Genomic DNA, 57,671 nt, shown 5'->3' with positions numbered 1-57,671 from the left:
ACCCATCCCTAGCCCCTCCCGGGAGGGGAACAGATTTTGACTTGAATTATTCATTTTAGATAAAGCAGGTTAAGTGATACTTGTAGAAACATTGCTCCCAGCACTCAACAATCTTAATAAGAAAAATGTAATCTTCCCCTTCCAGGAGGGGAATAGCTTCTGACTTATATTAAAAATTTTAGATAAAACAGACTTAGTAATTATTTGGAAATAAAACTACCACCCTCCAGAAGCACCGCCGCCGCCAAAGCCGCCGCCGCCGAAACCTCCTCCAAATCCGCCACCACCAAAGCTTCCGCCTCCGCCGCTACCGAATCCGCCACTAGAACCGCTTGAGCGACCCATGTTGCTGAGAATAATCATGTCCCACGGACTCAAGCCTCCACGTCTTCTGCCGCCATGACTATCGTTATCGTCACTTTTGCGACTCCACAGAATGAAGAGGATTACTACAAATATGATAAATGGTAGAAGAGATGAAAACGGAGTACCTCCGTTATCACCAAAAGTTCTGTCTTCTTGAAATTCGCCGTTTAATACTTGAAAAATGACATCAGAACCTTTGTTAAGTCCGCCGTAATAATCTCCTACTCTAAATTCAGGGAGAATTACATTTTCAATGATTCGTTTAGAAAGTGCATCGGTTAAAGAACCTTCAACTCCGTATCCAGTACTAATAGCGACTTTTCTGTCGTTTTCAGCTAGAATTATGAGAATACCATTGTCTTTGCCTTCCTGGCCAATACCCCATTTTTGACCCCAGTTTGCACCAAGGTAATTGATGTTTTCACCGTTAGTACTCGCAATGATGGTAATTACAATCTGTGTTGAGGTGCTATCTGAATAACGAACCAGTTTTTGGCTTAAAGCTACTTTTTGCTGATCGGTAAGAAGATTGGTGTAATCATAGACACTGGTTTGTAATGCCGGTTTTTCGGGTATCTCAAATTGGCTCCATGATGGAGTGCACCAAAGAAAAAGAATTATAAGGCTAACCTTTAGATATCTCATTGCTTAATTCGTTGGTGTCATCTGATTGCCAAGGAAAATGACTTCTTAATTCTTCGCCAGCTTTTAAAACCCCGGCAACGAGTCCGTCTTTAAAAGCTCCCTTTTCAAAATGTGTTTGAATACTATTTCTAGTGGTTTGCCAAAAATCTTTGGGTACGACCTTATCTATACCTTTGTCACCACATATAACAAACTTCTTGTCGGTTACGGCAACATAGATCAATACTCCGTTTTCTTGCTTAGTGTTATCCATTTTTAATAAATGAAAAACTTCTTTAGCGCGCTCGTAGTGGTCTTTTCGGGTGTGACCCTCAATATGTACCCTAATTTCCCCAGAAGTATTTTTTTCAGCCTTAAGAATAGCCTCTACTACCTCTTGCTCTTCTGTTGCCGATAAAAAATCTTCTACTCTAGACATAGGCTGTTATTCAAAATCAAAATCTACATCAGGCGCGTCTTCTGAACCGGCATCTGCTTTGTAATAAGCTAGTTCATCAAAGTTTAGAAAGCCTGCCAATATAGAATTAGGGAATTTTTTAATGTGTAGGTTGTATGGTTCTACAGTTGCGTTGAATCTATCTCTTGCTACGTTAATTCTATTTTCTGTACCTTCTAATTGCGATTGTAGCTCTAGAAAGTTTTGGTTTGCTTTAAGATCAGGGTAGCGTTCTACGGTCACCAATAATTTGCTTAATGCACCACTTAATCCACTTTGTGCTTGGTTGAATTGTGCCAGTTGCTCAGGTGTAATATTAGTAGGGTCAATATTGACCGATGTTGCTTTTGCTCTAGCTTCGATAACATCCGTCAAAGTACCTCTTTCAAAGTCTGCAGCACCTTGTACTGTCTTTACAAGATTGCCTATGAGGTCATTTCTACGTTGGTAGGCACTTTCCACATTTGCCCAAGTTTTGGTAGATGTCTCTTTTAATGCAACGGCAGTGTTGTTGAAGCCAACGCCCCACTGGTATAGTCCAAATGCTAAAACAGCGATAACGATCAGTGCAATTAATCCTTTTTTCATAATGGTTGTGTTATAATTGGTCTTTGATTTTATTTAATTCAGCTTTAACGCGTTCTAGTTTTTGAATAATATCAAAATTAGAAAGTGTTTTCTGCTTTTCTTCTTTTAAATGAGTTTTGGCACCATCAAGGGTAAAACCTCTTTCTTTTACCAAATGATATATCAATTGAAGGTTTTTAATGTCTTGGGGAGTGAATTTTCTGTTTCCCTTTGCATTTTTTTTAGGTTGGAGCACATCAAATTCTTTCTCCCAAAAACGAATTAGTGAAGCGTTTACACCAAAGGCACGGGCAACCTCGCCAATACCATAATATCTTTTTTCAGGGAGTTCTATCTGCATTAATCCAATGATTGGTTTTCTTGATTAGCGAATTTCAACATATTTTCGAATTCTTCTGGCGATAAACTTCCATAATAGAAATTCATAGGGTTTATTCTCTCGTTATCTTTCCATACTTCGTAATGTAAGTGTGGTGCCTCTGATCTACCTGTGCTTCCTACAAAACCTATTAGGTCGCCTCTTTTTACTTTTTGACCTTTCTTAACATTGTATTGGCTTAAGTGAGCGTAAAGACTTAAATATCCGTATCCATGTTCAATGCGAATATGTTTTCCGTATCCAGATGAGTTGTTGTCTGCTCTAGTAATTTTGCCATCTCCAGCAGCATATATAGGTGTACCTTTTGGAGCGGTAAAATCCATGCCGTAATGCATTTTTCTTGCCTTAGTAAAAGGATCGGACCTCCATCCGTATCCAGATGCCATACGTTTTAAATCTTCATTGTTGATAGGCTGAATAGCAGGTATCGACATTAATAATTTTTCTTTTTCCTCTGCTAGCTTGGTAATTTCATCCAATGATTTAGATTGAATGGCCATTTGTTTTTTAATGATATCCAGTCTCTTTGTAGTGGAAACGATCATTTCAGAATTATTAAACCCTTCTAAAGATTTGTATCGGTTAATACCGCCAAAACCAGCTTTTCGCTGTTCATCTGGTATAGGGTTGGCTTCAAAATATAAACGGTAAATATTGTTGTCTCTATCTTCTATGTTCCCTAGAACCTCTTCAATTTGTTCCATTTTCTTATTCAAGAGCTCGTACTGCAGTTCGTAATTTTTGACTTCACGAGATAAAGAAAGTTCTCTAGGTGTATTGACTAAGTTGGTGTTAAGCAGAAGAATTAATGCTAAAAAACCAAAAAGGCATGAGCCCAAAATAAAGAAGGCTATATTTCTATAACGTTTAGATTTTTCGGGTTCTATTTTACGGTACGACAGCGTGTCTGGGTCGTAATAGTATTTTACCTTAGACATGAATGTTATTTATCCTATTTTTGTTTTTTCAATTATTAGGGAACAAACAAATATAAAGATAGTTTTATATAAACCGTTAAAATTTGTAAAAGCTTAGCATTTTAGATGAATTCCAAAGATACAAGAACACAATTTCTGAATTTTTTCAAAGGTAAAGAACACAAAATAGTGCCTTCTGCACCTATGGTCATAAAAGATGACCCAACCTTGCTTTTTACAAATGCGGGTATGAATCAGTTTAAAGAATACTTTTTAGGTATAAGTCAGCCAAAAAGTTCTAGAGTGGTAGATACCCAAAAATGTTTACGTGTAAGTGGTAAACATAATGATTTAGAGGAGGTAGGTAAAGATACTTACCACCATACGATGTTTGAGATGTTGGGTAATTGGAGTTTTGGTGATTATTTTAAGGAAGAAGCCATTACCTGGGCTTGGGAGTTATTGACGGAAGTTCTTAAAATTGATAAGGACAGTTTATATGTGTCGGTTTTTGAAGGAAGTGATGATGCTGACCAATTAAAATTGGATACTGAAGCTTTTGATCTTTGGAAAAGTATTGTGCCTGAAGATAGAATTATCATGGGTAACAAGAAGGATAACTTTTGGGAAATGGGTGATCAAGGTCCGTGCGGACCATGTTCAGAGATTCATGTAGATATTCGTTCAAAAGAAGAAAAAGCAAAAGTTTCTGGAGCAAGTTTGGTCAATCAAGACCATCCGCAGGTAGTGGAGATTTGGAATCTGGTATTTATGCAATACAACCGTAAGGCAGATGGCTCTTTAGAAAATTTACCGGCGAAACATGTAGATACGGGTATGGGATTTGAGCGTCTTTGTATGGTGTTACAGGGAGTTCAAAGTAATTACGACACCGATATTTTTACCCCGTTAATTAGAGAAATAGAAACGATTACAGATTCTGATTACGGTAAAAATGAAGAAATTGATATAGCCATTCGCGTAATTAGTGATCATATAAGGGCTGTGGCGTTTTCAATTGCAGATGGTCAGTTACCAAGCAATACAGGTGCAGGTTATGTAATAAGAAGAATATTAAGAAGGGCAGTTAGGTACGGATTCACATTTTTAGATATCAAAGAGCCTTTTATGTTTCGTTTGGTAAGTGTACTTATCAAATCTTTGGGTGATGCATACCCTGAATTGAAAGATCAAAAGCAACTGATTGAAAACGTAATTAAGGAAGAAGAGCACTCTTTCTTGAAAACTCTTGATCAAGGATTATTGCTATTAGATACTATCATAAAAAATACCGAAGGCAAAACAGTTGATGGCGGTAAAGCTTTTGAATTGTATGATACTTTCGGGTTTCCTATAGATTTAACTGCTCTAATTCTAAGTGAAAAAGGATATCAATTAGATGAAGCGGGGTTTGATGCGGCTATGCAACAGCAGAAGAATAGATCAAAATCCGCATCAACAATATCTAAAGAAGATTGGGAAGTTTTACAGGACGATAACGAACAGGAGTTCGTTGGTTATGATATGCTAGATGTTGAAGTGAAAATTACAAAATACCGTAAAGTAGTTTCAAAAAAAGACGGTACTCAGTTTCAGTTGGTATTTAATCTAACTCCATTTTACGCAGAAGGTGGTGGTCAAGTTGGTGATAAAGGATATTTAGAGGATACTCATGGAGATGTAGTGTATATTACGGATACCAAAAAAGAGAATAATGAAATCATACATTTTGCCAAAAACCTGCCAAAGCATTTAGACGAGAGTTTTAAAGCAGTGGTTGATAAAAAACAGCGTAATAGAACAGAAGCAAACCATACGGCAACGCATTTGTTGCATCAGGCTTTACGCGAAATTTTAGGAAAACACGTAGAACAAAAAGGATCTTCTGTACATTCTAAATATTTACGATTCGATTTTTCTCATTTTTCTAAAATGACGCCAGAAGAATTACAGGAAGTGGAGAATTTTGTGAATGCTCGTATAGACGGACATTTACAACTTCAAGAAGAAAGAAATGTACCAATGAAAGCTGCAATTGCAGATGGTGCAATGGCATTGTTTGGAGAAAAATACGGAGACGCTGTTAGAACAATTCGTTTTGGTCAGTCCTTAGAATTATGTGGTGGTACGCATGTGAAAAATACAGCGGATATCTGGCAGTTTAAAATTAAATCTGAAGGTGCTGTAGCTGCAGGAATAAGAAGAATTGAAGCAATTACAGGTGATGCGGTTAAGGATTTACATGTAGATAATGATAAATTGTTAGCTAAGATAAAAGTGGTTTTGGGTAATACTCAAGATCCTGTGAAATCGGTTTCTAGTCTTCAAGAAGAGAACAGTAGTCTTAAAAAGCAGGTAGCCGAGTTGTTGAAAGATAAGGCGAAAAACTTAAAAGGTGATCTGCTTACTGAACTTGAAGAAGTAAACGGAATTCAATTTCTAGCAAAGAAAATTGACTTGGATGCTGCCGGTATAAAGGACTTAAGCTTTGAAATGGGAAGTAATAAGGATAATTTGTTTTTACTTTTTGGTATGGAGCAAAATGGTAAAGCTTTATTGTCTTGTTATATATCTAAAGAATTGGTGGCTTCTAAGAATTTAAATGCTGGAACCATTGTTCGTGAGCTTGGTAAGTACATTCAAGGTGGTGGCGGTGGTCAACCTTTCTTTGCAACTGCAGGTGGTAAAAACCCTGCAGGTATAGAAGAGGCATTGGCGCAGGCTAAAAGCTATTTACAATAAGTGCTAAAGCTGTATGAAATGCAATAATCATGGTTAAATGTGGTTTTATATCAACCAATTAAACATATAACCATGAAGAATTATTTTTTATTATTACTAGCATTCGTAAGTTTTTCAGGATTTTCACAAGTCTCATTTGGCGCTCGGCATGTCGGTAAACCATCAGATTTAAAACCTAAAGCATTAGAGGAATTTAAAGCATCAACAACCATTTTTGTCTTGTCAGATGTTATTGACGCCGACCAATACGCTAAAATTTTAGAGGAAACTTGGACAGTGACCCCATATAAAATAGTTCCTCAAAGTGAATATGATTTACAAGAGTATTATAACAAGAATTACTCTATAGCAGAAGTTGTAGGATTCAAGCGTTCTAAAACTACCAAAATGGGTAGTGTTGTGCATTCATTGCATACCTATATTAATATCGGATTGTATGATGCTGAAACCATAGATGAAAAGTTGTCTAAGGTTAAAGCGAAAAAAGAGAAGAAAAGAGAAGAGAAGATTAATGAGATTTTCAGAAATAATAAAAAGCCGATAGCTAAAATTTATCTTTTTCCAACATCAGATTTTGTAAATACTGCTCTTTCTGAAGAGAAGGAAGTTATTGTAGAAAAAATGTATACTGAAAACGTTTTCTTTAACTATTCAACAGGATTTCTGAAAAATTACTTTCAACAAACAAACAATCTCATAGAGAAAGGTGAAACATATTGGATGTATGAGAAAGATCATGATACTAAAAAAATTGCAGGTTTGACTACTTCTAAATTATATGTGCCAAATTATATCACGCAAAGAACAAATGCTTTTACCGCAGAAATTTCTGATGGAGAAAAAAAAGATGTAGAGAAGTTATTTAGCAAATACGATTTTGATTATGAGTTTATTTCAACTGAAGATTTAGACAAAGCTATTGAAGAGAATAAAGAATTTTATTATTTACGATACGCTAGAGCAAATGCGGAACGGTTTTTACAGGTAGTGAATTCAAAAACAGGAGAAGTGGTTTATAGAGAATACATCACTGGATTAAGTTATAATTTAAAAGCTAAAAATTTAGGAGAACTAAGTGATGTAATAGCTAAATCTGCAAAGAAATTGGCGAAGTAGTGTCATTTAAAATGATATTCTTTTTAGAAATTTAAGATGCTAAAATCTAAAATCGGATTTAGCATCTTAAATTATTAAAACTATCTTCAGAAAATATTATCCTAACTTTGCTAGGCTAAATTGGAGTTCCCATATGATTAGATAGGTTTATGAAAAAATATATCATCTTATTATTACTGTTTGTCTGGAGTTGTAATCTTTCAAATAAAAAAGAAGAAGAACCAAAAGGTGATAAAAAGGTAGAGAAAAAAGTGTTGTCAGCTACTGATTCTGTTCAGGTTAGGGGTTATGTAGAGAAATCTTTTCAGAGCCCTGTGCATTCTTTGGAGTATCAACAATATCTAGATTCTGCACTGACAATTGTGCCAGAGAGCGCTTGGCTTTGGCAACAAAAAGCAATGCCGTTTTATAAAGCTAGAAAATACCAGTTAGGCAAGCCGTTTTTAGATAAAGCCGTTGAGTATGCCCCAGAAAAGTATTTAGATTATAGCGGATTCATGAGATGTATTTTCTCAAAGGATTATATAAAATCGATTTCTGAATTTATGAGAGCCAAAAAAGAGTTTGGCGATGGTTATGTCATGGATCATACCTATAATTTTTATATTGGTCTAGATTATCTTCAGTTGAATAAATTCTCAAAAGCCAAAGAGTTCTTGTTGTTAAGTAAAGAACAGCAGTTTAAAGATTTTCCAAATGATTTTCCGCAAGAAGCTTGTCATTATTTAGATTGGTATTATTTGGGTATTGCAGATTTTGAATTGGGTAATTATGAAGAGGCGATTGCTTCTTTTGATATGTCTTTGAAAGTATATGAAAATTTTGCAGATGCACTTTATTTTAGAGGTAGAAGTATGACCAAGTTGGGAAATGAAGAAGGTGCTGAATGGGAGAAAAAAGCCTTTGAAAATGGAGGAAATACTATAAATGAGGATAATGTTATTTATGAAATTTATCCATATCAAGTGTTTCATAAGTTAAACGAGAGTGCGCGACCTAAATGAATCTCTTAACCAAAATATTATTGTCGAAATCTGAAAACCCAATTGATTATTCAAGTCGGTTGTTACTTCTGGGTTCATGTTTTTCAGAGAATATTGGGGCTAAACTAGAATACTTTAAATTTCAGGGATTACAGAATCCGTTTGGTATTTTATTTCATCCTTTGGCAATTGAAAAACTTATTCAAAAGTCAGTTCATCAAGAGGTGGTTACGGAAAAAGATGTGTTTCATGCCAATGAGCAATGGCATAGTTTCGATGCACATTCTTGTTTAAGTAATCCATCCAAAGAAAAAATTATTGACAATTTAAATGATGCAATACAAAACACTACTTCTCAACTAAAAAAAGCAAGTCACATCATTATAACTTTAGGTACTGCTTGGGTATATCGTAATAATGCGAGTGAAAAAGTTGTTGCAAATTGCCATAAAGTACCTCAGGTAAGCTTTAATAAAGAGTTATTGAGTGTCGATGATGTTAAACAAAGTTTAGAACGTACTATTGAAATGGTGCGTTCAATAAACCCAGCTGCACAATGTATATTTACGGTATCGCCTGTTAGACATTTAAAAGACGGCTTTGTAGAAAATCAACTAAGTAAATCGCATTTAATTTCTGCAGTACATAAGGTGCTGAATGAGGGTATTTCTTATTTTCCTAGTTATGAACTTATGATGGATGAGCTTCGAGATTATCGTTTTTATGCAAAAGATATGATTCACCCTAACGAAGTGGCAATAGATTATATATGGGAGAGATTTTGCGAAGTATGGATTGCTTCAAATGTTTATCCTACTATGAAAAAGATTGAAAAAATACAAAAAGGGATTCTTCATAAACCCTTCAATGAAAAATCAGAACAACATCAGAAATTTCTTTTAAAACTAAATGTGTTGAAATCTGAAATTCATAAAGAATATCCGGACCTTGTTTTCTAAGCTAATTAAGAACCTTGTCGAATTTATTATACTTTGATATTTATACTATAGTTTTTTCATTACTTTCCAGTTTTACGTCCAATATGATTAAAAAGTTAAGCTGTCTTGTTTTATTAATGTTTAGTGTAATTACTGCTAGCGCTCAGCTTCCGTTAATTGAATTAGAAGCTTTACAGGCGTTATATAATGAAACCGGAGGTCCTAACTGGGACAATGAGACCGATGCCGATATTACCGATGACTGGGTGTTTGCAACGCCGTTGATTGATACCGATGTTACTAATTGGTACGGGGTCACCGTAATCGGTAACCGTGTTACACAGCTAATATTAGATAATGGAGGAAATACTGGGAACAATTTAATAGGAACGATACCAACTGAAATCGGTAATTTACAGAACTTGGTTGAATTAGACCTTTCTGATCAAACGAATCTTACTGGTCCCATTCCGGACAATATAGGTAATCTTTTAAACCTTGAAACCTTACTCTTAAATGGCAATGAGTTATCAGGGGTCATACCTTCGGTATTAGGGGATTTAAGTAATTTAGCTTCGTTATGGTTGAACTCAAATAATTTAGTTGGAACTATACCGCCCGAACTTGGTAAGTTAAGTAATTTAGAATCTTTGCTGCTTTCAGGAAATCAACTCACAGGAACTATACCTATTGAGTTGGGAAGCCTAAATAACTTAGTTACCCTTTGGCTCTCTTCAAATGAACTTACTGGCGAAATTCCCGCTGAATTAGGGTTGCTTTCAAATTTGACGCAATTAGTTTTAAGCAATAATAATCTTACAGGTGAAATTCCTGAAAGTATTTATGGTTTAATGAACTTATTTATATTGCAATTAGAAGCTAATCAGCTAGAAGGGGCTATTTCTCCGTTAGTTGAAAATTTAGTGTCATTAGAGATTTTAATACTTCGAAATAACCAATTAGAGGGTGATCTGCCAGAGGAAATTGGAAATATTACTACGTTACTTACATTGTGGCTAGGTCAAAATAATTTTATGGGAACGATACCCGATTCTTTCTCAGGTCTAATAAATTTAGGATCCTTTGAAATTAATGATAATAACATAGAAGGTGTTTTACCTGCGGGTTTGGTAAACTGGACCAATCTGAGTGGTTTTAATATTTCGAATAATAGAATTGAGGGCGCGGTACCTAGTTTTATTTTTTTAAATACAACAATATTAAGAATTAATGATAATCGTTTTCAATTCGGAGATTTTGAAGATGAATTTGATTATTATGAAGGGTTTTTATTTTTTGTTGATACTCCCCAGGCATTAGTGAATGATATAGATGATATAACAGGATGTGTTGATGGCTCTATTACATTAAGTACTGTAGTTAGCGGCAGTGCAAATGTATATGAGTGGTTTAAAGATGGTCTTGCTGTACCTAGTTCTAATACGCCAGATTTAGTTTTGACCAACCTTCAAGTAACAGATTCGGGTGTTTATACATGCGAAATTAGTAGTACTATAGTAACAGATTTGGTATTAGAGCGAAACCCAATTACGTTAACAGTCAATAACGACGGACCTACGGCAAACGATATTGATGATATCGTGCTATGTGATACGGATACCGATGGTTTTGCAACATTTAATTTAGATTTGGCAGCTATTGAATCGCAAGTAATAGGTAATCAAACAGGGTTAACGGTTTCTTATTTTAACGCCACAGGAAATCAAATAACATTAACAAACTCATTTGATAATACTACTGCAAACCAACAAGATATTACAGTTAGGGTAGAGGCATCTGCAACCTGTTTTGACGAGACTGTTTTTAGTCTTATTGTAAATCCTTTGACCGTGGCAGATGTGTTCTCTGATGTCGAAGTTTGCAACGCTTATATTCTACCGGCATTGAGTGCAGGGAATAATTATTATACAGCTACAGGGGGTACAGGAACGATATTGAATGCAGGTGAAGAGATTACCGAATCGCAAACAATATACGTGTATGCAGGGAGTGCTACGGGAGCGGAAGATTGTTTTGATGAAAGTAGTTTTTTCGTTGATATCACTGAGGTCTCAGTTGCAGAGTTCGATGATGTAACGGCTTGTCTTACGTATACACTACCAACATTACCAGATGGACAGGATTACTATAGTGAAGCAGATGGTAATGGAGTTATTTTATTGGCTGGAGATGAAATTTCAGCGTCCATGACTATTTATGTATTTGCAGAAGAGAATGGTTGTTTTAGTCAATCTAGATTTACGATAAATATAGATGCTTTTGCTTGCCAAGGTGTAGAGTCTTTGGCGTTGCCTAAGTTTTTTACTCCTAATAATGATTCATATCATGATGTTTGGGATACTTCAAAACTATCTGGTACAGGTGATATAGGTATATTTATTTATGATCGATATGGTAAGTTCTTAAAGCAGCTTGATCCTAACGCTTCTAATAGTGCTTGGGATGGTATGTATAATGGCAAGCAAATGCCTTCAACTGATTATTGGTTCAAATATTTGAATTACGATACCGGAATAGACCTTTCGGGTCATTTTTCGTTAAAACGATAGGCTTATATATTCGTTTGTTCCTTAATTTCGAATACATTGTTTTTTTATGAAGAAAATACTTTTAGGCTTAGTAATAGGAGCGACATTATTGTTTGCTTTTCAAACTTGCCAAGATGACAAAGAAGATAAATCTATTCTAGAGGAAAATTCTATGCTTATTCAGCAAGAAATAACCAATGTTTCTAAATTAGTGGTAACAGAGGGTCATTTTGCAGAGGTTTATAATTACAAAGACTCAAAAGAACTTTTTGGTCCGTTGTTGAGAGCAGAGAAAAAAGCATTAGTAGTGGTAAATGCAGGTGTAACGGTTGCTTATGATTTAAGTAAGATTGATTTTGAAATTGACGAGGCAACCAAAACGGTAAAAATCAAAAGCATACCAGATGCAGAAATTAATCTGAATCCTGATTTTGAATATTATGACGTCACCGCAGATTATCTGAACCAGTTTGATGCCGCAGATTATAACAAAATAAAGAAAACAGTGAAGGCTTCTTTAATGAAAAAGGTAGAAGCTTCTGCACTGCGTACCAATGCAGAAAATAGGCTAATCAGCGAATTGCAGAAATTCTATATACTCACCAACTCTATGGGGTGGCGATTAACGTATCAAGAGCAGACCATAGAATCTTTAGATGGCTTGCAAGTCATTAAACCTTAGATTTTATAGCCGCCAATTCTAATCCGTCATCAATTAATTGTCCTAGGTTAGGTTGGTCTCGCTTAATATTTTCAAGATGTGCCTTTATTTTTTCCGGTAGTATTTTTTCGTTACTTAAAATTGCCAATTCATAAATTTCAATAGGCAGTAGCCAGTCTTTCGGATATTTTTCTTGTATTACTTCAAAAACCTTTGTTCTGGAGATGATGGTATTATTTCCCTCCCTAAAATCACGAATTAATTTATAGTAAGATTCCAGTTCGTTTAAACCTACGTCATCGTTATTTTGGCTTCCGGTACTTAGCGAATGATCTAAAAGGTCAAAACTTTTTAAATCTGCAGGACCATGGTAGGCAGAAACAATTTCTTCACCAATAGCCATGTTGTACAATTCTTCGTTAGATTCGAAAAGTGTGAAGCCTTGATGCGTTACTTTACAATTCTCAAAAGTGATTAATATAATGCGACCCTGAATATTTCGTGTGCCGGTTATAATTTTACCGGTAACATTTATACCACCAACAAAATCTAATGAAACAATTTCCCCTTCATAGATTTTATAGGCTTTTAGATCACGCGGACTCATATCTTCAATAGGAATATTGATTCCTTTAAGTCTACCAATAGGGGAGCCAAAACCGGTTTCATGCTGATTGATATCTTGCCCCACCAACTCTTTTTCGCGGTAAGATAACGCAGATTTACCTTTTGTTTGAAAGTAAATAGGTTTGCCATCATAAGAAATCAAAGATTCAAAATTACCAGATACCTGTAACCCTGTACTTAGTTCAATTGTACCTAATTCTTTAGAGTCTATAAGTTTCTGTAAACCTGTAAGTCCGCCTTTTCGTAATGCCATGGTATTGGCAAAATCTTCCAACACCTGACTTAAAAATGCAAAATCGGGAGTGACGAATAGTTGCGGTTGCTTTTTGGTGATATCAAAAGATGTTTTAGCCGCTTCTATAGAGTAAGGCAGTTTTTTGACGTTGTCGGTCATACACCACTGACTTTCGCCAATAGATGATAACAATCCGGCACCATAAATCTTTGGGTCTTCTAAAGTACCTATAAGTCCGTATTCAACGGTCCACCAGTGTAAATTTCTAATAAGCGCCATTTCGCTGGGTTCGCCCATATTCTCTTGAAGAAATTCAATATGTTTTTCTGCCTTTTCAATATCCTCTTCGGGAGTGCCCTTAGCCTCTTTAATAATTGATAGGTGACGAACAGCTTCATAAAGTTCAAAATCTTTAGCGCTCGATATAGCCTTGCATCCTATTTCGCCAAAACGTCTTAAATAAGCAGCATATTCTGGGTTGGCAATTATTGGGGCGTGACCGGCACCTTCATGAATAATATCTGGGGCAGGGGTGTAAGCAATGTTTTCTAACTGTCGAATGTCTGACGCGATTACCAGTACGTTGTATGCTTGAAATTCCATAAATGCAGCAGGTGGTATAAATCCGTCTACGGCAACGGCAGCCCAACCTAAATCCTTTAAAATACGGTTCATGCCGTACATGTTGGGGATATTGTCAATTGAAATACCTGTTTTTCGTAATCCTTCAGAATAAGATTTATGTGCAACCTTACTTAGATAATCTACATTCTTTCGCATAACATAGCGCCACACAGCTTGATTGATAGGCGTATAGTCCTCATAATTTTGAGGTTTTATGTATTGCCTTAAATGCTTAGGAAGCTTATCTAAAATAGGATTGCTTTCATATTCAGAAGTATTCATACGCTTAACTTTTATGGGGTGGGCTCACATTATTTCTATTAAATATATCATTTACAGTCCAATTAGTTGTTAATATTATTTAAATTAGGAAATATTACTTATTAATAATATTATTAAAGGAATAAGCACTTTTTACAGGGGTCTTATAATCATAAAACAGGAAAAAGTTATGGTGGAAAAATTAGATGATATAGATCGTGAAATCTTAAAAATTTTGCAGAAGGATGCCAAGACGGTGGCAAAATCTATTGCAGAGCAATTGGGGTTAACTAAAACTCCGGTTTATGAGCGCATTAAAAGATTAGAGCAAGATGGCTTCATCAAAAACTATGTAGCTATCTTAAATAAAGATAAAATTGAAGAAAGTATTACGGTCTTTAGCTTTGTTTCATTAGAAGCCCAAAAGGGTGCCATGATGGATGATTTTTTTGAACAGGTGATGAAATATCCAGAGGTGGTAGAGTGCTTTGTGGTAGGTGGGGAGTTTGATTTTTTGTTGAAAGTTATCGTCAAGAATCTAGATGCCTATTATAATTTCGCGAAATTTAAGATCGCCTCGTTACCAAGTATAGGAGGTGTTAAGAGTGCTTTTGTTTTAAATGAGGTAAAGAACGATACCCATTTTCCTTTGCTATAAATAACAAGGGCTTGCAGATGATTTCATCTACAAGCCCTTTTTTTAGGTTGTACTTTTATTATTTCATTGCAACAGCATTAGGTGGGTATTGCTCTAAAATCTGAGAAACAAATTCTCTAATACGTTCTTCTTTCTTAGCTATGTTCTTGGTGTTAGAAAGTGTACCCACACCTTTACCTTGCCATACCAGTTCACTGGTTTTATTATCAATAAGGTCAATGTATAGAGAGCCTTGTGTGCTTGCGCTTACACTAGTACCGCCACCCCAGCCAAAACCAGGTCCCCATGCCCATGGGTTATAACCCCATCCCCATGCGCCGCCCCAGCCATAGTTATTATTGTAAACATCGACTCTTTCTTGTTCTTTAGTAAAAATACTAACTAAAATATCTGGTGTTTCAGACTTTACAAAGCCTCTAGAACTCATTTCGGTTTCAATAGCTCGTAAAATACGCTTCTTGTCCAAATCTGATATCTGAGCTTTATCTATGCCGGTTTTGTAAAAGGCGTAAGATTTATAACCGTTAAAATCTACTTTTTGATCATAATCGGAAAGTACGCTGACCGATGAGCAGGAAGTAATAAAAACTAAAAGGAGTAGTGGTAAACCAAGGAATTTGATGCTTTTCATAACGTTATATGTTTTAAGTACTTATTTTTTCTAATAAAAACATTTGCAAATATCATGCCGAGCTATGTTAAAATTTATTGCGTATTCGTTTTAGGATCATAGCCATACGGGCAATGTCGGCAACCACTTTCGCAGCAATACCCTCGTTTAAGGTGATATTGTTTGGTGAATACCCTAAAGCCGTTTTCAGACCAGTAAAAATCACCTTCTTCAATAGGTATTATTTCTTTCATATGATCAACGCTTTTTTGAGGTATAAAGTTACTTCTTTCTGTTGATAACCCAGAAGTAAGAAGTTATGAAGGTAGTTGTTAAAGCGCTTAAACCGTATTTTCACCATTAAACGGTTTTGTTGGCAACAAAAACCGGTAATTTTCTTACGGTGTAATTTTGGCTTTATCTTTGTTATAACATTATCAAATTAAATCTATGATATTGGTTTTTAGACATTTCTTCTATAAAAATTATGTGGGGCTCTCACTATGGCCCTTTATATTTTTAAAAAATGGAAGTTTAAAAAATGATGATGTACTTATAAATCATGAGAAAATTCATTTGCGCCAGCAGCAAGAATTATTGATTCTACCTTTTTATGTTTTGTATTTGACTGAATGGGTAATTCGTGCAATTTGCTATTTGGATACGTATAAGGCATACCAAAATTTAAGTTTTGAGCGTGAAGCTTACATTCATGAAAATGACATGGATTATCTTACAAATCGCAGAGCGTTCAGCTTTATTAAATATCTTTGGCGTTAAATTCGCCCTTCTTGCAAAGCATAAATCAACTTGTTGAACATCCGTTATTAGCAGAAAAGCAAGTTACCCTTGTTATTAAACGAGAAGATCTTCTGCATCCTTTCATTTCTGGTAATAAGTATAGAAAGCTCAAATACAATTTATTGGCTGCAAAGGCAGAAAATCAGCATACCATATTAACCTTTGGCGGGGCATATTCTAATCATATAGCCGCCACTGCTTATGCGGCAAAGGAAAAGGGGTTCAAGGCAATAGGGATTATACGTGGAGAAGAGCTAGAAAATTCTTGGAAAACGAATGCCACGTTAAAGAGGGCATATGATGATGGTATGCGTTTTAAATTTATAAGTAGAAGCGACTATAGAGAAAAGGAATCCCAAGTATTTATTGATACATTACATAATGACTTCGGTCCGTTTTATCTGGTGCCTGAGGGTGGTACAAATGATTTGGCGATAAAAGGATGTGAAGAGATTATCACAAATGATGATGAGGAATTTGATGTTGTATGCAGTAGCGTAGGTACAGGAGGTACAGTATCCGGATTAATAAAATCATCTTTTCCAAATCAGAAAGTTTTGGGGTTTTCAGCGTTGAAAGGCGATTTTTTAAAAGATGAAATTAATAAAATGGTTAACAATAAACGTTGGCAACTATTGACCGATTATCATTTTGGGGGTTACGCAAAAACATCCGAAGAGCTAATTCTATTTATAAATGAGTTTAAAGAAAAAACAGGTATTCCTTTAGATCCAATTTATACCGGAAAAATGATTTTTGGGTTGTTCGATATGGTTAAGCATGATACTTTTGCCGTAGGAACCAAAATTATGGCAGTACATACAGGTGGTTTACAAGGTATTGCTGGCATGAATAGTGTACTGAAAAAGAAAAATTTACCTTTGTTACATATATGAAAAAGATAATTTTATTGGTATTGTTGATGGGTATCGGGTTGTCATCTTGTAAATCCAAGAAAAAATACTCAGACCAATTACGAACCAAAAATGTACAGGCAGAACGTAGAAAATCAACTTTAGATATTTCACGGAAAGAAGAAAAAGCAATTCTACCTGCGGAGCCATCTAAATTTATTCGTTTCCGTATAGATTCACCTTCAGATTACATTAGCACATTCGCAGAGACGGCACAATTAGAAATGATGGGCTATGGTATACCAGCAAGTATTACCTTGGCACAAGGACTTTTGGAGAGTGGAAACGGAAAAGGGGAATTGGCGATGAAAACCAATAATCACTTTGGTATAAAATGTCATAAAGGTTGGGAAGGTGATTATGATTTTCATGATGATGACGAAAAAGGAGAGTGTTTTAGAAAATATAACCATCCCATGTATTCTTTTAGAGACCATAGTATTTTCTTGACTACAAGGTCTAGATATGCCTTTCTTTTCAATTTAAGACATACGGACTATAAAGGATGGGCAAGAGGCTTAAGAAAGGCAGGTTATGCAACCGACCCAAAATACCCGCAAAAACTCATCTATTTAATAGAAAAGTATGATTTGCATAAATATGACAAACAATCTAGAAAAAACAATTATAAAAATACAACAGTAGTTACAAACGATGCGAGTAACATACACACCGTACAAAAAGGTGATACTTTGTATTCATTATCTAGAAAGTATTATATGAGCGTAGATGAATTAATGAAGTTGAATAATTTACGTAGTGCAGACTTATCTATTGGTCAGCCAATTAAAGTCAAATAATAGTAAAATTTAGTAAGAGCATGATTTATCAAAGAAGTAGCGCCCTGTTTGCAGAGGCGAAAAAATATATACCTGGTGGAGTAAATTCACCTGTAAGAGCATTTAAAGCAGTTGGTGGAGATCCAATATTTGTAAAGAAAGCCAAAGGTGCATATCTGTATGATGAAGATGGTAATAAGTTAATTGACTATATCGCATCTTGGGGTCCGTTAATATTGGGTCATGCCCATGAGCCTGTAATTAATGCAGTTGTAGAAAAGGCACAGAACGGTACTTCATTTGGTATGCCAACTGAAATAGAAACTGAGCTTGCGAAACTGGCTATTTCTATGGTGCCTAATATGGATAAAATTAGGTTTGTGAACAGCGGAACAGAAGCTTGTATGAGTGCAGTTCGTTTGGCAAGAGGATATACAGGTAAGGATAAGATTATAAAATTTGCCGGTTGTTATCACGGTCATTCAGATTCGTTTTTAATTCAAGCGGGTAGTGGTGCCGTTACTTTTGGTAGCCCTAACAGTCCAGGTGTTACTCAGGGTACCGCAAAAGATACTTTGTTAGCAGATTACAATGATTTAGCCGGTGTGAAAGAATTGGTGCAAGCCAATAAAGGTGAATTGGCTGCCATAATCATTGAGCCAATTGCCGGTAATATGGGGTGTATTGTACCTACGGATGCTTTTATGAAAGGGCTACGTGACATTTGTACCCAAGAGGGAATTCTATTGATTTTCGATGAGGTAATGACCGGATTTCGTTTAGCGAAAGGCGGAGCACAGGAAGTTCTGAATATTAAAGCTGATATTGTTACTTACGGTAAAGTTATAGGTGGCGGATTACCAGTAGGCGCTTTCGCAGCTAGAACAGAAATCATGGACTTTTTAGCTCCTGATGGTCCTGTTTATCAAGCAGGTACATTAAGTGGTAATCCGTTGGCTATGAGCGCAGGTTTGGCTATGTTAACAGAATTGAACAATAACCCTGAAGTATTTAAAAGTCTGGCTAAAAAAGCAGAATACTTACATAAAGGCATTGCAGAAGTGTTGACCGAGAAAAAGGTAGCTCATCAAATTAACCGTTATGGTAGTATGATATCTGTACATTTTACTGATGAGCCTGTTGTTGATTTTGCTTCTTCTGCAAAAGGTAATAATGAAACTTTCAAGAAATACTTTCACGGTATGTTAGAACGCGGGGTTTACTTGCCACCAAGTGCTTTTGAAAGTTATTTTCTAAATGATGCTTTGAGTTATGAAGATTTAGATGCTACTATAAATGCCTTGAAAGAAATAGATTTATAGTGTAAGTATATTAATATAAAAAAGAGCCCTCATTTGAGGGCTCTTTTTATTTGAGTTAGTTATAATACTATTTAATATTATACTGAATACCTAATTGAACAGCATTTGAGAAAAACTTGTCAATTGTAAAGTAAGAGTAGTTTAGGTTGATAGTGGTGAAGTTTTTAATTCTATATGATAATTCACCTTCATAGCGTTGAAAGCTATCTTCATCTTGCTCAGCAAAAAGAGAGAAATCGCTCTTCAGGTTAAAGTCAGAATCATCATTTCCAATTTGAAATTGCAATCCGCCGCCGGCAAAAAGTCTGTCTTCGGTCAACCAATATGGAAATCCGTTTCGTCTATCTTCAGAACCAACACCGTAAGCACCTTCAACTAACGGTCCTAGTTTAAACTTATCTAATTTCAATAAGTTATATTCTACGCGTGTACCACCAATAGCGTAATATTGACTATCGGTATAGTAATCGGCTTTTATATAAAACTCATGGTTTAAATTAGATGAGTATTCAAACTCTTGTGCCGCTTTCACTTGTATGTCATAAATATTTAAATCATACCCAGGTCCTGTTGTAACAGGATGAGCTTTTACACTTAAAGAAGATGTACTGGTATCACCAATAAAATCTATTCCAGATTTAAAATGGAAGAATACTTTATTGAAGTTATCCATCTCAACTCTTGCGCCAACATAAAATGGTCTTTTTTGATCAGATTCTTTTTTATAGACATATTCTAAGCCTAATAAATCTCTGCCAATATCATTAGGTACAATCGTATCTTTTAAAATGGTGTATGCAGTACCTTGAACAATAGAAAATTGGTGGAAATCTAAATTCTTATTATAAAAGCCAAAGTGAAATGCATTATTAAAAAGTGTAGGGTTAAACTCATCTGCTATAGCCGTTGAGGTAAGCCCTATGGAATGACCTTTCTTTTTTCGAGATTCAATTTCTGATTTTTTTACAATGGCATCATCCATTAACATTTTGAACTTGCTTATGTACAAAGATTGCTTTTCTTCAGATGTTGCTTTTACTTCATTGTTAAATGCAATTTTAAAATCTGGGTCAATTTTAGCAGGTGGTATGTTTACTGCAATTTCACCGGCACTATTTACATCACCTTTTAATAATAAGATTTTTGCCATGTGGTTCATGGTGTTATAATCTCTAGGATTTTTCTCTATATGCGTAGCATATACTTTTTTTAAGTATCTGCCGTTGGCAAATTCTAAGTTCCAGTCTAGCAATTTAGCTACAGGTACAGTATTTGTACAAGTGCTCCAATCCAAAGCTTTTTGATATTGAGTATAATCTGCAAATAGAAATGCTATGTTTTTAGATATTCTTATGAGGTCAGGTCTACATGTTTCAATTTCCCTTAACTCTGTAACCGCTTTGTCTGGGTCATTTACCAATAAGTATCTTACATAATATTCGAAATCCGAAAACTTTTTACTTTCTATTGTTCTTGTTTTTTCTTTCCATTCTTTAACGGTTTCTGGAGAAATATTACCGCATTTTTGCCATTGCTCTGCTCTGTCAAAATTAAGTTTGTCTGCATAGACTTGACTAATTGATGTAGCTAAATCTCTATTTGAAATACTACAAGGTTCAATGTCATCTAGTTTTGATAGAAGATCTTCATTATTAGAGTTTACTAGAAATTCGAAATACGTCAACTTGTTTTGTTCCGTTGGCTCTATTGTGTAAAGAACTTCTAAAACCTGTTCAATAATTTCAGTGTTATCGTCAGTATTGAAATTGTTATAGTATTCTTTTAAAATAGTTACATCATTTTGTCCCCATTCCATTTGTCTCTCCATCCACATTTTTTTAACGGCAGGCGAGGGGTAATTACTTACTATGCTTATATCTCTAGAAAAATCAGCATATGAGCTAGAAGGATTTTTTAAATACAATTCATTTAACTGAGACCAAAGATGTTCGGTTTTACCTTGTGACTCCATCCCTTCGGCATAGGTGACAATCTGTTGAGCGTTTATAAATTTGTTATCCTTAAATAACTTCTCCATTAAATTTGTAGCCTCTTCTGTTTTTTCCTCAACAATCAACCTATCGATTTTTTGTTTCAGCGGAACCATAGTTTGCTTACTCCTATTATAAGATTTATAATCGCTTTTTGTGTTAGTAATTAAAGTTGAGGTATTACCTATAAGAGTTCTTATTTCTGGGCGAATATCTGGTACGCTTATATTTGGCGATTTTGTTTTTATACTATAAAGAAAGCCGTTCAATAAAGGAATTGAAGAAAATTCTGCTTGATCAAGAGATAGTGATTCATGTACTTTAACATTGTTGTTTTCTTCAACATACATTAGCCAATAAGAATCCTTTTTTTCATCGGTATTTAAAGAGCTGGAAACTTCATACTGCCCTTCGTAACTTAAATGGCGAATACTTTGGTAACGCCAGTCCATTGCTGCCTCTGTAGACTGTTTGGCAGTTAGAAACTTCATGTAAGGGTGTCTTTTTTTGTAATCAACAATGTGCTTTTTTAATTCACCAATAGCATTTGTTGTACTACCTATCTTTAAAATATCATTAGTATGTAATACATGTGACCAAATACCGGTATATAAGTATGTAGATTCTATTGCCCATTGTTCTTTTTGTGATATGGTATAGCCGCTACTTAAGCGAGGGTAATCAAAAAATCTGTTATTTAATGGGTCAGGGTCAAATTCTCTATTGCCACCTTCATATACATCTCCTAAGAAAGAAGTGTGTAAAAAGTTTAAACTAGGAAATCCTTTCTTTAGAGCTATAAGGCCTAGACTGTCTATTTGATTATCTGGAGCAACGTATGAACTAGGTAGTGTTTTTGATACATCATCTTCCCACTTTTCTCTTGATGCTTTGGTATTGTCTAAAATGAGGTCCGTGTCTTTCCATAACTTTTTAGATAGGGGAAGGTCGTTATAACCACGAAAACCAAGCTCATGACCTCTATTGATAAATTCATTTGTAAGCCACTTATTGGTGCCGTTATCATTTTTACCATCTAGCAAACCTGTTTGGTCCCAACTTTTAAAAGTGGGGTCGCCGTTATTTTTCTCGTTGGCATTAAAAGTTACGTAAGCAGAGTATTTAATATCTTCTTCTTGTGCAAGTGCTTTCATTTTTGGCCACCAGTCAGCCTTTAACATTTCAGACTTGCTGATACCTTGTTGTACGTTGATTGCTTTTCCATTATCATTATACATGGACGATGGAAAATCATCAAGAAATAATGTTCCAATATTTGCAATAGGGTAAGGAATACCTTCTAGACCTAATAAACTTGCGGAAAATAGTAGACCTCTCATTTCTTTTTTAAGAATTTGAGATGAGTTGTACAGAATCACTTTTCCGTTACCAATTCTATTTTCAATTAACACTGGATAATCTTGGTTATTATGTGCGGCGACTAAAACATTGATGTTACTAGAAAAATTAGAGCTGTCAAAGCCAAGATGAACCGTTTTGTTATCAAAACCACGTCCTTGCATACCAGGAAAAAGAGCTTTATTGAAGAATAGACCAGAAGCCTCTCTGTTTGTACTCCAGTCAGCATCAGGTGTCATTCCAAAAAAGTAAGACATACGTTCATCTTTGGCTGCTTTTGTAATTAGTAACGTACCACCTTTAGAGACGAACTTTAAAAGGCTATCTATGGCAATGGTACTTAAACCGGCAGTTTCATGTACTGTTACAACCCTTGTAGTTGGTGCAATATTAAGTTTCTCGTTAAATTGGTTTACCCACAAAGTTTTATGAGCAATTTTAGAATAGTCAAAAGCCTTTGCTAAATTCTCGGTTTCAAGAATAGCGCTATAATTTGTAGGCTCTATCAAAAACTGAACAAGTGGCTCTTCGGTACTCTTTTCCGGAATATTAAATTTGTTGTTAGATTTGTATAGTTCTTGTTGACAACTGGTCAATAAACTAAAGGCTATAAGAAGTGATAAATAACCTATTTTTTTTGCTATCATGGTTTGGTGTCTTGAAATTCAAAAAAGAGACCAATGGTTAAAACTTAAACTAGTCTCGTATTTGAACAAACTAAGTACTTTAATAATAGCGCTATCATAAAATTTATTGGTTAAGTATTCAAATTCATCCATGAATGAATCATTTATGTGGTTAATGCTGTGTTTTATTAGGGTTGATGTAAAAATGGGTAATCGATTAAATGCAAAAAAGACCTGCTAAAAGCAAGTCTTTTTTTAATCTGTATTATCAAATATCTATTGTTTAGAAGAGCGTTTTTCTTTTTTGTCACCACGATTTTTTCCTTTACCACGCATTTTTTTTCTGGCATCCATCTTTACCCACTTCTCGTATTGATCAGTATTAAGAATAGATTTCATTTGCTCTTTACGTGCAATTTGATGATCTAATCGCTCATTTTGCATAGCGTATTTTTCATCTGCGGTCAAAACTTTTTTACCATCTTCCTTGTTCGCTTTTCGCTCTTCCATTTTTGCTTTTCTAGCAGTAGCATCTTCGGTAAGAATAGTTTTGATTTTTGCTTGTTGCGATTCGTTTAAATCTAATGCCAAGGTCATTTTCTTAGTCTGTAAAGTGGCAATTTGTACAGGAGTCAAATCCTTCATGTCGCCTCTTTTACCTTTCATGTTATGATCTTGTGCCGTTGCTGATATTCCTGCCATTACTAAAATGGCCATTATAATTTTTTTCATGTGTATTATTTTATGTATTTGTTTCTTTGACATGAATTTTTCAGTTTGGTTTAAAGAACAATGGTATTTTAATAAAAGTTTAACTGCTAGGGAAATGGTATAAAATAAAAAAGCGCGGCTGTAGGTAGCCGCGCTTTTAAGTAGGTAAATGTTTTTAAAATTTTAATTTGCTGGTGTTCTGCCCTCCATTGTTTTGTAAGGGTTAATAACGATGTCAGCTTCTTGATCGTAGGTGTTAGTTACAATTTCTTCTTGTACACTATCATTAGTGTTTTGGTGGTATACAACAGATGCACAAATGAAACAAGCTAGGTAAATAAGACTCTTTAATTTATTTGTCATGATTTGGGGGTTTGAAATTCATTGCTAATCTAAAAAAGAATAACGCATGAAAAAGCCCATTGTTGTGTAATGGGCTTTTTTTGATGTCTAGAATATTTAAAATGTGGTTAATGCAATTCATTCATCGATGATATAGGTTGTTCATCGAGAGGTGCATTTTATCGATCATAAAACGTATGCTTACTTAGGGTCTAAAATGACGGTAATACGCTCAGAAACATCGTCGTAATGATATTTTGTCATCAAATCAGAGGTTCTATTTCGTGCATTTCTAATATCTCGCTTTAAAATGTTTAGTTCTGCCCTTGCAATAGTCCTAATGTCAGATTGGCTAGTGTTGACAACTGTTGATTTTCTGTAGCCACCGAAATCAGAAGCTTTGGCTTGATTGTCTGCTGTCAATAAATATGCTAAACGATCTATATGCGCTTTTTGTAAGTTTCTTCTGTAGGTATCTACGGCTTTGCCATTTTTAGCTTCAGACCATATTCCTTTTCTTAATTCGCTCATCATTTGAGCAAGCGTATATGCTTCAGACTTATCTATGGTCTCATTTTCAATTAACCTAGCCATCTTTCCTAAGCTTAATACATTGTTCAATGTACGCACTTGCATAGAACGCATTTGCTCTAAGAAGCCAGAGTACTCTGTGCGTTCCAGAATATCTTGGTCAAGCATCCACATTGGGGTATTGAATAGTTGTTCTTGAAGAAAGGCCATCGCTCTTTGTTGTTTTTCTTTGGCTACAGCTGTATAGACGGCACCTTCTTGATCGTAAGTTTTATGGTTTTCATAAACTCCGCCAATGTTATTAGAGACATGCCCCATGTATCTATTGAATTGGGAGAATACCTGACCGTATAACTTGTCCAGATCTTCATAAGTTTTACCGTCCTCTGCGGTCCACTCAATTAATTTTGGAACAATCCTTTTAAGATTGGCAATACCATACTCACTAGCTTTCATAGCATCATCACCTAAATCTTCGGTTTGTGAGCTAGGATCAACGATATCACCTACCTGTTGGTGTCCAAAACGATATAGAGGGTCTCCTGCGTGTGCAATAATCCATTTGTCTAGAGTAGATTTTTCTTCTTCTGCAGTAGTGTTTAAAATAGGCTTGTATCCCCATTTAATTGCATATTTATCATAAACACCGATATCTGGCATTAAAGCAACGCCTTCATCGCCGGGTTGAGCTATATAGTTGAAACGCGCATAATCCATTATTGATGGAGCGGTGCCGAATTTCTTTGTAAAGGTTTTAGAACGAAGCGAATCTACAGGATAAGCAACACTACTACCCATGTTATGTGGTAAACCTAAGGTGTGCCCAACTTCATGAGAGGATACAAAACGAATTAGGCGACCCATTACATCATCATCAAAAGAAACGCCTCTAGCTGCAGGGTTAATAGCTGCTGTTTGTACAAAGTACCAGTTTCTCAACAACGTCATTACATTATGGTACCAGTTAATGTCGGACTCTAAAATTTCGCCACTACGTGGATCGCTAACATGAGGTCCGTTTGCATTTGGTATTGGTGAAGCTAAATAACGTACTACGGAATAACGAATATCTTCTGGAGACCATTCTGGATCCTCCTCTACCGAAGGTGGCTCTTTAGCAATAATTGCATTTTTAAAACCTGCAGCTTCAAAGGCAACTTGCCAATCTTCTATACCTTGTTTAATGAACGGCACCCATTTTTTTGGTGTAGCTCTATCAACATAATAAACAATTTGTTTTTTAGGTTCTACAAGTTCACCGTTCTTATATTTTTCAAGATCTTCATCTTTTACTTCTAAACGCCATCTATCAAGAAATTTAACGGTCTTACTCTCTTGAGCTTCTAAACCGTAATCAACCTGGCCTCTAGAGAACCATCCTACACGTTCATCAAAATATCTGCGTTTCATTTGTTCTTCAGGTAACAGCACCATTGAGTTGTTGATTTCAACAGAAATAGAACCAAGGGTTTGGTTGCTAGGTGCTGCACTTGCTAAATACGTCTTTACATGGCGTACTTCAACATTTAAAGGGTAACTTTTGATAGATTCAATATAGCCTCTGCCTTCATCTAAACGAGATACTTTATATCTTTTTCTAAATCTTTCAGGCATACCTAGAGCTTTGGTATCCTTGGTGAAAATATCGTTTACTTCTATGACAGTAGTTGGGTTAAGTGAATCTTTCTGAACAGCCTTTATATCGAATGAGTATAAAACTGGTTCAAAATTTGAATTTACAACGGCTTCATGTACAGGTAAAGAATCTGCAGCCACAACATCATGGGATACTACGCGAAGTAATACCTTCTTATCTTTCTTTTCCCATCGTAGAACCTGTGTATTAATTTTTCCGCCACCAAAACCAATACCTGAGGCAGTTTTAGATATACGGCTTACCATCAACATTTCTTTGTTGAATAGTGAATCTGGAATTTCAAAAAAGTGATTCTCGTCAACTACGTGGGTAGTAAAAAGTCCCGCATCACTTACGGCATCTTTAGTGATCACCTTATTGTAAGGTTGAATTTTATCTTTTGAAGGTTTTTTAGATTCTTGCTCCGTATTTTTTTTCTTTTTCTTAAAAATTTGGGCTTCGGCATTTTGGTAACCGAAAACACATACAAACAGCAATAATTTTACTAGTAATTTTCTTTTCATTTGTGAGTTAGTTTGGTAATCTTTCAAAGATTGAAATAATATCTGGAACAAATAGTTAATAATTTCTTAAGCCTATTTGTAACAATGCAGAGAGAAAGGCGTCTATTAAGTAGGAATAAACATTTTTTCATTTCTGAATTAGTCGATTATAAAGCCTTTGCAACTGCAAGGGCTTTATTTTTTGTGGAAGATTCCTAGAACAATAATGGCAGCACAAATTGAAATAATCCAATTAATAAGAGCACTGCAATAAGATTAAGAATTACTCCTGCACGTGCCATTTCGTGGACTTTTATATAACCGCTAGCAAAGACTATTGCGTTTGGTGGTGTTGCCATAGGTAGCATAAAAGCACAGCTACTGGCAATGGTTATTGGTATCAAAAGATAAGTAATAGGTAAGCCTAGACCAATTGCTATACCAGCCACTACTGGGGCAAGAACCGCTACAAGTGCTACGTTACTCATCAGCTCTGTCATAAACAACATTAGTAAAATCAATAATGAAGCTGTTAGTAAGATGTTCAAATCACTCTGTCCAATAATTTCTGCCACCAAATCTACAATACCCGAAACCGACATGCCTTTGGCCAATGAGAGTCCGCCACCAAATAAAATAAGAATTCCCCAGGCTAGCTTCTGGGTATCTTTCCATTGCAGGATAAAATCTCCTCTTTTAAGATTATATGGTAGCGTAAATAGCGCAATGGCGGCAAACATGCTAATAAGTGTATCAGATAAACCTAAGCTTGGTAATATGGAATTGATCAATGTTCTGAAGACCCAAAGAAAAATAGTAACTCCGAAAATGATAAGCACCATTTTTTCTTTCCCTGAAGTACGACCTAATTTATCTAGCTCTTCATGAATTATGGTTTTTGAAGCTTTAAATTTTAAACCCTGAGTAGGAAAAAACACTTTTACCAGAACAAAATAGCAAATGGAAATCATGATAAGGGAGAATGGTAGCCCAATAATCATCCATTTAAGAAATGATATTTCAATATTGTATTCGTTTTCTAATAAACCAATGAGAACTGAATTTGGGGGAGTACCAATAACAGTTGCAATACCACCCGCGTTGGCAGCAAAGGCAATACCTAGCATAACACTTAAGGCAAAGTTTCGGTCTCGCTTTGTAAATCCGTCTTCATCTTGAATCAGTAAGTTGATAACCGACATGGCAATGGGTAACATGACTACGGTACTCGCCGTATTACTGATCCACATACTTAAAACAGCTGTGGCAATCATAAAACCGAGAACTACTTTATTCGCTGTCGTACCCGTAAGTCTAATGATGTTTAAGGCAATACGTTTATGAAGATTGACTTTTTCTAACGCTAATGCCATGACAAAACCCCCAAAGAATAGAAAAACTATAGGACTACCATAATTAGCTCCAACATCACCAATGGGCATCACTTTCAAAATAGGAAATAGAAGCAATGGTAGTAGCGCGGTTACAGAAATAGAAACAGCTTCGGTAACCCACCAAATAATCATCCAAAGTGCAACAGCTATGACGGCATCCGCATTTTCAGAAATTAATACACTGGGTAAAGAAATAAGAATGAAAAATATGATAGGACCTGTAAACAGACCTATTTTACTACTTAGATTCATGCTGGTTGGTTTTGCCAGCTTCTAAGCTACTATTTTTTACCGTTCCTTGAAATGACTATTATAAAATTTCCACTAAAAGAACGTCCTCTTCTTTGTAGATTTTAGCCAACTGTTGCTTCGTAATCCCTTTTATCCCTTTGTCCCAAGCTTTGTTACTTAAATCCGCTTTTGTTTTAAGGGCGTCAAGTTCCATTTTCTTTTCGCCTTTTAGAATGTCAAAAATCACCTTTTCATTGTCAGACAATTGTAAAGGTTTCTTCTCTGGTCTCATTTGAGGGAAGAATAATACTTCTTGTATAGATGCATTATTGGTCATCAACATAACTAAACGATCAATACCAATACCAATACCAGAAGTTGGGGGCATACCATATTCCAAAGCTCTAAGAAAATCTTGATCAATGAACATTGCCTCGTCATCTCCTTTTTCAGACAGCTTTAATTGATCTTCAAAACGCTCTCTTTGGTCTATAGGGTCATTAAGCTCAGAGTAAGCGTTAGCCAGCTCTTTACCATTTACCATCAGCTCAAAACGCTCTGTCAAAGCAGGGTTGTCTCTATGTTCTTTTGTTAGCGGACTCATTTCTTTTGGGTAGTCCGTAATAAATGTTGGTTGCACGTAGAAGTGCTCACATTTTTCACCGAATATTTCATCGATAAGTTTACCGATACCCATTGTTTCGTCAACTTCAAGACCTAGTTTCTTGGCAGTTTCGCGAAGTTCGTCCTCAGGCATACCTGCAACATCATAACCAGTATGTATTTTTATAGCTTCAAGAATTGGCACACGAGCGTACGGAGCTTTAAACTCAATTTCGTTTTCACCAACGGTAACTTTCGTGGTACCGTTAGAATCCATCGCAATTTTCTCCAATAGTTTCTCTGTGGTATCCATCATCCAGTTGTAATCCTTGTATGCTACATACAATTCCATTACGGTAAATTCTGGGTTATGGGTACGATCCATTCCTTCGTTTCTAAAATCCTTAGAGAATTCATAGACACCATCAAAACCACCAACAATTAACCTTTTTAAGTAAAGCTCGTTGGCAATTCTTAAATATAAAGGAATGTTCAATGCATTATGATGCGTTAAAAACGGACGTGCAGTTGCACCACCAGGTATAGGCTGTAAAATAGGAGTCTCTACTTCCAAATAACCGGCTGCGTTATAAAATTCACGAATACTATTGGTGATTTTCGTTCTTTTAATAAAATTCTCTTTCACCTTTGGGTTCACTACTAAATCAACATAACGTTGGCGGTAACGGAGTTCAGGGTCATTGAATTCGTCATATACTTTGCCTTCGGCATCTTTTTTAGGTAATGGTAAAGGTCTTAGCGATTTGCTTAACATGGTAAATTTCTTCACCATAATCGTTTTTTCACCTACCTGAGTGGTAAAAAGTTCACCTTCAATACCAATGATATCACCAATATCCAGCAACTTCTTATAAACATCGTTATACAAGGTTTTGTCTTCACTAGGGCAAATTTCATCTCTATTAAAATATACCTGAATTCTACCAGTACTATCTTGAAGCTCGGCAAAAGAGGCCTTACCTTGAATACGACGAGACATAAGTCTACCGGCAACAATTATCTGCTTACCTTCTTCATAGTCAGATTTTATACTTTCTGATGTGGAATTTACAGGATATAAAGCAGCAGGGTATGGATTAATACCCAGTGCTCTTAATTTGTCTAATTTCTCTCTTCTGATAAGCTCTTGCTCCGATAATTGCATGCCGTCGTTTATTTAGCTGGCAAATATAATCGATATGTCTTAATCTTTCAATCTTGTGGACACTAAAGGATAGAGTCTTTCAACAAATTTTTCATATGCTAGTGCCGATGGGTGCAAACCGTCATTTGCGACCATTTCTTTTTCAACCAAACCTTTTCTTGTGGTATTGGTGGCATCGAGGAAAGTAATTCCTTTTGTTTTAGCATTTAATTTTAATCATCAGTCGAAATGTAATGATGATGTGTAATTAGGTATGTACTCTTGTTCTGAAATAATTTTTAAGATATCGTCTTCTAACGAGGTAACAGGCGTTTCAATAATTCTATTCACCTCTTTTCCATTCTTGTAAAAAATAAATGTGGGAACCCTGCGGATGTTCAATCCCCACTCTTCACCTTGTGGACTTTTCTTGTAAGATTCTTTTCGTTTGTCTAGTGCAACTATTTTTAAGTTCTCAAGAGGAAAGTCTGTTGATTCTAGAATTTTAAGAAATCTTGGTACTTCACGTTTACTATCGCCGCACCAGGTGCCCATAAAGACTATAATCTTAAATGAAGATAGTTTGTCTTTAAGAACATCAATTTTATGCTGGTCGGCTTCATAATTTTCAAAGTTTTGTTCATACCATGATCGGTAGGAGTTAGATGAAAGTGCCTTCGCCGTAATTTCTCCTAATAAAAAGGGTTGTTGGTTTTCTAGGATTACCTCTTGGTTTGTATGCTGTGAGAAGCTCGTTAAGTAAAAGCTGAATAATAGAGTGGTTAATAGAAATGATAATTTCATGATCTTCGGTTTTTAGATTAGACCTGAAAATTCTTGAAATTGTTAAAGAAAAATTGATTTCGTGGGGTGGAAATGAGTACTAGAACCTAGGTGGATATTTAAAAAGAATTATTGAAAACGTTGCTTTATTTCATCTCTTGAAGATATCTCTAATTTCTTGTAGACGTTGTTAATGTGGGTTTTTACGGTGCTTACACTGATAAACATAATTGCAGCAATTTCCTTATTGGTTTTGTTTTCTAGAATTTGTTGTATAATGTTATTTTCTTGCTCGGTTAGCTTTGCTAAAGACTGGTTTCGTAGGATTTGTGAATGTCTTCTTTGTCTCAGAATTAAATATATATTCAATAAAATAGAAAGTATAAGCAAAGCAGGTAACAACCATTGCCAGAAATTAGAGCTAGGCGAATTTCTATTGGCTACTTGTTGATCTGTGGCTATATCGTTTAAATACAACTCTGTAAAGGACGCATTAGGGTATTTCGCCACTAGTCTTTCGCCAAGTTCATCATAATAATTGGTGTTCTCAATATTTTTCAAATAATAGGCATACGTTTCGTTTCGCTTATCTGATAAAAAATCGAATATATATAGTTCAGCTAAGGGTTCGTTTAAATTTTCTCCATACTTCTGTAAAGTTTCGAACCACTTTTTAGAATTCAGTTTTTTGTTCGCTGCACTTCTAAATTCATTAAAGTCAAAAGCCATTTCTTCTTTTAAAATGTCAATATTTAAAAATGCGGCAGACTTACTATTGGTTGAGGTAATTTCACAAAGTACTTCATTGGCAAATGATGTAGGGAAGGTGATAGTGTCGTTATTATTAGCAATAAAAAGAACATTTTTATTATACTCACAGCTTCCAAAGAAGTGTTCAGAGTTTGCAGAAGCGTCAGAACAATCATCTAAGTGTATTCTATAGACTCTATTTTCATCGAAAAGATTATCTCCGGTAAATTTGAAATATCCTAAAGAATCGGTAGTTGTTTTTTTGAGAATCTGTTCCATTGATATTCTACCAAACTTCCTGTAATCTTCAATGATTGATAGGTAAATGGTTTTTCCGCTTTGTTGGTCTGTAATCTGACCTTCAAATTTATATTGAGATGAAGCTATTAAGCAGGAAAAGAGTATAAGAATAAAGAATATTGTTCTGAGCATTGGTAGAGTTCTGGTCAATAAAATTAGCGGATTTTGTAACAACACGTTTACAATTGCGACTTATAAGGTAGATCAATCAATCAAAATAATAATCAAATGAGTTTAATAAGAGTATTACTTGCCATTTTTTTTCCACCTTTAGCAGTTTTAGGTAAAGGTTGCGGTTCTTTTGTAATTGTTCTACTTTTGACTTTTTGTGGCTGGGTACCAGGTGTAATCGCTGCATTAGTCATACTGAATAATCCTAACTAGAACCAAAACACATGAGACTTTTTAAAATATTAGCTGTTATTGTTATAACAGTATGTATTGCTGCCTGTAATTTTACAGAAGAAATTTATTTCAACGAAGACGGGTCAGGTAAAATGAGCATTCTTTTCGATGGTAATGAGATGATGCAAATGATACCCGAAACCGATTCAACGGAATTGGATAAGGCGATAGATTCTACGTTGGTTTTTAAAGACTTATTAAGAGAGAAAAAGGATAGTATAGCGCAGTTATCCCCAGAAGAGCAAGCTAAGCTTAAAAGGTTAGAGCCTTTCAGTTTACGTATGGTGGTGGATCCAGAAGGCGGAGTCATGAATTTTAATATGTTTACAGACTTTAAGAAAGTGTCAGAAGTGAATGATGCGTTCAACGCTTTCCAAAATGCAAGTTCGGTAGGTCCTGTTGCAGGTGGTAAGACAATGCCCGGTGGTGCAACAGAAGAAACTACTACCGTTAATTATAGTTTTAAAAAAAACACATTTAAGCGTGAGACCGTTATCTTAAATCAAGAATTGTTTGAACAAAGTATAGACAGCTTGGCAAGTGCCGAAATGTTTTTATCTGGGTCTACATATACATTTAAGTATCATTTTCCAAGAAGGGTGAAATCTACCAATATTGAAGAGGCTACATTTTCAATGGATGGAAAAACTATGATTCATGAAGTAAACTTCTTAGAGATGATGAAGGATCCAGAATCTATGGTCATCGAGGTTGAGTTAGAAAAATAGGTCTTTGCTTTTCATATCTTTGTAAGATGAATAAGAAGGTGCGCGTACAAGATTTAGGTCTTAAAGATTATAAAGAAACTTGGGATTATCAAGAACAACTGTTTCAAGAAACTCTTGATCTTAAAATAAGGAATAGAAGAGAGGAGTTGAATTTAGCGACTCCCAATCATTTTCTTTTTGTGGAACACCCACATGTTTATACATTAGGTAAGAGCGGAGATATTTCTAATCTCCTGGTAGATGAAAAAGTTTTAGAAGACAAAGGAGCAACTTTTTATAAAATAAATAGGGGAGGAGATATAACCTATCATGGTCCTGGGCAAATAGTGGGTTACCCTATATTGGATTTAGACAATTTCTTCACAGACATACATAAGTACCTTCGATTTCTGGAGGAAATGGTCATATTGACCTTAGACGAGTACGGAATAAAATCTGAACGTTCACCAGGTGAAACCGGAGTTTGGTTAGATGTAGGTACACCTTTTGCACGTAAAATATGTGCTATGGGGGTGAGAGCGTCACGCTGGGTGACCATGCATGGTTTTGCATTGAATGTTAATGCCGATTTAGGTTATTTTGATATGATGATCCCATGCGGAATAAAAGGTAAAGCGGTTACTTCTTTGAATGTGGAATTAGGCAAGAAAGAAGTGGATATGGATGAAGTGAAGCAGAAATTGCTTAAACATTTTTTAAACCTTTTTGAGGCTGAAATAAAAAATTAAGAAAAAATTGCCTTTTTAAAATTTGTCAGAGTTAAATTTAATTAAAACAATTATTGCTCCAATAAACTTGCTTTATACCACATGAAGGTTGACGTAATGTCTCTTCAATTGTTGAACTGGGAAATATATTATTAGAAATCCATGCTCCATATTGCGGATGACCTCTTAATAAAATAGATTCATCTCTATTGTCTAAAAAAGTGTTGTGATGGATGACTATTGTAGAACCACCAACATTGAAGGGTGAAGAACAGTTTTGTTCATCTCTTCCGTGCATATCAAAACTTCTTGAAAAATTGTCAGTTGAATTTCTTAAGTCTAAATTATATCTTGCTTCGTACTTTTGACCTAGGTGTCCTGTTCCAGATATATCATGTCTATTGTCTTTAAATAGATTTGCCTCAATCAATACCTCAGATGTACCATTTAACAAAATGCCATAACCTAATCTTTTACCCTGTAGATTATGGATGTAATTATGATGAACATTTCCATTTTTACTATTTATATATGCAATAGCTGCATGAGAAAAGTTCTGTATTTCCATATTTTCGATTTCCACACAATCACTATTATTTATTAAAATAGCCATAGATCTGATTGATGAGTCTAATTTTTCTGGATGTGGTCCTTTTATTCTAAAACTTGTAAAGCGTACAAGGCTTGAGGATATTTTGAAGATGCTAATTTTTGAATTTAAATCCTTTTGATTTCCTAAATATTGATTGTTGTCAATAATTAACGCACCATTCGTATTATTTTTTCCTCTTCCGCTCATGATGATAATGCTTGAATTAATTTTAATTGTTTGAAAATCAGTTAAATCAAAAATAGATTCATCATCTAAATATATTATATCGCCATCAATTGAATTTTTTATTGCTTCAGCTAATTGATTAGCATTATAAACCTTAATTGATATACAGGTGGTGTTTAAATCGTTATAAAAACCTTTCCCACCACCTATAGGTTGTTTTGTAGGGTTAGTCTCTGATCCACAGTCAGTGGGACCGTCACCGTATGTATTAGATATATTTACATTATATCTACATTCTAATTTGAAATTACATTCTGGTTTGTTTGTGAAAATTGGATTTATTTCCTCAAATTTATTTTTATTACAAGAAAAAATAAGTAATATAAAAAGTAGATTTAAAAGTTTGTTCATTTAATTCATATTCGTTGTATTAACGTAAACGTTTTTTTTATGTTGTGACATAAAAGTATACTTTTATAATTATTACCAGATTTCATATTATTTATACGGAATTTTCAAATACAAACGGAAAAACTTAGGCTTACACCTCGGTTTTTCCGTTTGTATTTGGTCAAGTTATTATTTACTTTGTGCCGTAAGCATCGTGCTGCTCATAACGTCTCCGTTTTTCTTGTAGGTTTCTTGTTTAATCATTCCAATGCCTTCTGCTAACCAAACTCTTGATGGATAAACCTGGTTAGCCATCATCATTTTAGAACGGTTTTCACTATATAAAACAAAACAATCGTATGTGCCTGCAGTAGTAGTTACACTTTCTTTTTTCTCAACCTTTCTGTTCGTCATATCAACGGTCATGTTCATATTAATACCGCTCATGCTTATTTTCATGGCAACATTGGCATCTTTAAGGTTTTGTCCTACACTTAGCTTATTGGGTATTTCAATATCATTACCAGATATCTCAATATCCATATCACCATACTGTTCCATCATTTCAGTAGGTAGTAAAGATTCGTAATCTAAGGTGACCATATTGCCAGTACATGTTAAATTGTAGCTTGTGCTATAAATATCTTTGCCTTTGTTGTCTTTTAAGTTTATAGACATGGTAGCGGTAGTGGTGTTGCCAGAATGGTTTGCTTCTGTAACTTTATAATTGCTTACTCCTTCAACTTTTCCCTTTTTATTATAATTGGTATACTCCATTGAAACACCTTCGTTCATAGGGTAGAACGTGCTACAGTTGTCTTGAGCGGTAACGAATGTGATTCCGATTATAAGAAATAATGAATTAAGTAATTTAATTTTCATTTTTGATACAGTTAAGATTCTGATTAATAACTATTTAAAAATACAAAATTCAAATTGGGTTTTCAGGGAATGTGTATAGTCTGCATATAAACATTTATAAATTAAGCAATCTAACGTGTCATCGTATTTTAAAAACTTTAATGCTGTTATCTTGATCTTTATATACGAATTCGACCTTCTTGTTTAAATTCATATCTGCCATATCAATTACAGAACTGCCAAATACTGGGAAATTAGGGATTGGCTCAGCTTGACTATCAAATAGATATATTTTCTGATTCTGAATATCGGTTACTGAGACATAAATTTTATCGTTAAGATAGAAAATGGTGGGTTTGGAGTATACCCCTAATTCAAGCTCTACTTTCTTGTTCCGAATCTTTAAAGTATTATCGTTCATAATTGCTAAAGTTCTTGAAGTAGCATCCATACCATGGTCTTTAGCAAGACTTAAGTTGCTTGAGGTTATTTTTCCTTGAGAATCCACTTGATATAGAATACCATCAATAGAAGTGAAAGTGAACTTATTTTGATAAAGCCTTATTTCATTTTCAGAGAAAGAGAATTTATCCTTTACGTTAACTCGTGTTTTGCCAACTCTATTCGTAATTTTTAATTGACCATTTTCAAGTTTAAAAACTAGGTAGTCTCTATTGCCAATTCTAAAATGTTGTGGGGCATCAAGAATATTGGCTTCTGCAGTATCATAGGTAAAGCCTTTGACAATATCACCTTTACTGTTATACATGAAAACTTTTTTACCTTGGGTAACTACAAATCTGTAATTTTTACGACCCTCGTAGTCAAAAACTGCTAAAGGATTTAAATTGCCACCGGAATATTTTTTAGTAAACGGAGCAACTTCTTTACCGTTTCTATCCAAGATTAAAAACTCGTTGTTCGTGGTAAATGCAAACTGTAGCTTCCCATTTTTAAAAAGGTCTACTTGTTGAATTTTACCCTGTACAGTTCCATTAAGTTGTTTTTTCCAAAGAATTTTACCGCTGCTTGAGATTAAGTAGAGCGTATTTTCTTGGTCTTGAACAATAATTTCTTTTCTGCCGGAGCTATGGTTGGTTACAAATTGGGGTAATGTAGCCAAGTCGTTATCAAATTGAACTTCAAATACGGAAGAAACCGAATTCTGTTCCTCTTCTTTCGTGTTTTTTTTGATTAAAAAATTGATATGAAAAAAGTCGGCATCAGCAATTAATTGTGATCCAAAAACATAGTCGTTCAGTTTACTTTGTTCAAAAGAATCTCCTAAAGTCTTAGAAACCGATTCATTTAAGAGGGAAACAAAACCTTTTAAATTAGAAATAGACAATACACTGGCGGATGAGGTCAGTTTGTTTTCGGCATTTTTGAATAAAGAAGTGTTGTTAAAAGTGTCTTCTGTTTTTATTTTGGTAATAACAGATTCTAGCGTGCTCTGTGATTTAGAAAAGAGAAAAGTATTCTCTATAATACTGGCGTATTCAAAAGATTGTTCTCCGATCAAGGGAGTTAGTGGGTCAAAAATTTCAATATCAGTTTTTAACCCCCAGATTTCGTTACTGCTAAATTCCTCCGTACTAATCTTCTCTTCATTAATATAATCTAATAATGTGGCGGTACCGTATGTTCTAAGAAACAAAACAGATTCATTGTTGTATTTGGTTAACCCAATTTCTTCTACAGTATTAAGTAATGAATCTAAATTTGTAGTGGCATGGTTGTTCAGAGTTTTGTTTTGAGCGTATTTTGTAAAATCATCTAAACCAAAAGATGTAAATGTGTTTGCATTACTGGGAGTAAAGTTCCATGTATTATTTTGAATTGGTTTAGTGCCATTAAGTAGATTGAGGAACTGATTTTTGTCTGTATTTGATTCTGCTACGCCATTTAGAAGAATTTCGGTATCGTTAAAAGTTAGGTCAAGGGTAATCCAACTTGTGAAATATGAAATGTCTTTATTATCAGAAAGTAATTTATTGAATAGCAATTCGCCTTTCTCAACATCTATCCAAATATTTGCAACTTTTTCATTATCGGATACTGTATAAAATCGTTTTAAGGATTCGTTTTTCAAAGGAGTGTCAAGAGAATTTATTATGCTTTCTAGTAAGGGTTGAGAAGAGCTTAATACCCAATGTTTCTCCAGAAATGTACTGTAAAATGTATCCTTTTCAATTTCGTATCTGGTGATGTTATAGTCGTTAAAAGAAAGCGTTTCTATGTTTTTGTTGGTTATGCTATCTTGATCGGAAATATTTAGGCTATCTGTTGAAATATAGGTGAAATCTATTTTTGTACTATCGGCAGACAGGGCTAATAATCCTTTCGTTTTATTTGAAAAATGAGAAATAGGAGATAAAATGTTTTTTATAGTTACAAAAGGCTTTTGCGATTCAATAGAATTATAAATTTCATTCGTAGAAAGTTCTTTACTAAGGGTTTCAAAATCATTTATTTTCAGAACTAAAGTGGCATTACTGGGAGTTAGGTCTAAGATAGAATTCTCAGATTGCTTTTTAGATGTACAGGATACGCTTAAAAGAATAATTAAAGCATATAATAAAGTAAGCCTCATGCGAAAAGTTTATGCAAAGTTATACTATTTGTTAAATAAACTTTAGTTGTCTGCCAAAAGCTTAAAACTCATTCTGTGGTATTTTGTAGGACCGTATTTCTTAATTGCAGCTCTATGTTCTTTGGTAGGGTAACCTTTGTTTTTCTTCCAATTGTACATAGGGTATTCTTCGTGTAATTTTATCATGTAGGCATCACGTGCGGTTTTTGCCAGTACCGAAGCTGCTGCAATACTTAAATACTTTGAGTCTCCTTTTATGATACAAGAGTGCGGAATGTTTTTGTAGGCTTTGAATCTATTACCGTCAACAATAATGTATTCAGGTTTTTGTGACAATTTATCTATAGCATGATGCATGCCTAAAATAGATGCGTTTAAAATATTGATTTCGTCTATTATTTTAGGCTGAATATGTACTATTCCAAAACAGATACTTTCTTGTTTTATAATAGGTTCAAGAAGTTCTCTTTTACGTTCAGATAAAAGTTTTGAATCTGTTAAAACTGAATTCTGGAAAGATTCTGGCAGTATTATTGCTGCAGCGGTCACAGGTCCCGCCAAGCAGCCTCTGCCAGCCTCATCGGTACCTGTTTCGTTAATATTTTTGTAAAATTTAAGAAGCATTATGTTTTTTTTAACTTAAAATATTGAATTTTAAATATTGATTTAATGTTAAATAATTGTTTTATTTTCAACAAAATTGCGATTTAACCTAAAAAAAAATAATAATAAGTGTTTTTTTAACATATAACTTTTTTGGGTTAAGATAGCTTTTGGAATACTAAGCAAATTTTTGGACTTTTGGCGCAAGCTAATTCAAAAACAAATTTTATGAAACAGAAGTTGACGTGGATGTTGACGCCTTTATTGGTGCTCTTCATGACATTTTCCTTTGCACAGGAAAAAACAGTGACCGGTGTTGTAACCGATCAAAGCGGTTTACCTTTACCGGGAGTGTCCGTTGTAGTTGTTGGAACAACTAACGGGTCTCAAACAGACTTTGATGGTAATTATGCCATTAACGCGAATTCAGGTGAAAAATTGAGATTTTCTTACCTAGGTCAAAAAACAGTTACCATGAGTGTTGGTGCATCCAATACCATTAATGTACAATTAGAAGAAGATGCTGAAGCATTAGAAGAGGTTGTTGTAGTAGGTTATGGTTCTAGGTCAAAAGAGCTTTCTACATCTGCAATTGCAACCGTTTCTACTGAGAAGATTGAAGCATTCGTTCCTTCTACAAGTATTGATAACATCTTACAGGGTCAAGCTGCAGGTGTACAGGTTACTGCTTCAAACGGTAGACCGGGTAACACTGCATTCGTTCAAATTAGAGGTGTTGGTTCTATTAACGCGCAAACTACTCCTTTGTATGTAATTGATGGTGTTCCAATTCCAATTGATACGGAAAGAGACTTTAACCCAATTAGTAACTTGAATCCTAGTGATATTGAGACATTCTCTATATTAAAAGATGCGGCTACCGTTTCTAAATATGGTTCTCGTGGGGCTAACGGTGTAATTTTGATTACAACTAAAAAAGGTAAAGCTGGTGATGCAAGAATTAAGTTTTCTTCATCTTATGGTTTTGGTGAAATGATTCCTAACAATTTTGACGTTATGAATGCTTCTCAGAAGCTAGAGATAGAGCGTCAGTATGCAGCTTTAGGTGTAAGTGCTGCTAGTAGTATGCCTGGTGCAAATGCTACTCCAGAAGAACTTGCAAGATTAACATCGTTAGATACAGATTGGCAAGAGGCGCTACTTAAAAATTCTATTATCCAGTCAAACAATCTTTCGGTTTCTGGTGGTGATGAGAAATTAACCTATTATATGTCATTGGGTTATGATAAGAATACGGGTATCATTAAAAATATAGATGGTTTTGAAAGAATTTCTGCTCGTTTAAATACAAACTATCAAGCAAAAGACTGGTTAAATATTGGAGCTAATGTTTCTGTGTCTCGTAGTACTACAGATTTACCAAGAGATAGAAACAATGTTCAGAACCCGTTTAGAGCAATGTATGATTATAATCCTTATGATCCATTATTCTTAACAAATGATGATGGTTCTATTGTTACTGATTCTCAAGGTGAAAATGTTTACAATCCTACAAGATCAGGTTTTCCAATTGCATTGGCCTTACAAACTGAGCTGGAAGATACAAGAAACTTATTGTTGATTGGTAATATAAGTGCAGGTATGACTTTTAGTGAGAAATTCTCAAACAATTTTAGTGTAGGTTTGATCAGTAATAGGTATAATAGAACTAACCGTTCTCTTGCTGGTGGTGTATTGCAAGGTTTTGTAGGTGATGCTAACTTTCCGGGTACGCAGACGGATAATTTAAATATTGATTTTGAATACAATGTAAATAACGTATTTACATATGCAGATACTTTTAACGGTGTTCATAATCTTTCAGCTAGTTTCTTGCTAGAATATAACGAGAATATTGCAACAGATTTGTTAGTAGCTGGTAGAGGTTTTCCTTCGTCGAGTATTCCTTATCTAGATGTAGCTGCAGAAGCAACAACAGCAGGTTCTACAGAATCTAGGAGAATTTTATTCTCACAAGGTTTGTTTGCTGATTATGATTATGACGGAAAATATATACTTTCTGGGTCTATTAGAAGAGATGGGTCTTCAAGATTTGGTCCTGATAATAAGTATGGTTACTTCTATAGTGGTAGTGCGGCATGGAACATTGCTAATGAAAGCTTTATGGAAAACTCTATTTTCAATACATTGAAATTAAGAGCATCTTACGGTACGTCAGGTAATCAAAATATTGGTGATTTTCAATATTTAAATTTATTAGATTTTGCTAATACTTATAACGGACAAACTACTGCTTTGCCTGTAGGTGTTGGTAACCCTCAGATTCAATGGGAGTCTCAAGCTATTTTTGATGTTGGTGTAGAATTTGGTTTATTCAACAATAGAATAAATGGTGTTGTAGATTACTTTAAGAAAAATTCAAATGAATTACTTTTGGATCGTCCTATTTCTTACACTGTTGGGGATGAGAACAACTCTATATTCTCTAATATTGGCGAAATTCAAAACTCAGGTGTTGAAATTTCTTTAAGTGGAGATGTTATTAGGTCTCAAAACTTTAAATGGACACTTGGTGGAAACATTACCTTCATTGATAATGAAGTTATTGAATTGGTTGATGGTGAAGATATCGTTACAGGAACATTCAGCGATAATATTTTAAGTGTAGGTGAGGAAATCAATTCTTATTATATGGTTGAATATGCTGGTGTCAATCCTGCAAATGGTGAGCCATTGTATTATGATTTAGATGGTAACATTACCAATGAGTACAGTGATAGTTTCCAACAAATACAAGAGGGGAAATCTCCAATAGCTGATTTTGAAGGTGGTTTTTATACTGCATTCTCTTATAAAGGTTTTGGTTTAAGAACTGATTTTGTTTATAAAGGAGGTAATTACATTATTAACAATCAACTTCAGCAAGGTGTTGCAATTGGTAATATTGATAGCAACTTAAGAACAGATGCCTTCAACTATTGGAAACAACCAGGTGATACGGATGTTTTACCAAGTCCTTTATTTCAAGGTACGGCTGATCAAACTTCAACAAGATTCTTGGAGAAAGGTGATTACTTAAGGTTACGTACAATGACTTTAGATTATAATATGCCTAGAGATATGATTGACGGTTTTGGTTTAAATTCATTAAGGTTCTTCGTAGCTGGGCAGAATTTATTTACAATTACTGATTTTAGTGGTGATCCTGAAGTAGGTTTAGGTTCTGCAGAATCAGGTGAGCCTGGAGATGTAGGTTTCGTAGCTGGATCATTTAACCTATTTAGTTATCCAAACACAAGGTCTTACACTTTTGGTGTTGAAGTAGGATTTTAAAAAATAAAAAAAGTTAGAAATGAAAAATAACATAAAAATATTAGTTCTATTATTTTCGTTCGGGTTCTTTATGTCCTGCGATGATGAATTGAATGATCTACAGCCTTTTGTTGAAGGTAATCCTGAAACATTTTTTACAAGCGTTTCTGCATTCCAGAACGGTGTAGATGGTGCTTATAGACAATTGTGGAATTACTATTCAAATACAGGTTCAGGTTTACAAGGTATTCCGGATATTTTGGCTGATAACGTAATTATTGCACAAACAGGTAGACGTTCAAACCAAGATTTTTACAATTACAGATATGTAGCTGGTACTGGTGGTGCAATTGATTTGTACTGGAGTGAAGCTTACGAAGCTGTAAACGTAGCTAACTTGGTAATTGCTCAAATTGACAATTTAGCTGATGGTCCTGAAAAGGATAATATTTTAGGTCAGGCATTGGCAATTAGAGCTTGGGCACATTTTGATTTGGTTAGGGTGTATGGTAAAATACCAACACAATCTGCTGATGCTAATGCTTCTTTAGGTGTAATTTATATTAAAGTTGAAGATGGTGATACTGAAGATCCTTTTGCTGAACCTGCAAGAGAAACTGTTGCTAGTAACTATACTGAAATTATTGGCGATCTAGAAAGAGCTAGTCAGTTAATTGGTGAAGATAACGGTCAAGGAAAATTAAATACCGATGGTGTTTATGCACTTTTGTCTAGAGTGTATCTTTATAATGGTGAATATCAAAAAGTAATTGATGCCGCTGATGAAGTAAGTGTTCCTGTTGCAACAGCTGAAGACTTAGAAGGTGTATATACTGATGCAAATGAGGCTGGTATTGTTGTTAAATTGGCTATTAATACTTCTTCTGAAAGTGGTGGTAATAATGTAGGTGTTTTATACAGTCAATCAAATGCTACTTCTACTATTTCGGAATATGTGTTCGATTTTGATTTTTACAATAGTATAGATGAAGATGATTTAAGAAAGAATATAATTTCATTTGAAGGTGTAAATGCAGGTAATACTTATAATGCTATTTCTAAATTTTTAGGAGAAACAGGTCAGGTAAATGGTCGTGTTGACGTTAAGGTAATTCGTGCAGCTGAGGTTTTATTGAATAAAGCAGAGGCGCAGTATGAATTAGGTCAAGATGCTTTGTCTACACTTAATGAACTTAGAGATTTAAGATATGTAGCTTATGACGGTGGTGAAGCAGGTCAAGATTTAGAAGATGCTATTCAGTTCGAAAGAAGGGTTGAATTGTCATTTGAAGGGCATAGATTCTTTGATTTAAAGCGTCGTGCAGAATCTGTAATGCGTTCTACAAGTGGTGATTTATTTGATGGTTCTGGTACATCTCCAGATTTTCCAACTTTAGATGCTGATAATTTCAGGTTTCAGTTGCCAATTCCTATCGATGAAATAAATGCTAACCAAAACATAGTTCAGAATCCTGGCTACTAAAAATCATATAATTATGAAAAAATATATATTAATAATAGCGGTACTATTTGCTTTTGTTTCTTGTGAGGAAGAGAATATAGTATTCGATAATGAAAATGGGCAAACCGGTGTTTCATTTGCAACGACGGCGTATAACGTTTCGGTACCTACCGAAGGTTTGGGTATAGAGGTGCCTGTAAATGTAACTACAGTTTCAACCACAGATAGAACATTTGATGTTTCTGTTGATGATACTACAATTGGTGATGCTGCTAATTATGCACTAGGATCAGTTACAATACCTGCTGGTGAGTATAGTGGTGTATTAAATGTTTCTTTAAATTTTGATCCATTAATAGAAGGTGAGGTTTATACATTGGTTGTAAATTTAGATTCACCAGCAGATGGGGTTGCATATAGTGAACAAGTTGCAATTGAATATTTCAAAGAAATCATTTGTAATGATATCATTGTAACTGTTGTTACTGATACCTTTGGAGGTGAAACTACATGGGAGATAACAGATGCAGATGGTACCGTTGTCGCATCTGATGGTCCTTTCGTAAATGTAACAGGTGGTGATACCTATACACAAGATGTTTTCTTAGAAGATGGTTGTTATACATTCACTATCTTCGATTCTTATGGCGATGGTCAAGTTGACGGTACTGTAACTGGTAATTATACAATTACATGTTCTATACTAAACGTTCTTGAAGGAGGAGGAGCATTTGGTTCTTCTGAAGCTAAAGAGTTTTGTATAAATCAGTAATGTTTTAAATACATTATTATATTATTTATTTAAAATCAGGCTGAAGCAATTTAGCCTGATTTTTTTTTGGACTAAGTTTTAGTTTATTCCATCGACATATTAATTAACTTAATAACCATATAATATGAAAGTTTCGTTTTTAACCAAAATCTTTAGTTTGTTTCTCTTGGCTTTATTTTTAGCATGTTCATCAGATGATGATAGAGTTGTTGATGAAAAAGAGCAAGTAGAAGAAATTATTGAAGAAGAGGAACAAGAGCCTCAGTTACCAGCTGAAGTAGTTTATCCAATAGAAGGAGAAACAGGGACAATACTATTGAATAATAAATTATTATCTCAAGAAGGTTATGTATTGGTGAATGAGTCTTCTGATGACCGGGTGTATTTAATGGAGAAAGATTCTGCTCTGATTGTTCATGAATGGAATTTAGAATTTGGACTTGGGAATGATGTTGAATTATTGGCAGATGGGAGATTGCTTGCTTCATTAGGAGTAGAAACTCCAGATTTTAGTTTTGGTGGTTTTGGAGGAATTATTCAATTGATAAATCCAGATAGTACAGTAGATTGGGAGTTTATTTATGCGAATCAAGACCATATAATTCATCATGATGTTGAAATGCTACCTAACGGAAATATTCTGGCCATAGTTTGGGATTTAAGAAGTACTGACGAGTTAAATGCTATTGGTTATTTAGGTGAAGAAGAGAAGGTATACACAGAAACTATTATAGAAATAAATCCTAATACGGATGAAATAGTTTGGAAATGGGAATCATGGGATCATATAGTACAAGATGTAGATGCTACTAAACCACGATTTGGAGTAATTAGTGAGCATCCAGAATTAATAAATATCAATTATATTGATGTACTTCGTGAAACTGTAGAGCCAGATGGAGATATAATGCATGCAAATGGTTTTGATTATGATGAGGAGAATGATATAATTTATATGACCATTAATAATTTTAGTGAGGTATGGGTTATAGATCACAGTACAACTATTGATGAAGCAAAGTTAAATACGGGTGGTAACTATGGTAGAGGCGGAGATTTGTTATATAGATTTGGTAATCCTTTAGCTTATGAAAACGCCTTGGGAGAGAGAATGTTCTACAATAATCATTTTCCTAACCTTTTGGAGAATGATGTGCCTGGTGATGGCAACATATTAGTATATGCTAATGGTAATGGAGATTCTAAACAATCTGTTGTATACGAATTAATTATACCATCAGAATTTAATTTACAACCCAATACAGATAATGAATTGGATGTGGTTTGGAGTTATACTAGAGAGGGGTTTTACGCGCCACGTGTATCAGGTGCAGTACGCTTAAATAATGGCAATACTTTAATAACATCTGGTACTTCTGGTATTATAGAAGTTACAAATGAAAAGGAAGTAGTTTGGGAGTTTGAAGGAACAGGTTTTTATTGGAGGTCCTATCACTATGATTTAGATAGTCCTGCTACGTCTTTTTTGAATGCTGAAACTCCATAAACTGAGTTTTAATTAATGCTGTACAATAAAGCAAACAGCTAATCTATTTTTAAGTTTTTAATAACATTTTTTAGGCACATCAATTAATAATAAACAATTAAATTGAGAAAAAATTAATGAATAAAATGATTAAAAAAATCACTGTTTATACAATTGCTGCTTTGGCTTTTAATAGCATAAATGCTCAAAACGCCTACTCGCCAGTACCAGAAGAAGGTATTGTAAATTTTGTTACTAGTAGTACAGAAATAGAGCCTACAAAAGCAAAAGGAACTCCTTATTTGAACGAGGAGTTTGTTCATGGGGAAGTTATTGTAAATGATAAAGTCGAAGAGATTGGTAAGATGCGCTATAATGCATATAGAAATGAAGTAGAGATTTTAGATAATATATCTAAAGATTCATTTTACTCCTTGTTAAAGCGAGCTTATATAAAAGTAGAAATTGGTGGTAAAATGTATAGTATCTATACATATGTTGATACTGATGAATCTATAAAAACAAGCTATTTTACGAATTTGAACGAAGGCAATTTGAAGTTGTTGTTTAAGCCAGAAGCTTTGTTAAAACAAGCTCGTAGTCCTAGTACATCTTATGAAAAGTACTCTCCGCCAACTTATGTGTGGAATAGTTCTTATTATTTATTGGATGAAACTAATGCAGAGAAGGAAAATCATGCAGTAAAAGTCAGATTGACTAAAAACCAGATTTTAGATTTTACAGGCTCAAGAAAAGAAGAGATGAAGACTTATATAAAGGAAAATGATCTTAATTTGCGACATGAGGAAGATGTAGTGACCTTTTTAAATTACTACAATACATTATAGGAACTAATTAAGTATTAATTAAAAAAGCCAAAGTTGTAACTGCATCTTTGGCTTTTTTAATTTTTGTTATTCTACTCGAAATTCAAACAATTCTGAGTTCGAAGTGTTTTCAAAAGAATCTGTAGTAATAACTTTCCAATAGTAGGTTGAGCCACTAATTACAGTTACATCTATATTGGATTCAGTAATAGTGCCTAATGATGTTACAGGTATATCTGCGGTATCGAACAATACTTCATAAGACACAATATCATCATCAACATCAGAAGTAGCCCATTCTAATGTTATTGTCGCATTGGAGCTAGAAATTGTAGAACCTCTTTGTGGACTTATTGCCACAGCAGGAAATGGCGCATAGTTTTCTATACCTTGTCCTTGATTATAAAAAGCCCATGTTTCGCTTGTAGCAGTTGAAGAGGTTCCATTGGCTAAAGAGATAACATACCATTCGTAAGGTGTGCCTCTGTTTATGCTCACCTCTTTTTGGTTAGTGGTAGAAGTAGCTGTGGTAATACTCCCCGTTTCAAGATTTTTGACTTTTACCTCATATGAATCTGTGTTTTCAGAGGCAGACCATTGAAAATTGACCGTACTTTTAGTTTCGTCATTTGTATTTATTACACCCTCATTACATTCGGTATTATCTTCAGGAAATACCAAAGTAGCTGGGTCTGGGTCTATAACGATAGGAACAACAGGATCAACTGGGTTTTCATTGTCAGAGCCTCCACCACAAGAAACTACTAGCAAGCTGGAAAAAAATGTAAAGGTTATATATTTTAATATTTTCATTTTCTTATGATTTTGTAATTAGATAGGGTGTTACCAGATTTTATATTTAAAATATAGACTCCGGTCGCTAATCCATCTACACCTAATTTAATTTCGTTGTTAGTAGATTTCATTTGCTTGGATAGAATGCTTGTGCCATTTACATTAAACAACGAAATAGTTACTTCTGGTGCAGCATTATTGCCCAGGTAAATAGTTAAATCTCCACCTTCAATAGGGTTTGGATAGATAAATAAATCATCACTCAAAACTATTTTTTCAGTATAAACCCCTTGACAATCCAATCCTGTTTTAACGGTAATCAACGTAGTTACATCTGCCAAAGGCAAAGTGATCTCTTTGGCAGAGGTAGAGTACATCTTCTCATTTAAGAATATGGTATATAATTCTCCGCCAGAGAAGCTTAATGTAACTTCATTATTCAGCGAACTGATTTTAGCTGAAACAGATAAAGCGTCAGGCTCAGATATAGTTAAATCAAAGCAGGCTTCATAGTCTGCTTGGCCTTCAACTGTAATGCATAATTGATAATCTCCTGCAGCTAAATCAGCAAATGTATTTTCGTCTGTAAAGCTAGCATTTGTGGTGCCATCAGTATTTGAAAGCACTGCATTGTATAGGTAAGAAGTGTTTGCAGCCGATATTAAAACACTACCGTTGTCACTTGAGTTGCATGCGCCGCCAGTAGTCTGAATTTGGAAGTTAGTGTTTGGTAAAGAGAAAACTTCACAACCTTCAACATTAACTATGGTTCCGTTTGGTGTATCGTCGCATTGATCAATATCATTTGGTACACCGTCATTATCGCTATCGTTATCACATAGATTACCAATACCATCTAAATCATCATCTTCTTGATTTGGGTTTGCAATTAAGGGGCAATTGTCATCAATATCTAAAATTCCGTCGTTATCATCATCGGTGTCACAAACATCACCTTCTCCATCATTATCCGTATCTAACTGATCGGCATTTGCCGTTAGTGGGCAATTATCATCAACATCTAGAATGCCATCATTATCATCATCTTCATCATCTGCAGAACCGTCAACAACTAAGTCATCAATGATGACACCTTCTTGGGTAACCGAAGGGTCAGACTGAAAAACAATTCTAAATATGACATTGGTTTCACCAGTAAGGTCTTGTTCTCCATTGGCTGCATTCAAATTAAAATCATAAGCATAAGCTGTCATTTCAGTGCCATCTCCTGTCCATTGAGCTCCAGGACAATTTTGGCAATCGTCTGCTTCCTCAGAAAGAGCGTTAGTTCTATCGCTGTTATACCAATTGGGTTCACTATTAATATTTCCTAGTATATCCCAATTAGTTCCTGCATCTAAAGAGTATTCAGCATAAACGATATCAAAGTTCAATTCAAGGTCAAAAGCCATATTGAATTTTAGAACCGGCGCTATAATAGTTGTCATGTCATAACAATTACTAAGAAGAATCGCTTTGGTGCTATTTGGGTGGTCGCCAGCTAAGTTTGTTCCATAAACATTATTGCCAGATGTAGCCGTGTTTAAGTTTGTTCCCGTAGGTATACCTCTTTGCCAAACACTTTCAGAATTACTATCATTATAAGCAATTAAAGATTCTTGCTCGGTTTCAAAAGTATTTATTTCTCCGCCAGAAGCAGGGGTGTTTAGGAAGAATCTATTTTCTAAAGAATTGTTGTCGTCGTAGCTATCGTTATCAATTGTAGCGGTTAATTCTATGTTAGACTCGCCAAAAGTAACGGTAGTTTCTAGTGGTAGCTCTACGGTTACCGTTTCATTACTTAATAAATTTCCAGTCCAGTTAAAGGTCTGTACGCTATTGCCATTGATAGAATATTCTATATCTATAGCTGTAATGGCATTGATTCCTTGGTTTTCAACAGTAGCTGTGGGTGTAAAGTCGCTACATAATACTTCATTTGATTTAGGTGTTATGGATACCAATCTAATTTCATTATCAGGTATTTGTACCGGTATAGTAGATTCCCAAACACCTCTACCATATGTAGATGCTATTATTTTTTCGTCGTCTAAATTAATTTCAATATCACTTATGGCCACATTGGGTAAGTTCGTATAATACTCTTCCCATTCCGTTAATGAATCGTCAAGTCTATATACACCTAAACTAGTGCCAACATAAATTGGATTGTTAGTATGTCTTCCTTGATGTGCAATTGAAAAAAATGCTTGATCTGTTGGAATATCAAATGTTATATTTTCGGAAATAGTCTCTGTTTCACCGATGGTGATTTTGAATACACCTCTTTCAGAAGGTTGATCGGTAAGTGCAATACCTACTCTGTCAGAAGTGGTTACATAAATAATATTACTGTCATTGGAATTAATGGCAATATCTGAAATCTCAGAATCCATTACTTCGATTAAACTAAAAGTAATTCCGCCATTCCTACTTCTATATAATATATTACTTTCAGCAGCAAATATGGTTTCAGGATTTTTAGGGTCTATTTCTATATCATCTATATTACCAGAGCCAATAGAAGAAGAAATCTTACTCCATTGATTATTTTCCAATTTATATAATGCATCAAATCCTGCATATACAGATCCGTCAGGGCCAATCGCTAAAGGAGTTACCCAGTTTCCTTCAATGGTATTCCCATTAGCATCTGTAGGAGCACCTACAATTCCTATGGATTGCCCAGAATCTGAAGATATAAATAAGCTTCCTCCAAATTGTACAAATCCATAAACTAAGCTACTATTGTTAGGGTCAATTTCATAATCCATTCCATCACCACCTGTAAAAACATTCCATTGCCCTTGGTCACGAATAAAACCTGCATTATCTTGTAGACCACCGGTTATTTTCTCTGAATCATTTTTGGCAACGGATATTCTATAAAATTGACTAATGGAAATACCGGCTGTATAATCTGTAAATGTGCTACCGCCATTTTCAGACATATAGATTCCACCATCACTACCTACGTATACTTCGTTATTGAATATTTTTATGGTATGTATATCTGCATGAGTATAACCTTGGTCTGTTACGTTCCATCTATTTATTCTAATAAAGGTGTCACCGCCATTAGTACTTTTCCATACATTCAAGCAGCCTGTGTATATTTCGTTGAAATTAGTTGGTGAAATTTCAATTGCTAGATCAAACCAAGCTTGGTTTGATTCGAATATATCTTGTTCGCTTGCAGTTTTGGTAAATGTATCACCACTGTCTAAAGATTTGTAAAGTCCGCCAAAAGTAAAACTGTTACCACCTGTTTGGGCTCTTAATACATATACTCCTGTAGGGTTTGCTGCACTCGTACCTATTACCAATCTCCCGGAACTTGACGGTAGACCATCTGTTATTTCAGTAAAGGTGTCACCGCCATCAGTAGATTTTACAAAAGTATTTGAAGTTACAGCGTATATGGTATTTGGGATATTTGGTTTAAGTTTAAAATCCTGAATATTCCCAGCTCTTTTTACCTCCCAAGTGGCACCGGCATCTGTAGATTTTTGAAGACCAACACTAGTACCCACCCAGATGATATTGGAGTTTGTTGGGTCAATGGTAATTTCGTTCATTAATAGATTAATATTGGAAGTGCTTGGGTTAAGTCCTGTTTCGTTCCAACTATTTCCGCCGTCAACGGACTTAAAAACACCTACACTATATGAATCTGCAGCATCGTCATCACCTGTGGCAATGTAAATAATTTGTGAATTATTTGGGTCTACTGCAATACCTGAAACTCCAATCTGTGGAAAATCATCGAAAAGGTTGATCCAAGAAGACCCACCATCAATAGATTTCCAAATACCGCCTGCAGGTGCACCTACATACCAAATATTTTCATTGTTTGGATCGACGGCTATTGCATTGACCCTACCTTGTCCAGATAGAGCTCCTGAATAGGTATCATGAGTGAAAGGACCTATGGAGTTCCAGTTTGCTGTTGGGTTTGTTTCTTTGCCAATACTCTCCTGTTTGCTTTTCCAAGAATCCCATAATTGAGTAGAAGTAGGTAAGTTGCCATTTTTATCTATATAATAGGTCCAATAATTCTCCCACCTTTTATATGGTTTAAAGCCACTACCTTTTTTTGTGTAATCTTTATTGCTCCAATATTCATTAAATGCATTTGATATGTCATATAAAGAATGTGAACTTGTGGAAGATTTTGAAGATTCTTGACTCTCCTTTAAGTCTTTCATCCATGGAGCATTCTCATTAAATTGAGCTGATGCCGATACAATCGCTAAAAATGCGAAAACATTAAAAAACAGTACTTTCATTAACATTTTTTTATAAAAATCAGAAAAATTTTTCTTTAAATTATAATGTTTACAGTTAAATTTTAATATTGGTTTGGCAAACCTTAATATACAGGTTATTAAAGAAGCTTAAACTTTCACATTTACTTAGCAACAAAAAAATTAACTTTGCAAGGGTAACAAAGCTTCATGAAATATATAATTCTAGTTTTATTGTTTTTGACTACTTCAATTGTTTTTGGGCAAGATCCTATTAAAAGGCCAGAAAAAAAGAATGATTCACTTTCTCTTGATAAAAAAACAAAGCTAATAAACCCAAAGGATAAAATAGAAATGGATTCTATAACCTTATCTATTGAAGATTATAAAATTATCTCATTTGAAAGGGATACTACATATTTAGATACCACCTTAACAATTCAGAAAGAATACAAGTATAATTATTTGCGTGAAGATGATTTTGAGCTAATGCCATTTGGTAATATTGGTCAAGCGTACAATGAATTGGGTGTAGATTTTGAAAGAGTAGGGAGCTACCCAAGCTTAGGTGCCAAGGCAAAAGATCGAAAGTATTTAGAGAAAGAGCAGATTAATTATTACAATGTTGCTACTCCAATGACTGAGCTGTTTTTTAAAACAACACTGGAAGAAGGGCAGCTCTTAGATGCTAATTTGACATTTAATACTTCTAGGAGATTAAATTTTTCAATCGGTTACACCGGATTCCGATCATTTGGTAAGTATAACGATACAGAAATTGAGTCCGGTAATTTTTTAACAACGACAAATTATCTGTCAAAAAATGGAAGGTATTCATTAAGGGCGCATATAGCTGCACAGAATATTTCTTCTGAAGAGAATGGAGGTTTATCAGATAAAGAAGATCAATTTGAATCTGGTGACGAAGATTTTATAAACAGACCTAGAGTAGATGTTTATTTAGATGATGCAAATAATAAAATATTAGGTAAAAGATATTACTTGGACCATACTTACAAATTAGTGAGAACTCAGTTAGATTCTACTCGTTTAGAAAAAACATCCTTGTCCTTAGGTCATACTTTTGATTATGAAACAAAATATTATCAATTTGTAGAGACAGCTAGTGACACTTTGTTTGGTGACGCTATTTTAAGTACTATTAATGATAAGGCAATTCTAAAGACCTTTTATAATGAAGTTAATGCTGAATTCTACAATAGAACACTAGGTAAGTTAACAGGGGGTGTTAATGTGTATAATTATGATTATTATTTCAATAGTCGTCTTACGCAAGAAGATGGTACCGTTATACCAAGTAGATTAAATGGCGCAGAGTTTGGGATAGTTGGTAAGTATGAAAAGCGAATAGGGGAATTTGATTTTAAAGCTGATTTAAAGTATAATATTTCAGGAGAATTAGCGGGAAACCTTTTTAACGTCTCGGCATCGTACGCCATTAATAAGAAGAATAAGTTAAGATTCTCTTTGCATACCTCTAGTAGAATGCCAAATTTCAATTATCTATTATACCAAAGTGAATATCTCAATTATAATTGGAACAATAGTGAAGTGTTCGAAAAAGAACGTGCTAGCAGTTTAAAAGGGGAATTGCTTTCCAAAACTTGGGGTAATCTTATGGTTAAGTATAGTAATTTAGATAACTATACCTATTTCGCACCGGTTTCGGATACTACTATTGGTGATGATATGGAGAATGCGTTCATAAAACCTTTACAAGAGGGCAATACCGTTTCGCATTTAAAGGTGAAGTATGAAAAAGAATTCAAGGTGGGTATGTTTGCATTGAACAATACCGTTATGTATCAGAATGTAACTCAAGATACCCAAGTATTAAATGTGCCTCAGTTGGTAACAAGAAATACCCTGTATTTTTCTTCAGATGTATTTAAGAAAGCAATGTACTTGCAAACCGGTATTACATTTAAATATTTCTCCAGTTATAATATGAATGGTTACAATCCTATACTCGGTGAGTTCTATGTACAGAATAAAGAAGAGTTAGGTGGGTATCCTTTATTGGATTTCTTTATTAATGCCCGTATAAAACAAACCAGGGTTTATTTGAAAGCGGAACACTTTAATGCCGCTTTTTCTGGATATGACTATTATGCGGCGCCAAATTATCCATACCGCGATTTTGTTATACGCTTTGGTTTAGTGTGGAATTTCTTTTCTTAATCTTTTTACTGTAGTCTGTAATGCATTGAAAATAGGGGTGTTGAAAGAGTGCTTCTGATTAACTAATTGGTTATCAAAATCTTAACTTTTAATGATTTTATTAGCATAGTAACCCTATCAAAATCATGCAGTTATGTTTCGGTGAAAAAACTTTCGTTTTTTATTTTAAAAAATGGTTGTGAAATTAATAATAGTGTGTACATTTGCACCCCGCAAACGAGGAAGATTGATTCGGAATCGGGAGTGGGAAAAGGTTCTTAGGTATGTTGTTTAGGTCTGGCGAAAAAAAGAAAATAATTTTTTTCGATAAAAGTTGTCAGGTTAAAAAACAGTTGTATATTTGCAGCCGCTTAGGGAAACACCTAAGGGAAACGAGGTTAGGAAATCGAGGGATTTTGAGCTGAGTGGATAGAAGTTCATTGAAATATTGTGGAGATAAGAATCGAGTTCAGGTGAGGACCTGGATGAGAGGAACAAGAATTAAGGAAACATGAAAATTCAGTATGTCTTAGGACATATATAAGGAATTGAATCGAGAGTCGGGGCCGGGATGGATTTTGACTTCGTTGGGACGAATATTTACAAAACAACGATGAAGAGTTTGATCCTGGCTCAGGATGAACGCTAGCGGCAGGCCTAACACATGCAAGTCGAGGGGTAACATTTGTGCTTGCACAAGATGACGACCGGCGCACGGGTGCGCACCGCGTATGGAACCTACCTTGTACAGGGGAATAGCCCAGGGAAACTTGGATTAATGCCCCGTAGTACCGTGACCCGGCATCGGGATACGGTTAAAGCCTTCGGGCGGTATAAGATGGCCATGCGTCCCATTAGCTTGTTGGTAAGGTAACGGCTTACCAAGGCTACGATGGGTAGGGGCCCTGAGAGGGGGATCCCCCACACTGGTACTGAGACACGGACCAGACTCCTACGGGAGGCAGCAGTGAGGAATATTGGACAATGGAGGAGACTCTGATCCAGCCATGCCGCGTGCAGGAAGAATGCCCTATGGGTAGTAAACTGCTTTTATACGGGAAGAAAAAAGAGTACGTGTACTCTACTGACGGTACCGTAAGAATAAGGACCGGCTAACTCCGTGCCAGCAGCCGCGGTAATACGGAGGGTCCGAGCGTTATCCGGAATTATTGGGTTTAAAGGGTCCGTAGGCGGGCCGATAAGTCAGGGGTGAAAGTTTGCAGCTCAACTGTAAAATTGCCTTTGATACTGTTGGTCTTGAGTTATAGTGAAGTTGCCGGAATATGTAGTGTAGCGGTGAAATGCATAGATATTACATAGAACACCGATTGCGAAGGCAGGTGACTAACTATATACTGACGCTGATGGACGAAAGCGTGGGGAGCGAACAGGATTAGATACCCTGGTAGTCCACGCCGTAAACGATGGATACTAGCTGTCCGAGGCCTTGAGTCTTGGGCGGCCAAGCGAAAGTGATAAGTATCCCACCTGGGGAGTACGTTCGCAAGAATGAAACTCAAAGGAATTGACGGGGGCCCGCACAAGCGGTGGAGCATGTGGTTTAATTCGATGATACGCGAGGAACCTTACCAGGGCTTAAATGCATATTGACAGGTCTAGAGATAGATTTTCCTTCGGGCAATTTGCAAGGTGCTGCATGGTTGTCGTCAGCTCGTGCCGTGAGGTGTCAGGTTAAGTCCTATAACGAGCGCAACCCCTACCGTTAGTTGCCAGCATGTCATGATGGGGACTCTAACGGGACTGCCGGTGCAAACCGTGAGGAAGGTGGGGATGACGTCAAATCATCACGGCCCTTACGTCCTGGGCCACACACGTGCTACAATGGTAGGTACAGAGAGCAGCCACGTCGCAAGGCGGAGCGAATCTATAAAACCTATCACAGTTCGGATCGGGGTCTGCAACTCGACCCCGTGAAGCTGGAATCGCTAGTAATCGGATATCAGCCATGATCCGGTGAATACGTTCCCGGGCCTTGTACACACCGCCCGTCAAGCCATGGAAGCCGGGAGTGCCTGAAGTCCGTCACCGTAAGGAGCGGCCTAGGGCAAGATCGGTAACTAGGGCTAAGTCGTAACAAGGTAGCCGTACCGGAAGGTGCGGCTGGAACACCTCCTTTCTAGAGATTGTCCTTTAAGGACGGTCCCTGATGAAGTAAAGAATCGGAATAACGGTCCCGGTCTTTTGATTTAATAATGTTTTCGCTTTAAGAATTGTTCGAAAAAAATAATCTCCATGATCATGATATATAAGTAATTGCTTTTTCCAAAAAAGGTATTTATACTAAGAGGAAGGAGTAGGGACAGTCCCATAGCTCAGCTGGTTAGAGCGCTACACTGATAATGTAGAGGTCGGCAGTTCGAGTCTGCCTGGGACTACAAAAAAGGAATTCGTTTAGAGATAGGCGAAACGTTCATATATTGAAATATTGAAGGAAATTTTAGAAGTTGTGCTACCTGTCAACTGTAAACTGGCAACTGCCGACTTATAGAATGGGGGATTAGCTCAGCTGGCTAGAGCGCCTGCCTTGCACGCAGGAGGTCATCGGTTCGACTCCGATATTCTCCACTGGGCGATGCCCAGGGATAATTTATTTTATCTCGAAGTATCGCAGATGAGAAAGATAGGTATTCAATTGCCTGTCGTGGCTCACGACAAAGTTCATTGACATATTGGAACAGGAGGTAATACATTTAGGTGTATTATCGACTAAAAAAGAAAGAAACACGAATCTTTATTAAGTAAAGAGTACGAATAAGATAGAATAGATTAAAGATCTGGCGACAAGCTGGAAAAGGGCGTATGGGGAATGCCTAGGCTCTCAGAGGCGAAGAAGGACGTGATAAGCTGCGAAAAGCTACGGGGATCGGCACACACGATATGATCCGTAGATATCCGAATGGGGCAACCCGGCATATTGAAGATATGTCATCTCGTAAGAGAAGTAAACCCGGGGAACTGAAACATCTAAGTACCCGGAGGAGGAGAAAACAAAAGTGATTCCGATAGTAGCGGCGAGCGAAATCGGATTAGTCCAAACCGTACATGTTCCGGCATGTGCGGGGTTGTAGGACCACGATATTCGAGATGTGATGAACTAGAACGCTTTGGAAATAGCGACCATAGAGGGTGATAGTCCCGTATAGGCAAAGAGCATTTAGATAGTGGTATCCTGAGTAGTGCGGGGCACGTGAAACCCTGTATGAATCCGGCGGGACCATCCGCCAAGACTAAATACTCCTGAGAGACCGATAGTGAACCAGTACCGTGAGGGAAAGGTGAAAAGAACCGTGAATAACGGAGTGAAATAGATCCTGAAACCATACGCTTACAAGCGGTCGGAGCCCATATGGGTGACGGCGTGCCTTTTGCATAATGAGCCTACGAGTTACTTTTACTGGCAAGGTTAAGTTCTTCAGGAACGGAGCCGTAGCGAAAGCGAGTCTTAATAGGGCGCCATAGTCAGTAGTAGTAGACGCGAAACCGTGCG

Annotated in this window: 41 protein-coding genes, 2 tRNA genes and 2 rRNA genes (1 of these 45 only partly in view); 23 read left to right on the top strand and 22 right to left on the bottom strand. The window is 35.4% G+C overall.

Going from position 1 to position 57,671, the window contains the following annotated elements; genetic code table 11:
• Positions 1-216: 216 nt before the first annotated feature.
• Genes UH1x_RS05115 through UH1x_RS05095 form a run of 5 tightly spaced genes read right to left on the bottom strand, consistent with a single transcriptional unit; the run spans position 217 to position 3,352 of the window.
• Positions 217-1,011 carry a TPM domain-containing protein gene (locus UH1x_RS05115; RefSeq protein WP_482625559.1) on the bottom strand — a complete coding sequence of 265 codons (795 nt, stop codon included), beginning with the start codon at positions 1,009-1,011 and terminating at the stop codon, positions 217-219.
• The gene (locus tag UH1x_RS05110) at positions 992-1,429 is read right to left on the bottom strand and encodes a TPM domain-containing protein (protein ID WP_036156472.1); all 438 of its coding nucleotides are present in this window, start codon (positions 1,427-1,429) and stop codon (positions 992-994) included. Before UH1x_RS05110 ends, UH1x_RS05115 begins: the two co-directional genes overlap by 20 nt.
• Before the next feature lie 6 nt (positions 1,430-1,435).
• Positions 1,436-2,035: a LemA family protein gene (locus UH1x_RS05105; RefSeq protein ID WP_396633448.1), complete on the bottom strand. Its 600-nt coding sequence runs from the start codon at positions 2,033-2,035 to the stop codon at positions 1,436-1,438.
• Between the two features lie 10 nt (positions 2,036-2,045).
• Positions 2,046-2,375 carry a MerR family transcriptional regulator gene (locus UH1x_RS05100; protein WP_027066328.1) on the bottom strand — a complete coding sequence of 110 codons (330 nt, stop codon included), beginning with the start codon at positions 2,373-2,375 and terminating at the stop codon, positions 2,046-2,048.
• Positions 2,375-3,352 carry a M23 family metallopeptidase gene (locus UH1x_RS05095; RefSeq protein ID WP_036156466.1) on the bottom strand — a complete coding sequence of 326 codons (978 nt, stop codon included), beginning with the start codon at positions 3,350-3,352 and terminating at the stop codon, positions 2,375-2,377. The genes UH1x_RS05100 and UH1x_RS05095 overlap by 1 nt, the downstream gene beginning before the upstream one ends.
• Before the next feature lie 105 nt (positions 3,353-3,457).
• Between UH1x_RS05095 and alaS the strand changes: the two genes are divergently transcribed.
• The 6 genes from alaS (at position 3,458) to UH1x_RS05065 (ending at position 12,341) form a co-directional block, all read left to right on the top strand.
• Positions 3,458-6,073: an alanine--tRNA ligase gene (alaS, locus tag UH1x_RS05090; RefSeq protein WP_482625556.1), complete on the top strand. Its 2,616-nt coding sequence runs from the start codon at positions 3,458-3,460 to the stop codon at positions 6,071-6,073.
• Positions 6,074-6,145: 72 nt separating this feature from the next.
• Positions 6,146-7,189, top strand: coding sequence for a hypothetical protein (locus tag UH1x_RS05085; protein WP_482625554.1), 1,044 nt, complete (start codon positions 6,146-6,148; stop codon positions 7,187-7,189).
• A gap of 149 nt (positions 7,190-7,338) precedes the next feature.
• Entirely contained in the window at positions 7,339-8,193 is an 855-nt protein-coding gene (locus UH1x_RS05080; protein WP_482625552.1) for a tetratricopeptide repeat protein, read from the top strand.
• A 20-nt stretch (positions 8,194-8,213) separates the two neighbouring features.
• Complete coding sequence (locus UH1x_RS05075) at positions 8,214-9,131, top strand: GSCFA domain-containing protein (RefSeq protein WP_482625550.1); 918 nt, start codon at positions 8,214-8,216, stop codon at positions 9,129-9,131.
• An 83-nt stretch (positions 9,132-9,214) separates the two neighbouring features.
• Entirely contained in the window at positions 9,215-11,680 is a 2,466-nt protein-coding gene (locus UH1x_RS05070; RefSeq protein WP_482625548.1) for a T9SS type B sorting domain-containing protein, read from the top strand.
• Between the two features lie 46 nt (positions 11,681-11,726).
• Positions 11,727-12,341 (top strand): DUF4230 domain-containing protein, encoded by a 615-nt coding sequence (locus tag UH1x_RS05065; RefSeq protein ID WP_482625546.1) that lies wholly within the window; start codon positions 11,727-11,729, stop codon positions 12,339-12,341.
• Here UH1x_RS05065 and UH1x_RS05060 read toward each other — a convergent pair.
• Positions 12,331-14,088, bottom strand: a complete 1,758-nt coding sequence (locus tag UH1x_RS05060; RefSeq protein ID WP_482625544.1) for an aromatic amino acid hydroxylase — start codon at positions 14,086-14,088, stop codon at positions 12,331-12,333. The genes UH1x_RS05065 and UH1x_RS05060 overlap by 11 nt on opposite strands.
• 169 nt (positions 14,089-14,257) lie before the next feature.
• On the opposite strand from UH1x_RS05060, the gene UH1x_RS05055 reads away from it, so the two are divergent.
• Positions 14,258-14,725, top strand: a complete 468-nt coding sequence (locus UH1x_RS05055) for an Lrp/AsnC family transcriptional regulator (RefSeq protein ID WP_299800775.1) — start codon at positions 14,258-14,260, stop codon at positions 14,723-14,725.
• Between the two features lie 58 nt (positions 14,726-14,783).
• On the opposite strand, the gene UH1x_RS05050 is transcribed toward UH1x_RS05055, so the two are convergent.
• Both UH1x_RS05050 and UH1x_RS05045 read right to left on the bottom strand, forming a co-directional pair.
• On the bottom strand, positions 14,784-15,356 hold the full coding sequence (locus UH1x_RS05050; protein WP_482625542.1) for a DUF4136 domain-containing protein: 573 nt from the start codon (positions 15,354-15,356) through the stop codon (positions 14,784-14,786).
• A 74-nt stretch (positions 15,357-15,430) separates the two neighbouring features.
• A complete protein-coding gene (locus tag UH1x_RS05045; protein WP_166637489.1) occupies positions 15,431-15,589 on the bottom strand; it encodes a C1orf53 family protein in 159 nt (52 codons plus the stop codon).
• Positions 15,590-16,126: 537 nt separating this feature from the next.
• Between UH1x_RS05045 and UH1x_RS05040 the strand changes: the two genes are divergently transcribed.
• From UH1x_RS05040 to hemL, 3 genes are read left to right on the top strand one after another with little or no spacing between them, the layout of a single operon-like run.
• A complete protein-coding gene (locus UH1x_RS05040) occupies positions 16,127-17,032 on the top strand; it encodes a 1-aminocyclopropane-1-carboxylate deaminase/D-cysteine desulfhydrase (RefSeq protein WP_482625540.1) in 906 nt (301 codons plus the stop codon).
• Positions 17,029-17,850, top strand: a complete 822-nt coding sequence (locus tag UH1x_RS05035; protein ID WP_482625538.1) for a glucosaminidase domain-containing protein — start codon at positions 17,029-17,031, stop codon at positions 17,848-17,850. The genes UH1x_RS05040 and UH1x_RS05035 overlap by 4 nt, the downstream gene beginning before the upstream one ends.
• Positions 17,851-17,870: 20 nt before the next feature.
• Positions 17,871-19,151, top strand: a complete 1,281-nt coding sequence (hemL, locus tag UH1x_RS05030; protein ID WP_482625537.1) for a glutamate-1-semialdehyde 2,1-aminomutase — start codon at positions 17,871-17,873, stop codon at positions 19,149-19,151.
• A gap of 67 nt (positions 19,152-19,218) precedes the next feature.
• On the opposite strand, the gene UH1x_RS05025 is transcribed toward hemL, so the two are convergent.
• The 8 genes from UH1x_RS05025 to UH1x_RS04990 all read right to left on the bottom strand — a co-directional run bounded on the left by UH1x_RS05025 (position 19,219) and on the right by UH1x_RS04990 (position 32,187).
• Positions 19,219-23,148 (bottom strand): DUF2194 domain-containing protein, encoded by a 3,930-nt coding sequence (locus UH1x_RS05025; protein ID WP_482625535.1) that lies wholly within the window; start codon positions 23,146-23,148, stop codon positions 19,219-19,221.
• A 255-nt stretch (positions 23,149-23,403) separates the two neighbouring features.
• Entirely contained in the window at positions 23,404-23,859 is a 456-nt protein-coding gene (locus tag UH1x_RS05020) for a hypothetical protein (RefSeq protein ID WP_482625534.1), read from the bottom strand.
• A gap of 162 nt (positions 23,860-24,021) precedes the next feature.
• Positions 24,022-24,201 (bottom strand): hypothetical protein, encoded by a 180-nt coding sequence (locus tag UH1x_RS05015; RefSeq protein WP_482625532.1) that lies wholly within the window; start codon positions 24,199-24,201, stop codon positions 24,022-24,024.
• Positions 24,202-24,381: 180 nt separating this feature from the next.
• Entirely contained in the window at positions 24,382-26,871 is a 2,490-nt protein-coding gene (locus UH1x_RS05010; RefSeq protein WP_482625530.1) for a zinc-dependent metalloprotease, read from the bottom strand.
• A gap of 194 nt (positions 26,872-27,065) precedes the next feature.
• The gene (locus UH1x_RS05005; protein WP_482625528.1) at positions 27,066-28,496 is read right to left on the bottom strand and encodes an SLC13 family permease; all 1,431 of its coding nucleotides are present in this window, start codon (positions 28,494-28,496) and stop codon (positions 27,066-27,068) included.
• 58 nt (positions 28,497-28,554) lie between these two features.
• Positions 28,555-30,243 (bottom strand): lysine--tRNA ligase, encoded by a 1,689-nt coding sequence (lysS, locus tag UH1x_RS05000; protein WP_482625526.1) that lies wholly within the window; start codon positions 30,241-30,243, stop codon positions 28,555-28,557.
• Between the two features lie 219 nt (positions 30,244-30,462).
• On the bottom strand, positions 30,463-31,026 hold the full coding sequence (locus UH1x_RS04995) for a TlpA family protein disulfide reductase (protein ID WP_482625524.1): 564 nt from the start codon (positions 31,024-31,026) through the stop codon (positions 30,463-30,465).
• A gap of 108 nt (positions 31,027-31,134) precedes the next feature.
• Positions 31,135-32,187 (bottom strand): helix-turn-helix domain-containing protein, encoded by a 1,053-nt coding sequence (locus tag UH1x_RS04990; RefSeq protein WP_482625522.1) that lies wholly within the window; start codon positions 32,185-32,187, stop codon positions 31,135-31,137.
• 96 nt (positions 32,188-32,283) lie between these two features.
• Here UH1x_RS04990 and UH1x_RS04985 point away from each other — a divergent pair, with 96 nt between their 5' ends.
• The 3 genes from UH1x_RS04985 to lipB are packed head-to-tail and all read left to right on the top strand — an operon-like array spanning position 32,284 to position 33,916.
• Positions 32,284-32,439, top strand: coding sequence for a YqaE/Pmp3 family membrane protein (locus UH1x_RS04985; RefSeq protein ID WP_073240341.1), 156 nt, complete (start codon positions 32,284-32,286; stop codon positions 32,437-32,439).
• An 11-nt stretch (positions 32,440-32,450) separates the two neighbouring features.
• Positions 32,451-33,188 carry a hypothetical protein gene (locus tag UH1x_RS04980; protein ID WP_482625521.1) on the top strand — a complete coding sequence of 246 codons (738 nt, stop codon included), beginning with the start codon at positions 32,451-32,453 and terminating at the stop codon, positions 33,186-33,188.
• A 26-nt stretch (positions 33,189-33,214) separates the two neighbouring features.
• A complete protein-coding gene (gene lipB, locus UH1x_RS04975) occupies positions 33,215-33,916 on the top strand; it encodes a lipoyl(octanoyl) transferase LipB (protein WP_482625519.1) in 702 nt (233 codons plus the stop codon).
• 37 nt (positions 33,917-33,953) lie between these two features.
• Here lipB and UH1x_RS04970 read toward each other — a convergent pair whose 3' ends face one another.
• The 4 genes from UH1x_RS04970 to UH1x_RS04955 form a co-directional block, all read right to left on the bottom strand.
• Positions 33,954-35,084 carry a right-handed parallel beta-helix repeat-containing protein gene (locus UH1x_RS04970; protein WP_482625518.1) on the bottom strand — a complete coding sequence of 377 codons (1,131 nt, stop codon included), beginning with the start codon at positions 35,082-35,084 and terminating at the stop codon, positions 33,954-33,956.
• A 168-nt stretch (positions 35,085-35,252) separates the two neighbouring features.
• Complete coding sequence (locus UH1x_RS04965) at positions 35,253-35,945, bottom strand: TapB family protein (protein ID WP_482625516.1); 693 nt, start codon at positions 35,943-35,945, stop codon at positions 35,253-35,255.
• A 118-nt stretch (positions 35,946-36,063) separates the two neighbouring features.
• A complete protein-coding gene (locus UH1x_RS04960) occupies positions 36,064-38,517 on the bottom strand; it encodes a ribonuclease HII (protein ID WP_482625514.1) in 2,454 nt (817 codons plus the stop codon).
• A 42-nt stretch (positions 38,518-38,559) separates the two neighbouring features.
• Positions 38,560-39,141, bottom strand: coding sequence for a ribonuclease HII (locus UH1x_RS04955; RefSeq protein ID WP_482625512.1), 582 nt, complete (start codon positions 39,139-39,141; stop codon positions 38,560-38,562).
• A gap of 207 nt (positions 39,142-39,348) precedes the next feature.
• Here UH1x_RS04955 and UH1x_RS04950 point away from each other — a divergent pair, with 207 nt between their 5' ends.
• The 5 genes from UH1x_RS04950 to UH1x_RS04930 all read left to right on the top strand — a co-directional run bounded on the left by UH1x_RS04950 (position 39,349) and on the right by UH1x_RS04930 (position 46,961).
• Entirely contained in the window at positions 39,349-42,414 is a 3,066-nt protein-coding gene (locus tag UH1x_RS04950; RefSeq protein WP_482625510.1) for a SusC/RagA family TonB-linked outer membrane protein, read from the top strand.
• A gap of 19 nt (positions 42,415-42,433) precedes the next feature.
• Positions 42,434-43,876 (top strand): RagB/SusD family nutrient uptake outer membrane protein, encoded by a 1,443-nt coding sequence (locus UH1x_RS04945; RefSeq protein ID WP_482625509.1) that lies wholly within the window; start codon positions 42,434-42,436, stop codon positions 43,874-43,876.
• 13 nt (positions 43,877-43,889) lie between these two features.
• Positions 43,890-44,627: a hypothetical protein gene (locus tag UH1x_RS04940; RefSeq protein WP_482625507.1), complete on the top strand. Its 738-nt coding sequence runs from the start codon at positions 43,890-43,892 to the stop codon at positions 44,625-44,627.
• Positions 44,628-44,751: 124 nt separating this feature from the next.
• Positions 44,752-46,134, top strand: a complete 1,383-nt coding sequence (locus UH1x_RS04935; RefSeq protein ID WP_482625506.1) for an aryl-sulfate sulfotransferase — start codon at positions 44,752-44,754, stop codon at positions 46,132-46,134.
• A 125-nt stretch (positions 46,135-46,259) separates the two neighbouring features.
• On the top strand, positions 46,260-46,961 hold the full coding sequence (locus UH1x_RS04930) for a hypothetical protein (RefSeq protein ID WP_482625504.1): 702 nt from the start codon (positions 46,260-46,262) through the stop codon (positions 46,959-46,961).
• Between the two features lie 66 nt (positions 46,962-47,027).
• Here UH1x_RS04930 and UH1x_RS04925 read toward each other — a convergent pair whose 3' ends face one another.
• The gene (locus tag UH1x_RS04925; protein WP_482625503.1) at positions 47,028-47,753 is read right to left on the bottom strand and encodes a hypothetical protein; all 726 of its coding nucleotides are present in this window, start codon (positions 47,751-47,753) and stop codon (positions 47,028-47,030) included.
• Positions 47,750-52,024, bottom strand: coding sequence for a thrombospondin type 3 repeat-containing protein (locus UH1x_RS04920; RefSeq protein ID WP_482625501.1), 4,275 nt, complete (start codon positions 52,022-52,024; stop codon positions 47,750-47,752). The genes UH1x_RS04925 and UH1x_RS04920 overlap by 4 nt, the downstream gene beginning before the upstream one ends.
• A 168-nt stretch (positions 52,025-52,192) precedes the next feature.
• On the opposite strand from UH1x_RS04920, the gene UH1x_RS04915 reads away from it, so the two are divergent.
• The 5 genes from UH1x_RS04915 to UH1x_RS04895 all read left to right on the top strand — a co-directional run.
• Positions 52,193-54,184: a putative porin gene (locus UH1x_RS04915; protein ID WP_482625499.1), complete on the top strand. Its 1,992-nt coding sequence runs from the start codon at positions 52,193-52,195 to the stop codon at positions 54,182-54,184.
• Positions 54,185-54,773: 589 nt separating this feature from the next.
• Positions 54,774-56,300, top strand: a 16S ribosomal RNA gene (locus tag UH1x_RS04910).
• 185 nt (positions 56,301-56,485) lie between these two features.
• A tRNA-Ile gene (locus UH1x_RS04905) sits at positions 56,486-56,559 on the top strand.
• A 116-nt stretch (positions 56,560-56,675) separates the two neighbouring features.
• Positions 56,676-56,749: transfer RNA gene (locus UH1x_RS04900), tRNA-Ala, on the top strand.
• A 212-nt stretch (positions 56,750-56,961) separates the two neighbouring features.
• A 23S ribosomal RNA gene (locus tag UH1x_RS04895) occupies positions 56,962-57,671 on the top strand; it runs 2,118 nt beyond the window's last position.
• The 16S and 23S rRNA genes sit together here with 2 tRNA genes alongside, the layout of an rRNA operon.

The sequence above is a fragment of the Maribacter sp. UH1 genome (assembly GCF_056839145.1).
This window is presented reverse-complemented; position numbering and strand designations above follow the sequence as displayed.

Coding starts and splice junctions, on each gene's coding strand:
- UH1x_RS05115 (WP_482625559.1), bottom strand. CDS start 1,011: ATGAGATATCTAAAGGTTAGCCTTATAATTCTTTTTCTTTGGTGCACT.
- UH1x_RS05110 (WP_036156472.1), bottom strand. CDS start 1,429: ATGTCTAGAGTAGAAGATTTTTTATCGGCAACAGAAGAGCAAGAGGTA.
- UH1x_RS05105 (WP_396633448.1), bottom strand. CDS start 2,035: ATGAAAAAAGGATTAATTGCACTGATCGTTATCGCTGTTTTAGCATTT.
- UH1x_RS05100 (WP_027066328.1), bottom strand. CDS start 2,375: ATGCAGATAGAACTCCCTGAAAAAAGATATTATGGTATTGGCGAGGTT.
- UH1x_RS05095 (WP_036156466.1), bottom strand. CDS start 3,352: ATGTCTAAGGTAAAATACTATTACGACCCAGACACGCTGTCGTACCGT.
- alaS (WP_482625556.1), top strand. CDS start 3,458: ATGAATTCCAAAGATACAAGAACACAATTTCTGAATTTTTTCAAAGGT.
- UH1x_RS05085 (WP_482625554.1), top strand. CDS start 6,146: ATGAAGAATTATTTTTTATTATTACTAGCATTCGTAAGTTTTTCAGGA.
- UH1x_RS05080 (WP_482625552.1), top strand. CDS start 7,339: ATGAAAAAATATATCATCTTATTATTACTGTTTGTCTGGAGTTGTAAT.
- UH1x_RS05070 (WP_482625548.1), top strand. CDS start 9,215: ATGATTAAAAAGTTAAGCTGTCTTGTTTTATTAATGTTTAGTGTAATT.
- UH1x_RS05065 (WP_482625546.1), top strand. CDS start 11,727: ATGAAGAAAATACTTTTAGGCTTAGTAATAGGAGCGACATTATTGTTT.
- UH1x_RS05060 (WP_482625544.1), bottom strand. CDS start 14,088: ATGAATACTTCTGAATATGAAAGCAATCCTATTTTAGATAAGCTTCCT.
- UH1x_RS05055 (WP_299800775.1), top strand. CDS start 14,258: ATGGTGGAAAAATTAGATGATATAGATCGTGAAATCTTAAAAATTTTG.
- UH1x_RS05050 (WP_482625542.1), bottom strand. CDS start 15,356: ATGAAAAGCATCAAATTCCTTGGTTTACCACTACTCCTTTTAGTTTTT.
- UH1x_RS05045 (WP_166637489.1), bottom strand. CDS start 15,589: ATGAAAGAAATAATACCTATTGAAGAAGGTGATTTTTACTGGTCTGAA.
- UH1x_RS05035 (WP_482625538.1), top strand. CDS start 17,029: ATGAAAAAGATAATTTTATTGGTATTGTTGATGGGTATCGGGTTGTCA.
- hemL (WP_482625537.1), top strand. CDS start 17,871: ATGATTTATCAAAGAAGTAGCGCCCTGTTTGCAGAGGCGAAAAAATAT.
- UH1x_RS05025 (WP_482625535.1), bottom strand. CDS start 23,148: ATGATAGCAAAAAAAATAGGTTATTTATCACTTCTTATAGCCTTTAGT.
- UH1x_RS05020 (WP_482625534.1), bottom strand. CDS start 23,859: ATGAAAAAAATTATAATGGCCATTTTAGTAATGGCAGGAATATCAGCA.
- UH1x_RS05015 (WP_482625532.1), bottom strand. CDS start 24,201: ATGACAAATAAATTAAAGAGTCTTATTTACCTAGCTTGTTTCATTTGT.
- UH1x_RS05010 (WP_482625530.1), bottom strand. CDS start 26,871: ATGAAAAGAAAATTACTAGTAAAATTATTGCTGTTTGTATGTGTTTTC.
- UH1x_RS05005 (WP_482625528.1), bottom strand. CDS start 28,496: ATGAATCTAAGTAGTAAAATAGGTCTGTTTACAGGTCCTATCATATTT.
- lysS (WP_482625526.1), bottom strand. CDS start 30,243: ATGCAATTATCGGAGCAAGAGCTTATCAGAAGAGAGAAATTAGACAAA.
- UH1x_RS04995 (WP_482625524.1), bottom strand. CDS start 31,026: ATGAAATTATCATTTCTATTAACCACTCTATTATTCAGCTTTTACTTA.
- UH1x_RS04990 (WP_482625522.1), bottom strand. CDS start 32,187: ATGCTCAGAACAATATTCTTTATTCTTATACTCTTTTCCTGCTTAATA.
- UH1x_RS04985 (WP_073240341.1), top strand. CDS start 32,284: ATGAGTTTAATAAGAGTATTACTTGCCATTTTTTTTCCACCTTTAGCA.
- UH1x_RS04980 (WP_482625521.1), top strand. CDS start 32,451: ATGAGACTTTTTAAAATATTAGCTGTTATTGTTATAACAGTATGTATT.
- lipB (WP_482625519.1), top strand. CDS start 33,215: ATGAATAAGAAGGTGCGCGTACAAGATTTAGGTCTTAAAGATTATAAA.
- UH1x_RS04970 (WP_482625518.1), bottom strand. CDS start 35,084: ATGAACAAACTTTTAAATCTACTTTTTATATTACTTATTTTTTCTTGT.
- UH1x_RS04965 (WP_482625516.1), bottom strand. CDS start 35,945: ATGAAAATTAAATTACTTAATTCATTATTTCTTATAATCGGAATCACA.
- UH1x_RS04960 (WP_482625514.1), bottom strand. CDS start 38,517: ATGAGGCTTACTTTATTATATGCTTTAATTATTCTTTTAAGCGTATCC.
- UH1x_RS04955 (WP_482625512.1), bottom strand. CDS start 39,141: ATGCTTCTTAAATTTTACAAAAATATTAACGAAACAGGTACCGATGAG.
- UH1x_RS04950 (WP_482625510.1), top strand. CDS start 39,349: ATGAAACAGAAGTTGACGTGGATGTTGACGCCTTTATTGGTGCTCTTC.
- UH1x_RS04945 (WP_482625509.1), top strand. CDS start 42,434: ATGAAAAATAACATAAAAATATTAGTTCTATTATTTTCGTTCGGGTTC.
- UH1x_RS04940 (WP_482625507.1), top strand. CDS start 43,890: ATGAAAAAATATATATTAATAATAGCGGTACTATTTGCTTTTGTTTCT.
- UH1x_RS04935 (WP_482625506.1), top strand. CDS start 44,752: ATGAAAGTTTCGTTTTTAACCAAAATCTTTAGTTTGTTTCTCTTGGCT.
- UH1x_RS04930 (WP_482625504.1), top strand. CDS start 46,260: ATGATTAAAAAAATCACTGTTTATACAATTGCTGCTTTGGCTTTTAAT.
- UH1x_RS04925 (WP_482625503.1), bottom strand. CDS start 47,753: ATGAAAATATTAAAATATATAACCTTTACATTTTTTTCCAGCTTGCTA.
- UH1x_RS04920 (WP_482625501.1), bottom strand. CDS start 52,024: ATGAAAGTACTGTTTTTTAATGTTTTCGCATTTTTAGCGATTGTATCG.
- UH1x_RS04915 (WP_482625499.1), top strand. CDS start 52,193: ATGAAATATATAATTCTAGTTTTATTGTTTTTGACTACTTCAATTGTT.